The organism is Klebsiella sp. K-Nf6 (genome assembly GCF_002806655.1).
GTDB classification, from domain to species: Bacteria; Pseudomonadota; Gammaproteobacteria; order Enterobacterales; family Enterobacteriaceae; genus Klebsiella; species Klebsiella variicola.
The window spans coordinates 57,162-112,151 of record NZ_PIBN01000012.1; the positions used below are offsets into that span (position 1 = coordinate 57,162).

58 protein-coding genes and 1 pseudogene (2 of these 59 running past the window's edge) are annotated in these 54,990 nt (G+C 57.2%); 39 read left to right on the forward strand and 20 right to left on the reverse strand.

Annotation, left to right across the window (positions count from 1 at the left end):
• Positions 1 to 812, forward strand: the 3' portion of a protein-coding gene (locus CWM61_RS19105; RefSeq protein ID WP_061156380.1) for an oxidoreductase. The gene continues 19 nt to the left of window position 1, outside the view; 812 of the gene's 831 nt are visible here — the last part of the coding sequence; its start codon lies off the left edge, out of view; the stop codon is at positions 810 to 812.
• A 13-nt stretch (positions 813 to 825) separates the two neighbouring features.
• On the opposite strand, the gene CWM61_RS19110 is transcribed toward CWM61_RS19105, so the two are convergent.
• A complete protein-coding gene (locus CWM61_RS19110) occupies positions 826 to 1,761 on the reverse strand; it encodes a LysR family transcriptional regulator (protein WP_074386244.1) in 936 nt (311 codons plus the stop codon).
• A 100-nt stretch (positions 1,762 to 1,861) separates the two neighbouring features.
• Here CWM61_RS19110 and CWM61_RS19115 point away from each other — a divergent pair, with 100 nt between their 5' ends.
• Together CWM61_RS19115 and CWM61_RS19120 are read left to right on the forward strand one after the other, a co-directional pair.
• A complete protein-coding gene (locus tag CWM61_RS19115) occupies positions 1,862 to 2,971 on the forward strand; it encodes an alkene reductase (protein ID WP_074386245.1) in 1,110 nt (369 codons plus the stop codon).
• A 2-nt stretch (positions 2,972 to 2,973) separates the two neighbouring features.
• Positions 2,974 to 3,567 (forward strand): ester cyclase, encoded by a 594-nt coding sequence (locus CWM61_RS19120; protein WP_074386289.1) that lies wholly within the window; start codon positions 2,974 to 2,976, stop codon positions 3,565 to 3,567.
• Positions 3,568 to 3,657: 90 nt separating this feature from the next.
• On the opposite strand, the gene CWM61_RS19125 is transcribed toward CWM61_RS19120, so the two are convergent.
• Positions 3,658 to 4,407, reverse strand: a complete 750-nt coding sequence (locus CWM61_RS19125) for an SDR family oxidoreductase (protein WP_012542112.1) — start codon at positions 4,405 to 4,407, stop codon at positions 3,658 to 3,660.
• Positions 4,408 to 4,574: 167 nt separating this feature from the next.
• Here CWM61_RS19125 and CWM61_RS19130 point away from each other — a divergent pair, with 167 nt between their 5' ends.
• The 7 genes from CWM61_RS19130 (at position 4,575) to CWM61_RS19160 (ending at position 12,970) form a co-directional block, all read left to right on the forward strand.
• Complete coding sequence (locus tag CWM61_RS19130; RefSeq protein ID WP_023322401.1) at positions 4,575 to 5,480, forward strand: LysR family transcriptional regulator; 906 nt, start codon at positions 4,575 to 4,577, stop codon at positions 5,478 to 5,480.
• A gap of 438 nt (positions 5,481 to 5,918) precedes the next feature.
• Entirely contained in the window at positions 5,919 to 6,125 is a 207-nt protein-coding gene (locus CWM61_RS19135; protein ID WP_224224395.1) for a hypothetical protein, read from the forward strand.
• Positions 6,126 to 6,439: 314 nt separating this feature from the next.
• Positions 6,440 to 9,133 carry a magnesium-translocating P-type ATPase gene (gene mgtA, locus CWM61_RS19140; RefSeq protein ID WP_074386246.1) on the forward strand — a complete coding sequence of 898 codons (2,694 nt, stop codon included), beginning with the start codon at positions 6,440 to 6,442 and terminating at the stop codon, positions 9,131 to 9,133.
• A gap of 75 nt (positions 9,134 to 9,208) precedes the next feature.
• Positions 9,209 to 9,433 carry a hypothetical protein gene (locus tag CWM61_RS19145; RefSeq protein WP_016160720.1) on the forward strand — a complete coding sequence of 75 codons (225 nt, stop codon included), beginning with the start codon at positions 9,209 to 9,211 and terminating at the stop codon, positions 9,431 to 9,433.
• 14 nt (positions 9,434 to 9,447) lie between these two features.
• Complete coding sequence (locus CWM61_RS19150) at positions 9,448 to 11,100, forward strand: Na/Pi cotransporter family protein (protein WP_074386290.1); 1,653 nt, start codon at positions 9,448 to 9,450, stop codon at positions 11,098 to 11,100.
• 65 nt (positions 11,101 to 11,165) lie between these two features.
• Entirely contained in the window at positions 11,166 to 11,510 is a 345-nt protein-coding gene (locus CWM61_RS19155; RefSeq protein ID WP_074386247.1) for an SLOG family protein, read from the forward strand.
• A 326-nt stretch (positions 11,511 to 11,836) separates the two neighbouring features.
• Positions 11,837 to 12,970, forward strand: coding sequence for an FAD-dependent oxidoreductase (locus tag CWM61_RS19160; RefSeq protein WP_100631725.1), 1,134 nt, complete (start codon positions 11,837 to 11,839; stop codon positions 12,968 to 12,970).
• Between the two features lie 143 nt (positions 12,971 to 13,113).
• On the opposite strand, the gene CWM61_RS19165 is transcribed toward CWM61_RS19160, so the two are convergent.
• Positions 13,114 to 13,701, reverse strand: coding sequence for a TetR/AcrR family transcriptional regulator C-terminal domain-containing protein (locus tag CWM61_RS19165; RefSeq protein ID WP_012542120.1), 588 nt, complete (start codon positions 13,699 to 13,701; stop codon positions 13,114 to 13,116).
• A 165-nt stretch (positions 13,702 to 13,866) separates the two neighbouring features.
• Between CWM61_RS19165 and CWM61_RS19170 the strand changes: the two genes are divergently transcribed.
• On the forward strand, positions 13,867 to 15,309 hold the full coding sequence (locus CWM61_RS19170) for a DHA2 family efflux MFS transporter permease subunit (protein ID WP_100631726.1): 1,443 nt from the start codon (positions 13,867 to 13,869) through the stop codon (positions 15,307 to 15,309).
• A 122-nt stretch (positions 15,310 to 15,431) separates the two neighbouring features.
• Here CWM61_RS19170 and CWM61_RS19175 read toward each other — a convergent pair whose 3' ends face one another.
• A complete protein-coding gene (locus CWM61_RS19175; RefSeq protein ID WP_074386250.1) occupies positions 15,432 to 16,217 on the reverse strand; it encodes an SDR family oxidoreductase in 786 nt (261 codons plus the stop codon).
• A gap of 51 nt (positions 16,218 to 16,268) precedes the next feature.
• On the reverse strand, positions 16,269 to 17,165 hold the full coding sequence (locus CWM61_RS19180) for a GntR family transcriptional regulator (RefSeq protein WP_012542124.1): 897 nt from the start codon (positions 17,163 to 17,165) through the stop codon (positions 16,269 to 16,271).
• Positions 17,166 to 17,357: 192 nt separating this feature from the next.
• Here CWM61_RS19180 and CWM61_RS19185 point away from each other — a divergent pair, with 192 nt between their 5' ends.
• The 7 genes from CWM61_RS19185 to CWM61_RS19215 are packed head-to-tail and all read left to right on the forward strand — an operon-like array spanning position 17,358 to position 24,036.
• Positions 17,358 to 18,170 carry an ABC transporter substrate-binding protein gene (locus tag CWM61_RS19185; protein ID WP_100631727.1) on the forward strand — a complete coding sequence of 271 codons (813 nt, stop codon included), beginning with the start codon at positions 17,358 to 17,360 and terminating at the stop codon, positions 18,168 to 18,170.
• 27 nt (positions 18,171 to 18,197) lie between these two features.
• Positions 18,198 to 18,923 carry an amino acid ABC transporter permease gene (locus CWM61_RS19190; RefSeq protein WP_023322396.1) on the forward strand — a complete coding sequence of 242 codons (726 nt, stop codon included), beginning with the start codon at positions 18,198 to 18,200 and terminating at the stop codon, positions 18,921 to 18,923.
• On the forward strand, positions 18,920 to 19,660 hold the full coding sequence (locus tag CWM61_RS19195; RefSeq protein ID WP_012968502.1) for an amino acid ABC transporter ATP-binding protein: 741 nt from the start codon (positions 18,920 to 18,922) through the stop codon (positions 19,658 to 19,660). The genes CWM61_RS19190 and CWM61_RS19195 overlap by 4 nt, the downstream gene beginning before the upstream one ends.
• 13 nt (positions 19,661 to 19,673) lie before the next feature.
• Positions 19,674 to 20,849 carry a M20 family metallopeptidase gene (locus tag CWM61_RS19200; protein ID WP_061154975.1) on the forward strand — a complete coding sequence of 392 codons (1,176 nt, stop codon included), beginning with the start codon at positions 19,674 to 19,676 and terminating at the stop codon, positions 20,847 to 20,849.
• Positions 20,846 to 21,946, forward strand: a complete 1,101-nt coding sequence (locus tag CWM61_RS19205) for a mandelate racemase/muconate lactonizing enzyme family protein (RefSeq protein WP_100631728.1) — start codon at positions 20,846 to 20,848, stop codon at positions 21,944 to 21,946. Before CWM61_RS19200 ends, CWM61_RS19205 begins: the two co-directional genes overlap by 4 nt.
• On the forward strand, positions 21,933 to 23,102 hold the full coding sequence (locus tag CWM61_RS19210; protein WP_016160709.1) for a M24 family metallopeptidase: 1,170 nt from the start codon (positions 21,933 to 21,935) through the stop codon (positions 23,100 to 23,102). Before CWM61_RS19205 ends, CWM61_RS19210 begins: the two co-directional genes overlap by 14 nt.
• A gap of 10 nt (positions 23,103 to 23,112) precedes the next feature.
• Positions 23,113 to 24,036 (forward strand): dihydrodipicolinate synthase family protein, encoded by a 924-nt coding sequence (locus tag CWM61_RS19215; RefSeq protein ID WP_074386254.1) that lies wholly within the window; start codon positions 23,113 to 23,115, stop codon positions 24,034 to 24,036.
• On the opposite strand, the gene CWM61_RS19220 is transcribed toward CWM61_RS19215, so the two are convergent.
• Complete coding sequence (locus CWM61_RS19220) at positions 24,020 to 25,117, reverse strand: glutamine amidotransferase-related protein (protein WP_100631729.1); 1,098 nt, start codon at positions 25,115 to 25,117, stop codon at positions 24,020 to 24,022. The two genes, CWM61_RS19215 and CWM61_RS19220, sit on opposite strands and share 17 nt — an antisense overlap.
• 68 nt (positions 25,118 to 25,185) lie before the next feature.
• Between CWM61_RS19220 and CWM61_RS19225 the strand changes: the two genes are divergently transcribed.
• Positions 25,186 to 26,394 carry a pyridoxal phosphate-dependent aminotransferase gene (locus CWM61_RS19225; RefSeq protein WP_061154980.1) on the forward strand — a complete coding sequence of 403 codons (1,209 nt, stop codon included), beginning with the start codon at positions 25,186 to 25,188 and terminating at the stop codon, positions 26,392 to 26,394.
• A 386-nt stretch (positions 26,395 to 26,780) separates the two neighbouring features.
• Positions 26,781 to 27,368, forward strand: a complete 588-nt coding sequence (locus CWM61_RS19235; protein WP_022065835.1) for a TetR/AcrR family transcriptional regulator — start codon at positions 26,781 to 26,783, stop codon at positions 27,366 to 27,368.
• 26 nt (positions 27,369 to 27,394) lie between these two features.
• On the opposite strand, the gene CWM61_RS19240 is transcribed toward CWM61_RS19235, so the two are convergent.
• A complete protein-coding gene (locus CWM61_RS19240) occupies positions 27,395 to 28,171 on the reverse strand; it encodes a BPL-N domain-containing protein (RefSeq protein ID WP_100631731.1) in 777 nt (258 codons plus the stop codon).
• 492 nt (positions 28,172 to 28,663) lie between these two features.
• On the opposite strand from CWM61_RS19240, the gene umuD reads away from it, so the two are divergent.
• The 3 genes from umuD (at position 28,664) to CWM61_RS19255 (ending at position 30,854) form a co-directional block, all read left to right on the forward strand.
• Positions 28,664 to 29,083 carry a translesion error-prone DNA polymerase V autoproteolytic subunit gene (gene umuD / locus CWM61_RS19245; protein WP_008807676.1) on the forward strand — a complete coding sequence of 140 codons (420 nt, stop codon included), beginning with the start codon at positions 28,664 to 28,666 and terminating at the stop codon, positions 29,081 to 29,083.
• Between the two features lie 2 nt (positions 29,084 to 29,085).
• On the forward strand, positions 29,086 to 30,348 hold the full coding sequence (gene umuC / locus CWM61_RS19250; RefSeq protein WP_074386260.1) for a translesion error-prone DNA polymerase V subunit UmuC: 1,263 nt from the start codon (positions 29,086 to 29,088) through the stop codon (positions 30,346 to 30,348).
• Between the two features lie 263 nt (positions 30,349 to 30,611).
• Entirely contained in the window at positions 30,612 to 30,854 is a 243-nt protein-coding gene (locus CWM61_RS19255; protein WP_002901096.1) for a DinI family protein, read from the forward strand.
• Between the two features lie 171 nt (positions 30,855 to 31,025).
• On the opposite strand, the gene CWM61_RS19260 is transcribed toward CWM61_RS19255, so the two are convergent.
• Complete coding sequence (locus CWM61_RS19260) at positions 31,026 to 32,162, reverse strand: glycosyltransferase family 9 protein (protein ID WP_162822960.1); 1,137 nt, start codon at positions 32,160 to 32,162, stop codon at positions 31,026 to 31,028.
• Between CWM61_RS19260 and CWM61_RS29940 the strand changes: the two are divergent.
• From CWM61_RS29940 to CWM61_RS19270, 3 genes and pseudogenes are all read left to right on the forward strand, one after another.
• Positions 32,157 to 32,316, forward strand: a pseudogene (locus CWM61_RS29940) (hypothetical protein). The gene CWM61_RS19260 and the pseudogene CWM61_RS29940 overlap by 6 nt on opposite strands.
• A gap of 95 nt (positions 32,317 to 32,411) precedes the next feature.
• Complete coding sequence (locus tag CWM61_RS19265) at positions 32,412 to 32,912, forward strand: YbaK/prolyl-tRNA synthetase associated domain-containing protein (RefSeq protein WP_008807680.1); 501 nt, start codon at positions 32,412 to 32,414, stop codon at positions 32,910 to 32,912.
• A gap of 117 nt (positions 32,913 to 33,029) precedes the next feature.
• Entirely contained in the window at positions 33,030 to 33,476 is a 447-nt protein-coding gene (locus tag CWM61_RS19270; protein ID WP_008807681.1) for a DUF441 domain-containing protein, read from the forward strand.
• Here CWM61_RS19270 and CWM61_RS19275 read toward each other — a convergent pair.
• Entirely contained in the window at positions 33,460 to 34,254 is a 795-nt protein-coding gene (locus CWM61_RS19275) for an AraC family transcriptional regulator (protein WP_008807682.1), read from the reverse strand. The two genes, CWM61_RS19270 and CWM61_RS19275, sit on opposite strands and share 17 nt — an antisense overlap.
• A gap of 106 nt (positions 34,255 to 34,360) precedes the next feature.
• On the opposite strand from CWM61_RS19275, the gene CWM61_RS19280 reads away from it, so the two are divergent.
• Entirely contained in the window at positions 34,361 to 35,536 is a 1,176-nt protein-coding gene (locus CWM61_RS19280; RefSeq protein WP_165785288.1) for a CynX/NimT family MFS transporter, read from the forward strand.
• A 31-nt stretch (positions 35,537 to 35,567) separates the two neighbouring features.
• Here CWM61_RS19280 and CWM61_RS19285 read toward each other — a convergent pair whose 3' ends face one another.
• A complete protein-coding gene (locus CWM61_RS19285; protein WP_012968515.1) occupies positions 35,568 to 36,260 on the reverse strand; it encodes a CTP synthase in 693 nt (230 codons plus the stop codon).
• A 145-nt stretch (positions 36,261 to 36,405) separates the two neighbouring features.
• Between CWM61_RS19285 and CWM61_RS19290 the strand changes: the two genes are divergently transcribed.
• Together CWM61_RS19290 and CWM61_RS19295 are read left to right on the forward strand one after the other, a co-directional pair.
• Complete coding sequence (locus CWM61_RS19290; protein WP_012968516.1) at positions 36,406 to 36,915, forward strand: DUF523 domain-containing protein; 510 nt, start codon at positions 36,406 to 36,408, stop codon at positions 36,913 to 36,915.
• A gap of 4 nt (positions 36,916 to 36,919) precedes the next feature.
• The gene (locus CWM61_RS19295; protein WP_165785011.1) at positions 36,920 to 37,258 is read left to right on the forward strand and encodes a DUF488 domain-containing protein; all 339 of its coding nucleotides are present in this window, start codon (positions 36,920 to 36,922) and stop codon (positions 37,256 to 37,258) included.
• On the opposite strand, the gene CWM61_RS19300 is transcribed toward CWM61_RS19295, so the two are convergent.
• Positions 37,248 to 37,487 (reverse strand): DUF333 domain-containing protein, encoded by a 240-nt coding sequence (locus tag CWM61_RS19300; RefSeq protein ID WP_074386263.1) that lies wholly within the window; start codon positions 37,485 to 37,487, stop codon positions 37,248 to 37,250. The genes CWM61_RS19295 and CWM61_RS19300 overlap by 11 nt on opposite strands.
• Positions 37,488 to 37,788: 301 nt before the next feature.
• On the opposite strand from CWM61_RS19300, the gene CWM61_RS19305 reads away from it, so the two are divergent.
• The 4 genes from CWM61_RS19305 (at position 37,789) to CWM61_RS19320 (ending at position 39,280) form a co-directional block, all read left to right on the forward strand.
• Entirely contained in the window at positions 37,789 to 38,802 is a 1,014-nt protein-coding gene (locus CWM61_RS19305) for a sensor domain-containing diguanylate cyclase (protein WP_049138445.1), read from the forward strand.
• Between the two features lie 57 nt (positions 38,803 to 38,859).
• Positions 38,860 to 38,961 (forward strand): YoaK family small membrane protein, encoded by a 102-nt coding sequence (locus CWM61_RS19310; protein ID WP_004150782.1) that lies wholly within the window; start codon positions 38,860 to 38,862, stop codon positions 38,959 to 38,961.
• Complete coding sequence (gene yoaJ, locus CWM61_RS30190) at positions 38,961 to 39,035, forward strand: protein YoaJ (RefSeq protein ID WP_004892898.1); 75 nt, start codon at positions 38,961 to 38,963, stop codon at positions 39,033 to 39,035. Before CWM61_RS19310 ends, yoaJ begins: the two co-directional genes overlap by 1 nt.
• 119 nt (positions 39,036 to 39,154) lie before the next feature.
• The gene (locus CWM61_RS19320) at positions 39,155 to 39,280 is read left to right on the forward strand and encodes a hypothetical protein (protein ID WP_012542130.1); all 126 of its coding nucleotides are present in this window, start codon (positions 39,155 to 39,157) and stop codon (positions 39,278 to 39,280) included.
• 59 nt (positions 39,281 to 39,339) lie between these two features.
• On the opposite strand, the gene CWM61_RS19325 is transcribed toward CWM61_RS19320, so the two are convergent.
• The 4 genes from CWM61_RS19325 to fraE form a co-directional block, all read right to left on the reverse strand.
• The gene (locus CWM61_RS19325; RefSeq protein ID WP_004203731.1) at positions 39,340 to 39,603 is read right to left on the reverse strand and encodes a DUF2534 family protein; all 264 of its coding nucleotides are present in this window, start codon (positions 39,601 to 39,603) and stop codon (positions 39,340 to 39,342) included.
• A 130-nt stretch (positions 39,604 to 39,733) separates the two neighbouring features.
• The gene (gene leuE / locus CWM61_RS19330) at positions 39,734 to 40,372 is read right to left on the reverse strand and encodes a leucine efflux protein LeuE (protein ID WP_061155011.1); all 639 of its coding nucleotides are present in this window, start codon (positions 40,370 to 40,372) and stop codon (positions 39,734 to 39,736) included.
• Positions 40,373 to 40,461: 89 nt separating this feature from the next.
• The gene (lpxP, locus tag CWM61_RS19335) at positions 40,462 to 41,376 is read right to left on the reverse strand and encodes a kdo(2)-lipid IV(A) palmitoleoyltransferase (protein ID WP_061155012.1); all 915 of its coding nucleotides are present in this window, start codon (positions 41,374 to 41,376) and stop codon (positions 40,462 to 40,464) included.
• Positions 41,377 to 42,032: 656 nt separating this feature from the next.
• Complete coding sequence (gene fraE, locus CWM61_RS19340) at positions 42,033 to 43,076, reverse strand: fructose-asparagine asparaginase (RefSeq protein WP_012542131.1); 1,044 nt, start codon at positions 43,074 to 43,076, stop codon at positions 42,033 to 42,035.
• A gap of 309 nt (positions 43,077 to 43,385) precedes the next feature.
• Between fraE and CWM61_RS19345 the strand changes: the two genes are divergently transcribed.
• Complete coding sequence (locus CWM61_RS19345) at positions 43,386 to 44,594, forward strand: HD domain-containing phosphohydrolase (protein WP_100631733.1); 1,209 nt, start codon at positions 43,386 to 43,388, stop codon at positions 44,592 to 44,594.
• 72 nt (positions 44,595 to 44,666) lie between these two features.
• Entirely contained in the window at positions 44,667 to 46,451 is a 1,785-nt protein-coding gene (locus CWM61_RS19350; RefSeq protein WP_074386267.1) for a sensor domain-containing diguanylate cyclase, read from the forward strand.
• A 6-nt stretch (positions 46,452 to 46,457) separates the two neighbouring features.
• On the opposite strand, the gene CWM61_RS19355 is transcribed toward CWM61_RS19350, so the two are convergent.
• A complete protein-coding gene (locus CWM61_RS19355) occupies positions 46,458 to 47,348 on the reverse strand; it encodes a LysR substrate-binding domain-containing protein (RefSeq protein WP_074386268.1) in 891 nt (296 codons plus the stop codon).
• Between the two features lie 120 nt (positions 47,349 to 47,468).
• Here CWM61_RS19355 and CWM61_RS19360 point away from each other — a divergent pair, with 120 nt between their 5' ends.
• Positions 47,469 to 48,971, forward strand: a complete 1,503-nt coding sequence (locus tag CWM61_RS19360) for a UbiD family decarboxylase (protein WP_016160696.1) — start codon at positions 47,469 to 47,471, stop codon at positions 48,969 to 48,971.
• 75 nt (positions 48,972 to 49,046) lie between these two features.
• Here the strand turns inward: CWM61_RS19360 and CWM61_RS19365 are convergent, their stop codons facing one another.
• Positions 49,047 to 49,457, reverse strand: coding sequence for a Spy/CpxP family protein refolding chaperone (locus CWM61_RS19365; RefSeq protein ID WP_100631734.1), 411 nt, complete (start codon positions 49,455 to 49,457; stop codon positions 49,047 to 49,049).
• 129 nt (positions 49,458 to 49,586) lie between these two features.
• Positions 49,587 to 50,273 (reverse strand): EAL domain-containing protein, encoded by a 687-nt coding sequence (locus CWM61_RS19370; RefSeq protein WP_061155017.1) that lies wholly within the window; start codon positions 50,271 to 50,273, stop codon positions 49,587 to 49,589.
• A 466-nt stretch (positions 50,274 to 50,739) separates the two neighbouring features.
• Here CWM61_RS19370 and CWM61_RS28835 point away from each other — a divergent pair, with 466 nt between their 5' ends.
• Positions 50,740 to 50,928, forward strand: coding sequence for a hypothetical protein (locus tag CWM61_RS28835; RefSeq protein ID WP_133122269.1), 189 nt, complete (start codon positions 50,740 to 50,742; stop codon positions 50,926 to 50,928).
• On the opposite strand, the gene CWM61_RS19375 is transcribed toward CWM61_RS28835, so the two are convergent.
• Complete coding sequence (locus CWM61_RS19375) at positions 50,907 to 51,539, reverse strand: DNA-binding protein (RefSeq protein WP_074386271.1); 633 nt, start codon at positions 51,537 to 51,539, stop codon at positions 50,907 to 50,909. The genes CWM61_RS28835 and CWM61_RS19375 overlap by 22 nt on opposite strands.
• A gap of 573 nt (positions 51,540 to 52,112) precedes the next feature.
• Here CWM61_RS19375 and CWM61_RS19380 point away from each other — a divergent pair.
• Entirely contained in the window at positions 52,113 to 52,310 is a 198-nt protein-coding gene (locus CWM61_RS19380) for a hypothetical protein (protein ID WP_032754041.1), read from the forward strand.
• 59 nt (positions 52,311 to 52,369) lie between these two features.
• On the opposite strand, the gene CWM61_RS19385 is transcribed toward CWM61_RS19380, so the two are convergent.
• Positions 52,370 to 53,164 carry an AraC family transcriptional regulator gene (locus tag CWM61_RS19385; protein ID WP_074386292.1) on the reverse strand — a complete coding sequence of 265 codons (795 nt, stop codon included), beginning with the start codon at positions 53,162 to 53,164 and terminating at the stop codon, positions 52,370 to 52,372.
• A gap of 77 nt (positions 53,165 to 53,241) precedes the next feature.
• Here CWM61_RS19385 and CWM61_RS19390 point away from each other — a divergent pair, with 77 nt between their 5' ends.
• Positions 53,242 to 54,990 carry the 5' portion of an FUSC family protein gene (locus CWM61_RS19390; protein ID WP_100631735.1) on the forward strand. It continues 303 nt past the right edge of the window, so the window shows 1,749 of its 2,052 coding nt (coding positions 1-1,749); it begins with the start codon at positions 53,242 to 53,244; its stop codon lies beyond the right edge, outside the window.

Sequence of the window (54,990 nt, forward strand, 5' to 3'; positions counted from 1 at the left end):
AAACCGCGCTGGTCACCGGCGCATCGTCAGGGATGGGGAAAGCCATTGCCCGTCGTCTTATCCAGGAGGGTTACCAGGTTTACGTTGCTGCCCGGCAACTCGGGAAAATGGACGATCTGGCTTCGCTAGGGGCCCAATGCCTGCAGATGGATCTCTCACGGCAGGACGATCGGCTGGCGGTCGTGAACACCATTCTGTCTCAGACCGGAGGGGTCGATGTACTGGTCAATAATGCCGGTTTTGGCCTGTATGGCCCGGTCGAAGAGATCGGTATCGATGAGGCTCGCTACCAGTTTGAGGTCAATCTCTTCGGCGCGGCGCATCTCACGCAACTACTGCTTCCCGCGATGCGCGCCCGCCGTCGCGGATATATTGTCAATATCTCTTCCATGGGTGGCAAGATGTATAGCGTCCTCGGCGCATGGTACCACGCCACCAAACATGCACTTGAGGGATGGTCAGACTGCCTGCGGCTGGAAGTTGCCGACTTCGGCATCAAGGTGGTTATCATCGAACCTGGAGTGATTGAAACCGGCTTCGGCGATGCGGCCAGTGAAAGTATTGTCAAACGTTCGGCCACAGGACCGTATGGTCAGTTGGTAAAAGGGGTCGCCCTGTCGATCCAAAAAACGTACGGCCATGGCACCGGCAGCGACCCGCAGACGATCGCCGAGGTGGTCCTGGTCGCGGTGAATGCCTCAAATCCACGCCCCCGTTATGCCGTCGGTAAGTATGCCAAATTGCTTATCCGGATGCGTGTCTGGCTGGGCGACCGTCTTTTCGATCGTATTATCCTCAGCCAGATGCGCTGAGGTCATGTTCTGCTCACTTTCGCCTCGCGCTGGAGGGGGATGACTCTCCCAGCCAGTCGATAAAAAACGCCATAAACGCCGATACCTGCGGCGGCTGCAGCTTTCGCTGGGGAAAGACAAACTGCAGCCCGACCTCCTTACGGTCTAAGGGGCTGAATCCGGTGAAGCGCTCGGCAAACAGCACCTGAAGCCGTCCCTCCTCGACATCCCTCTTCACATCCCACCATGATTTACCGGCGATCCCCGCCCCGCTGAGCGCCCACTGCCGCAGCAGTGCCCCATCGTCGCAGACCATCGCCGGTGTCACCCGCACGACGCGCTCCTTTCCCGCCTCCTCAAAGCGCCATTCATTCATCACCACACCGTGCCGCTCCAGCGCCAGGCAGCGGTGATGGTGCAACTCGTCGAGGGCGGCAGGCGTTCCGTGAGTGGCAAGATAAGCCTCCGAAGCCACCAGCACCCGGTGGTTGGGGCGGATATGGCGGATCGCCAAACTACTGTCTGGCAGGTTACCGACGCGAATACTCATATCCAGCCGGTTGGCGACCAGATCCTCCACGCGCTCCCCTAAGAACACGGAAAACGTGACCTCGGGGTGACGGCGGGAAAAGTCGACGATGGCCGGGCTAAGATACTGTCGGCCAAAGTCGGAGGGGGCGGAAAGACGAATATTGCCGCTCAGCACGCCTTCCTTTTGCGTCAGCAACGATTCGGCGTGGCGGGCCTCCTCCAGTACGCGCCGCGCGGCATGATAAAAATCTTCCCCCGCCCTGGTCAGGGTGATAGCGCGCGTGGAACGATGGAACAGGCGGGTCTGGTAACGCTCTTCCATCGCCTTCAGGCGGGCCGTCATGGTGGCCGGTGAGAGCGATAACCGTCTGCCGGCGGCGGAGAGTCCCCCCGCCTCGGCGACAGCCACCAGCAGCGCCATATCTTCCAGCTTGCCCATTTTTCGTATTTCCTGAAAAGTGAATCTGTTTTTAGCCTAATTATCAAAATCAGATCCCGACTGTAAAGTGATTTTCATTCCACTCGCAAGGGACACCCGTATGAACAGCCTCTCACTTTTCGATCGTTACCGCATCGGCACGCTGCCATTGAAAAACCGCATCGTCATGGCTCCCATGACCCGGGCGCGCGCCCTGCAGCCCGGAAATATCCCCTCCGCGCTGATGGCAGAATATTACCGCCAGCGCGCCAGCGCCGGATTGACCGTCACGGAGGCGACGCAAATCTCTCCTGAGGGACAGGGATACTCCTGGACGCCTGGCCTGCATTCCGCTGAGCAGATTGCCGGCTGGCAGTTGACGACCGGGGCCGTTCACCAGGCTGGCGGCGTTATTTTTTCTCAGCTCTGGCACGTGGGGCGGATGTCGCACGCTCGTTTTCATGCGGATGGGCAACCCGTGGCCCCGTCGGCGCTGGCGCCGGACGCCCAGGTATGGGTGGTGGATGAGCAAGGCCGGGGCCAGATGGTGGACTGCCCTCCACCGCGGGCGCTCTCCCGGTCGGATATCCAGCGTATTGTCGCCGATTACCGTCAGGCGGCGCGCAATGCGATAGCGGCGGGGTTTGACGGCGTGGAAGTGCACGGCGGCAATGGCTATCTGATCGACCAGTTCCTGCGGCGTACCGCCAACCAGCGTACTGATGAGTACGGCGGTAGCCTGAGCAACCGGATCCGTTTTGCCCAGGAGGTGCTGACCGCCATCGGCGACGTTATTGGCCGCGAGCGGACGGGCATCCGCCTTTCCCCCTACATTACCCAGCGCGGGATGAACGACCCGCAAGTGATCGACGCCATCCTTGCCCTGGCGGCCTGGTGCGAACAGCAGGGTATCGCCTTTATCCACCTGGCGGAGGCGGACTGGGACGATGCGCCAGCCGTTCCCCAGCACTTTCGTGACACGCTGCGCGCGACCTTCAGCGGCACCCTGATCGTGGCCGGCAATTACGATCAGCAAAAGGCGGAACGTATCCTCACCGCCGGTTTCGCCGACCTGGTGGCTTTCGGCCGCCCGTTTATTGCTAATCCTGACCTGCCGCAGCGGCTTCAGCACCGCTGGCCGCTGGCGACCGTCAGCGATCCCGCCACGCTGTTTGGCGGGACAGAGGTGGGCTATACCGACTATCCCTTCTATACGGAGCATAAAGAGTGAAAATGACCCGCAAAATGTTACCTGCCAGCCTTGGTGTCGCTGTTGTCTGCGCGCAGGCCAGACACGGCATCACGCTGCGGCGCTGCGCCACAGCGCTGCTGCTTGCCGGGATATCCGGCTCCGCGTTTTCAGCCCCGCAGGGTTTGCTGAAGCCAGCCCAGCTCATCGTTGACAGCGGCCTTCCCCCTGCCACACGCGCCGCCAATGAATATGTCGCCAGACAATACGCCACGTTCTGGAATACCGGTGATGAAGCGCTGGCCCGGGCGGCGCTGGCGGGGAATTTTATCGATAAAACGCCCCCGGAAGGGCGCCGACAAGGGCCGGAAGGCGCGATCCTCGCCTCCAGAGCATTTCGTCAGGCGGTGCCGGATTTACGCTGTGATGTCGAACAAATGATTGTGGCCGGTGACCGGGTGGTCTCACACTTACATTTTCATGGCCACTTTACCGGGACCTTCGGCACCCGGAAGGGTAAGGGACAAAATATCGATTTTATTGCCACCGATATCTATCAGATCAGCGGCGGTAAAATTGCCGCCAACTGGCATATTGAAGATAACCTGACGCTGATGAAACAGCTGGGCGCGCAATAAGCTGCCCACCCGGACGGTGAGTAAGCGATCGCCATAACCACGAGCCGCCCCGGTATCCGCCGGGGTAGCTCTCCTGGCGACAGACTGTGCTTAGATTTGCGCCATTCCGCCGTCGACATAGATCTCTGCGGCGTTAATAAAGCTCGACTCGTCAGACGCTAAAAATACCACCGTCCTGCCAATCTCCTCCGGCTCGCCCAGCCGCCCGAGCGGTACGCTGGCGGCCAGGGCGTCGAACAAGCCCTGGCGGTCCGCCTCCGCAACCAGTCCTCCCAGACCCGGGGTACGCACCGGCCCCGGGCTGACGACATTGATGCGGATCCCGCGATCGTTCACCTCCAGCGCCCAGGAGCGCGCCAGGCTGCGTACCGCCGCTTTACTGGCGCTATAGATGCTGAAGTTCGCCGTCCCTTTGACTGCCGCCGTAGAGCCGGTCAAAATCACCGAGGCGCCGTCGGTGAGCAGCGGCAGCGCTTTCTGGACCGTGAACACCACCCCGCGCACGTTGGTGGCGAATATCCGCTCGACGTGCGCTTCGGTGATGGCGCTGAGCGGCAGCATATCCCCGCCGCCAGCATTGGCGAACAGCACATCCAGCCGGCCGGACTCGTCGGCAATGGTCGCAAATACCGCGTCAAGGTCGCTTAACACGGCGGCGTCGGCGCGGATCCCTCGGGCGGCGGGCCCGATGAATCTTACCGCCGCATCCAGCTCCTCCTGTCGGCGGCCGGTGATATACACCTTTGCGCCCTGCTCCGCCAGCGCTTTCGCCGACGCCAGGCCAATCCCGGTGCTGCCGCCGGTCACTAACGCCACTTTATCCGCAAGTTTTTTGCTCATGGTGCATTTCCTTGGTTAGAGTATAAACAGGCCAGGCTCGCGAAAGCGCCCCGCCGGGTATGGAAAGCACTGTAATCGCCTCAAAGAGGCGGAAAAATGGCCTAATCTGAAAAACACTTTTCCCCTCCGTGGATAATGGACGCCCGCTAACCAGGATACTGCGAATAATGGACCGATTTTCAGCCCTCAAAGCCTTCACCCGCGTTGTCGAAGCCGGCAGCTTTACCCGCGCCGCGGACTCGCTGGATATGCCCAACGCCACGCTCAGCAAAACCATCAAGCAACTGGAAGCGCATCTGGGGGTTTCCCTCCTGCAGCGCACCACCCGGCGTATTACCGTGACGCCGGAAGGACGGGAGTACTATGAAAAAGCTCGCTGCCTGCTGGAAGACCTGGAAGAGATCGACGCCTCCTTCAATACCGCCCACAATAAGCCGAAGGGCCATCTACGGATCGCCATCGGTGGGTCGACCGCGTGCGATGTGCTGATCCCGCTGCTGGCGGACTTTATGACCGCCTGGCCGGATATCCGTATCGATTTACAGGTGGCCGATAAACCCGCGGACCTCATCAGCGGCAATATTGACTGCGCCATCCGCGGCGGGCCGATGGATGACTCGACGCTGATCGCCCGTAAAATCGGCGAGGCGACGCTGGTCACCTGCGCCACCCCTGGCTATCTTCAGCGCTGCGGCACGCCCGCCTCGCCGGATGAACTCCATCATGGCCACCAGCTCATCAGCTATCTGTCGCCGGCCAGCGGCAGAGCGTTTCCGTTTCGCTTTACGCGTCACGGCGTCAGTACCGAGCTCAAGACAGAGCCCCATCTCGGCATCAATGAGAGCAACGCGCATATTGCCGCCGGCGAGGCGGGCTTAGGCATTGTGCAGACCTTTACCTATTCGCTAAAACCCGCGCTGGCAAGCGGCAAGCTGGTGGAGATCCTCAGCGCCTGGCGCCCGGCCCCCTATCCCTTTCACGTCGTCTACGCCCGGCACCGGCACGTGCCGCCCCGGCTCCGCGTCTTTATTGAATGGCTGGCGGCGGTTTTTCCGGCTGCGGTGCAGGGATAAAGCGCGTTATCTGACGCCGCGCCGAGGGGGGTCCGTAAATGAACGCACTGACCGCTATTATCCTTTTTACGACCGTCCGAAAAACACCGCTGATTAAATCGACGATTTGATGTTTCTACACAAAATATAAACGAAGATTTAAATTGATATGAATGGGTTGACAATAACATTGGCTATGGGTAGATTTCATGGGCCTAAGTTGTGGCCTTTCCTAATCTGACATAAGAGACTAATGGATACTGAATTTAGTAGCGGTCCGAATATTGCCTTAACGGTTATTCGGACAAGTAAACATAAAATCGATTGTGATCACTTCTTCGTTTTGGTGTGTCTCGCCGGAGCTTGATGCTCTCGTGTTGTCCCACCTCGACCAGAGTTTTCACGGTCCCGAGGTGTGTTATGAACTTCAAATCTACCCTTTTTCCTGGTGTCAAAACCATGACATCAACGCTACGTGTCCGGCCGCCCCGCGATCGGGTGTCGTCTGCGCGTAAAAAACAGCAAAGCTCTATATTCTCCTCGAAAATCAGTGAGTTGAATCAACGCATTACTAACTGGCGCGTCAGTCCTGTCACCGGCCAGCTGGAGCGTCGTTGCCGCTTCTCTGATGGCGAAGACCCACAAAGTCGCCCCTTCGTCGCCTGATTCAGCCGTTACGCCGTAGGCCGTGTCTGCGCGCTATGCCGCAGCCCGTTTTCGTGCGTCACGCTGAGTTAAGTCACTGCTGGTACCTGTTTATTCACTGATGTATTCATACTTGTACATCGGCAGGAATAATCACGTCCAAATAAAACAAAATATAAACTTCACGCCTGTTTATTTTAATAATAAACAGCGGGAAGCCCTGTGCGAAATTAATTAAAACCGATCGCTGATGCGACATCGGGCTATTTTCGGCCGCCCTTAATCCGGGTCTTACCGTAAAAAGCCTGCTGCCGCCCGGCGACAGGAGCAGCACCATGACTGTACAAATCAAGAACCGAAATAAAAAAAGCACGCTGTCTATGCGTGCCGCCCAGGAAGCCCAAAACGGTATCGCAGAAACCCTGGTCAACCTCAACACCACCCGGGAAGGGCTGCAGGAAGCCCAGGCAAATGCCCGGCTGGAGCGGGATGGCCTGAACGAAGTGACTCATGACAAGCCGACTCACGCGCTGATCCAGCTGCTGATGGCGTTTAACAACCCGTTTATTTATGTGCTCGCCATTCTCGCCGGGATCAGCTTCTTCACCGACTACTGGCTGCCCACCAGCCATGGCGAAGACGGCGACCTGACGACGGTGATAATCATCGGCACCATGGTTGCCCTCAGCGGACTGGTGCGCTTCTGGCAGGAACACCGCTCGGCCAAATCGGCCGAAGCGCTGAAAGCGATGGTTCGCACCACCGCGACGGTCGTTCGTCGCGAACACGCCGGGCAAAAAGGAAAGCCACGTGAAATCCCGATGCGCGAGCTGGTGGTGGGCGATATCGTGCAGCTCTATGCGGGCGACATGATCCCGGCGGACGTCCGTTTGATCGAATCACGCGACCTGTTTATCAGTCAGGCCGTCCTGACCGGCGAAGCGCTGCCGATTGAGAAGTACGACACCCTCGGCGACGTGGCGCAGAAATCCGCACACGACAAGGCGGTTGACAACGAGAACCTGTTGGATATGCCTAACATCTGCTTCATGGGGACCAACGTTGTCAGCGGCACCGCTCAGGCGGTCGTGGTGGCGACCGGGCCGAGGACCTACTTTGGCTCACTGGCAAAAGCGATTGTCGGCACCCGGGCGCAAACGGCGTTTGACCGCGGGGTGAACAGCGTCAGCTGGCTGTTGATCCGCTTTATGCTAGTGATGGTGCCGGTGGTGTTCCTGATTAACGGCCTGATGAAGGGCGAATGGTGGGATGCCCTGCTGTTTGCTCTGGCCGTCGCCGTAGGTCTGACGCCAGAAATGCTGCCAATGATCGTCAGCGCCAACCTCGCCAAGGGCGCGGTGGCTATGGCGAAGCGTAAAGTCGTGGTTAAGCGCCTTAACGCGATTCAGAACCTGGGCGCGATGGACGTGCTGTGCACCGACAAAACCGGCACCCTGACGCAGGATAAAATCATCCTTGAGCACCACGTCGACACGCACGGTCAGAAAAATCAGTCCGTGCTGGCGCTGGCCTGGCTCAACAGCCACTATCAAAGCGGCATCAAAAACCTGATGGATCAGGCGGTCATTTACTTCTCTGAAAATGAGTCGGGCTTTGTGCAACCTCAGGGGTACAGCAAAGTCGATGAGATGCCGTTCGACTTCGTGCGCCGTCGCCTGTCGATTGTGGTGAAAGACAGCCAGAGCAATCATCTGCTGGTGTGCAAAGGCGCCGTGGAGGAGATGCTGAGCATCGCCTCCCACATGGAAGAGAATGGCAAGGTTATCCCCCTCGACGATCAGCGCCGTGACGCCATGCTGGCGATGGCGAACGACTACAACAAAGACGGCTTCCGCGTTCTGGTGGTCGCTACGCGCGACATTCCGAAAGCCGAAGCGAAAAGACTGTACAGCACCGCTGATGAGCACGATCTGATTATCCGCGGCTTCCTCACCTTCCTCGATCCACCTAAGGAGAGCGCGGGTCCGGCGATTGCTGCCCTGATGGATATTGGCGTCGCAGTCAAAGTGCTGACCGGCGATAACGCGATTGTCACTACGCGGATTTGCCGCCAGGTGGGACTGGAACCAGGCGAACCGGTACTCGGCCCGCAGATTGAGTCGTTGAGCGACACGGCCCTGCAGCAGTTGGTGGAAGAGCGCACGGTGTTCGCCAAGTTAACGCCGCTGCAGAAATCACGCGTGCTGAAGGCGCTGCAGGCCAACGGTCATACGGTGGGCTTTCTCGGTGACGGCATTAACGATGCCCCTGCTCTGCGCGATGCCGACGTGGGTATCTCGGTCGACAGTGGCACCGATATCGCCAAGGAATCGGCCGACATCATCTTGCTGGAAAAGAGCCTGATGGTGCTGGAAGAAGGCGTTATCAAAGGCCGCGAGACCTTTGGCAACATTATGAAATACCTGAACATGACCGCCAGCTCCAACTTCGGCAACGTGTTCTCGGTACTGGTGGCCAGCGCGTTCATTCCGTTCCTGCCGATGCTCGCGATCCAGTTGCTGCTGCAAAACCTGATGTACGACATCTCCCAGCTCGCGCTGCCGTGGGACAAAACGGACAAAGAGTTCCTGAGCAAACCGCGCAAGTGGGATGCAAGAAACATCGGCCGCTTTATGGTCTGGATTGGCCCGACCTCGTCCATTTTTGACATGACGACCTTTGCGCTGATGTGGTTTGTGTTCAGCGCCAACAGCGAACACATGCAGACCCTGTTCCAGTCCGGCTGGTTCGTTGAAGGCCTGCTGTCGCAGACGCTGGTGGTGCACATGCTGCGTACCCAGAAAATTCCGTTCATTCAGAGCACCGCCGCCTGGCCGGTACTGATGATGACCGGTCTGATTATGGCTATTGGAATTTACGTGCCGTTCTCTCCGCTTGGGCCGTTGGTTGGGCTGCAGGCGCTGCCGTGGCAGTACTTCCCGTGGCTGGTCGGCACCCTGCTCGCCTACTGCTGCGTGGCCCAGGGCATGAAAACGTTCTACATCCGTCGCTTCAGGCAGTGGCACTAATTCTGCGTTAAAGACGGTGATTCACGTGCCGCTTCGGCGGCACCTTTCAGGCAGGCCACACAGGCTGGAAGCATTATGGAAAAGCAACATTCCATCATTTTCCTGATTAAAAATAAGACCATCGCGTTGATTGTCTTATTTTTAATGAAAATAACCCGCACCCTTCGCGTCCGTGCCCTGGCATGGTACGCCGGAGGGAAGATTAACTATCAACACACTAAAGCATTACTGAACCTCGCCAGCGCCATACATCGTTTTTCGATCAGGTTACTGCGTTTTATTTCACTACCCGCCCTGTAGAGGGGGAATTCATGATGTCCGGAACCACTCTGTTAATTAACCTGGCTGGCGCCATCGCATTGCTGCTCTGGGGCAGCCATATGATTTCAACGGCGCTGCAGCGCGGCTTCGGCACGCCGCTGCGCAACTGGATGGGACGCCACCTCACTAACCGCTGGACCGCCCTGCTCTCCGGCATTGGCATTACCGGCATTCTGCAAAGCAGCACGGCGGTCAGTATGATGGCGACGTCATTTACCGCCGCAGGTACGCTAAGCCTTGCCCCCGCGCTTGCGGTGATGCTCGGCGCCAACATCGGCTCCACGCTGGTGGTCCAGCTGATGAGCTTTAACATGGAAATCGCCATTCCGCTGCTTCTGCTGGCCGGGTTTGTGGTTTTCAAGCTACGCGACCATTCCAGCTTTGAAAGTGTGGGCTGCGCCCTGATTGGCCTCGGCCTGATGCTGCTGGCGCTGCATTTACTGGGCGGCACGCTGCAGGACATTGAGGTCACGCCGGTGTTTCATGCCGTGATGCAGGGGCTACAGGGCGATATTTTCATTGCCCTGCTGGTGGCGGCGCTCCTGACGCTCCTGTGCCACTCCAGCGTGGCGATGATTTTGCTAATCGCCTCCCTCGCCGGTACCGGCACGCTGACCCCGGCTACGGCCCTGGTGCTGGTGCTTGGCGCCAACATCGGCGGCGCGTTACCGCCGGTGTTAAACGCCGGGTCCGCGGTGGCCCGCCGCCTGCCGGTTGGCAACCTGATGGTCCGCCTGTCCGGCTGCGCGCTGGCATTACTGCTTCTGCCGTTGCTGATGGCGATCGCCCGTAAATCCGGGCTGAACACGCCGCAGCTGGTGGTGTGGTTTCATACCGCCTTTAGCGTGGCGCTCGCGCTGCTGTTTATCGGCCTGAACATGCCAATGGCTCGCTTCCTGGAGCGACTGTTTCCGGAAGAAGAGCGCGTAGGCGACCCGGGTATGCCAATGTATCTCGACGATGCGGGTCTGGAAGTGGCTTATATCGGCCTGTCCAATTCGGTTCGCGAATCGCTGCGCGCCGCCGACATGCTAACCATCATGCTGGACCGACTGCTGGTGCTGTTTGTGACCCAGGAAAAACAGGCTGCCGATGACATCCGCCAGCTGGAGCAGTCGGTCGATCTGCTGAGCGCGGCGGTTCGCGCCTACCTCGCCGACATTGGTCAGGACGGGCTGAATGATGCAGATGCCGATCGTGCCCAGGAGATCCTGATGTTCATCATCAATGTTGAGCACGCGGGCGACATTCTCTCCAGCAATCTGACCCAGCTGGCCACGCGCCGCGCACGCCGGGGAGAGCAGTTTAACGACTTTGAATTACACCATATTCGCCTGCTGCATGCGGAGCTCCTCACCAGCCTGAACTTAGGCATAGCGGCATTCCTGCGTGAAGACTTGTCTGCTGCCCACCAGCTGGTGCAGCGCAAAGAAACCATCCGCCAGCTGGAGGCCTCCGCCAGCCGCGAGCACTTCAAAAAACTGCGGGAGGACAAGAATGCCTGGGCGGAATCCGGCGACATTTTCCAGCGGGTGCTACGGGACTACCGCCGCGTGCATCACCATATCGCCGCCGTCGCCTACCCGGTCATTGACCGCCTGGGCGATACCTCGCTGCGGTTTATTGAAACGCCGCCGGATGTTTAAAAAACAATAACCGCCAGCGCGCGGACGAGATCCTTTTCAAGGCAAGCAACGTTAAGGTACAAAAAATGCGAGTGTTAATCTGCTCGGGTCGGTTTTATGCCGACACCCATACCATCACCCATGTGCTGGAACTCTATGCCCGTACACAGACGATTAACGTGTTGATTCACGGAGGGCACCAGGCGCTGGGCGGCGCGATAGAAAACTGGGCGCGCGGGATCGACGTTCACGTGATCCGCTACCCGGCAAACTGGGCGCTGCACGGAAAATATGCAGAGACAAGGCGCAATTTGTTTATGCTGGAAGATAGCCGCCCTGACGTACTGCTGGCTTTTCCTGGCGGAGAAGATACGGCGGAGTGCATAAAGATGGCGAAAAACAGAGGGATCCGCGTCATCGACGTCGTTTAACCTGAGTGGGTGAAGTTCGGTGACCATGGCCACAGGCAGGCGTCCGCTGGAGGGGTATTGAATGACGGCCTTGACGATTAACCAGCAATGGTCAATATAGAGAACCTTACTCGTCTAAGTGTAAGCTGAGCGCAGAGAGGACAGTCAGGCGGGGGGCCCGGCCCCCCAATTGTCCGGGAACATTATGGGCAATACCGCTCAGCATACCCTCAGGCTTCCGTCGGTCCCCGGGATGAGATTTCACGTCCACTCCCCTTATTCGCGCGGTATCGAAACCAGGAACAGCCGGACAACGACACCCGCCATACCTTACCTGGAGCGAAAAAATGACCTCATCCATTGCCATCGTCGGAGCAGGACTCGGCGGCCTCATGCTCGCACGTATTTTACATGTCCACGGCATTTCCTCTGTGGTCTACGAAGCTGAAGCCTCTCCCGAGGCCCGCCCACAAGGTGGCTTGCTGGATATCCACGATCATAATGGCCAGCGGGCGCTGATAGCGGCAGGCCTGTACGATGCCTTCCGGGCCCTTATTCTTCCTGGTGGTCAATCCACGCGCGTACTCGATAAAGCGGGCAACGTATTGTTCGAGCAGTTCGATGATGGTTTGGGCGGCCGACCAGAAGTCTCTCGCGGCGCGCTTCGCACGCTGCTGCTGGAGTCGCTTCCTGCGGACACCGTGCAATGGGGCCGTAAAGTGGCAGATATCGTCCCCCATGATGACGGCACGCATAGTTTGTACTTTACGGATGGCTCCACCACCAGGGTCTCCCTGGTGGTGGGCGCAGATGGTGCCTGGTCGCGTGTCCGTGCTCTGGTCACCGATGCTGTGCCTGCCTATGCGGGATTTTCGTATGTCGAGCGCTGGCTTAGTCACGTCGACACCGATCATCTGGCTTGCGCGCAAGCAGTAGGCCGCGGCTCATTTTTTGCGCTCTCGCCAGGCAAGGGTATCATGGCGCACCGGGAGCCTGGCGGCGTGATCCACGTTTACATTGCTCTGTGCCAACCCCAGGCCTGGTTCGCTGACGTGACGTCCGCTAATGCACAGGTTGACGTGCAACGCATAGTCGATGAATTCGATGGCTGGGCGCATCCACTGCAAACATTGATTACGGAGGGTGATGGTGAGCCCGTATTGCGCCCTATTCACTTTTTACCTCCCGGACTTCGATGGCCGCGAACAGCAGGCGTAACGCTGTTGGGCGACGCCGCGCATCTTATGCTGCCGTTCGGCGAAGGCGCTAATCTCGCGTTAGAGGATGGCGCTGAGCTGGGACTCGCGATTGCGGCCAATGCAGATAATCCTGAAGCCGCGCTGTCCGCTTATGAAGAACAGATGTTTATCCGCGTCGAAAGTGCGGCCAACGACGCGCAGGCAATGGCAGGCATTCTCTTTGGGGACGAGACACCCGGCGCGTTGTTGCATTTTTTTAACCAGTATAAAACAGGATCCTGATCCCCGACGCTGCGGTGATTCTTGCGCCATGAACAAATAACCCTCCCGCCATCGGGAGGTCAATGTTCAGTAATGTCCGGAGAATAACGCTCCGGATATAAAATCATTAAAACGCTGTCGCAATAGCTGAAATCTGGAACGAGTTATTTTAATAACCCCTTCATGATCAAAGACAGACCGAACTCAAAACAGGTATCCGGATGTTGGTGGGTAAGCGCATCGATACGACTGATTTCTGTTGAGGGTGTAGACAATCTTTCATCATCATGTCTGTCTGTACGAGACTGCTCCTCCAATACGCATCCCAGGGTATATTCGCTAATAGTGAGTAATATCATTGCGGCTTCGGCCTCAGAAAAGCCGGCCCGCATAAGGTAAGCCACCTTTGGGTAGAACGTTTCCCCTCCTACCCGCGCCGGTGTTGTCCCCGCATGGAGCAGTGCGCCATCCCGATGAGCGAGAAGCGCGCGGCGGAAACTGCGCGCGTTATTTGCCAGCCAGTCTGCCCACTCGGCCGTGTCTTCAGCCAGCGGAAGCGAATGGTGCCTGGCCAAAACAGTTGCGGCCATCTCTTCCAGTAAGCTGGCCTTGTTCCTGAAATGCCAGTACAGCGTTGCGGATTCTACCCCCAGCTTTTGCGCCAGCTTTCGCGTCGTTATCGCTTCCAGCCCGACTTCATCTAAGAGTGCTAATGCAGCATTAATGACCTGATCCCGCTGAATTTTAGCCATGGTGTTCATCCTGTTGTTAATGCATCCAACCGAGCCCGTGGTAGATGAAAAGAGATCTTCTCCTGACCAGGAGCCTACCGGCGCCATTGATGAAAATAAATCTATCATTGATAGAAAAATTGATCAATGATAGATTTTTAACGCATCGCACCTAAAGGTCATCCCATGAATATCAATCGAGATACGCAGGTAAAGAAAACCAACCATGCTGATCCCATCAATGCCATCCCGCCGGTTTTGTGGCTGCAAGCCGCCATCATCACCCTTGGAGCATTCGCTACCATGCTCTCATCCACCATGCTCAGTGCTGCGCTTCCGGCCATGGCAAAGGGCCTTGGGGTGACGGACGCCTCCATCCAGTGGATAGCCACCGCATACCTCATGGCGCTGGCCGCAGGCGTTCCGGTTAGCGCATGGGCGGTAAAACGGTTTGGCGCCACCCAACTTTGGCTCTATGCACTTATTTTATTTGGTGTTTTCTCGGCAGTTTGCGCGTTATCCCCGAATATCGAGGTGCTGCTCACCGCCAGAATAATGCAAGGTCTGGCAGGCGGGTTACTCGTGCCAGCCGGGCAGACGATCCTGGGTCTGGTGGTCGGTCGTGAGCGCCTCGGGCGGATCATTGGTACGATAGGCGTGGCTATCGTCATTGCGCCCTTACTGGGAACGTCTCTGGGTGCCGTTCTGCTTCAGGTCTGCGGATGGCGAGTCTTGTTTTTTATTAATGTCCCCTTATCTCTCTGTGCATGGCTTGCGGGATGGAAATTACTCCCTCGCCCGACAATAAAAAATGATAAGCCGCTCTCCCTGGACTGGATGGGGTTAATACTGATTCTTTGTAGCCTTCCCCTGCTCATGGAGGGTATTAAAGGTGTCAGCCTGAATAGTGGTGAAAATAGCGGGAACATTATCTTACTCAGCGTGGGCGCACTGTTTATCGGCTTGTTTATCTTTCGCTCTTTTCGCATTGACTCGCCTTTACTTCATCTCAGCCTTTTCAAACATCGTGGCTTCACATTATCGGCGTTGCTGATGGCTATCGGAGGTGCGGTGAATTTTGGTGGGCAGTTCCTGCTCCCGTTGTATTTCCGCGACGTTTGCCATGAAGCACTGGCTGACGTGGGTTTGCTCCTTACTCCGCAGTTAATCGGTTCTGCCATAGGATTCCCGGTCGCCGGTTATTTCTCAGACCGGCTGGGTCCTCGCGTGGTGCTGATCGTTGGCGGCTTGCTCTCGGTGTTGGCGACATGGCCGCTGGCCATGATTGATGGAGGCAGTAGCTACACCCTGGTCGGTAGCGCACTCGCTATCAGGGGATTCGGTTTAGCCCTTGCGACAGTGCCGGCGATGGCGGCAGGCCTGGCGATGGCGGGTACCCGTCATGTTTCTGATGCAGCACCGATTCTCAACATCCTGCAGCGTGTTGGCGCGATGGCTGGCGCGGCCCTGGTGACGGCGTGCTACGTCAGACTGGCGCATACGCAGGGTAGCTTAGCCGCCTTTCAGCATGCCGGGTGGATACTGATCAGCGGCGCCATACTGCTCACGCTTTCAGCACTTTTCATGGTGAACCATCAGGGATCATCAACGCGGGAAGAAACAAGATAACCGGTCTGGCGTCCTGTCCCGCACCCGGTACGCAATAGTTAACACCTCATTCTGAATGAGCGCGAGAGAGGCGTGAATGCCAGTCAGCGACACCAGCGACTGGCATTGCACGCGACGCCCCACTAAATCGAACCAATCAATCCGCCATCGACCCGGATCACCGCCCCGGTAATGTAGCTGGCAAGCTGGCTTGCCAAAAAGGCAGCGGTGGCGCCGTACTCCTGGGGGTGGCCATAACGTCCCGCCGGAATGCTCAGACGACTCTTCTCCGCGACCGCTTCCGCAGTGGAATGTTCCCGTTTCGCCTTGATAGCATCCAGCTGACCCACCCGGTCGGTAGCGATGCGTCCAGGCACCATCACATTCACTGTGACGCCGTCGGCCGCCACTTCAGCGGCAAGGGTTTTCGACCAGCCAAGCAAGCTCATGCGCAGCGCATTCGACAGGGCGAGACCCGGAATCGGGGCAATCACACCGGACGAGGTGGTGGTAATAATGCGTCCCCAGCCACGGCTGCGCATGGCGGGCAGTAGTTTATCGGTGAGCTGGATCAACGAGGCGACCATCACTGAAAATTGCTGTTGCCAGACGGCGCCGTCCGTCCCCTGTGCCAGCGTGGGCGGTGGGCCACCGGAATTATTGACCAGAATATCGATGTCGCCCCAGTGCTCGCGGATATCGGCGATGACCGTATCAAACTGTTCCGGGACGGCAAGATCCAGCGGCCAGGCGCGGGCGGTACCGCCCAGCTGAGTGATGCGTTCCACCGTTTGCGCCAGCTTCTCTCTGTTGCGGCCTGTCACGGCGACCTTCACGCCTTCCTGCGCCAGCGAGCAGGCGATAGCCTGTCCAAGGCCACTTCCCGCACCGCAAACCAGTGCCACACGCTGTTGTATCTGCAAATTCATAAATGCTCCTGATTGTATTTTCAGGAGCATTATGTGCAATAGTGATGCCAGTTATACGCGTGGGCTTTTTACATTGACCTGGTCAAACGCGTATTGCAGGTGTTTTCTCATCAACTCTGCCGCCTGTTCCTGTTTGTTCTCTCGCAGGGCATCAATGATGGCAACGTGCTCTTCGCACCACTCTTTTACGCGACGCTTATTGTGATAGCTACCAAATTCCAGCAGGCGGCGCAGCCGGTTTTGCTGCTGAATGGCCTGTAATACAAACAGGTTGCCGCTGGCCTCTGCCAGCAACTCATGAAACGCCGCATCGGTTTCGAAAATCTCTTTGGCCGGGACCTGCGTAATGTCCGGGTGGGTGATGAGTCTCAGATGCCGGGCGCGCAGACGTTTAAGCATCTGCCGGTCAACATGCAGGTTGGGCGTCAGCAACGCCATCGGTTCAATCATCAGGCGAAAACCGTAGCTATTGCGCAGAGCGATATCGGAGTTCAGGGTTTGCAGAAAGCGCCAGCCATGCCCTGCATTGCGGGCAATCAGGCCATCCTCCGATAGCTTCACCAGCGTACGGGTCAGCACGCCGCGATCAACATCATAGCGCTGGCTGATTTCGGTCTGGGTAAAGGATTCCGGCAGGATACCTGCAATGCGGTCATGGACCAGTTGCTCGTACAACTTCTGGTCATTGCTCTTGGACTGCTCAATCTCCAGCTGATCCAGCTCATTACTGCGTTTAAGCAGGAAAAAACCCTGGTTTGGCCGCGCTTCAACCGCCCCCATTCGGGTCAGTTCCTTGAGCCCGGCACGTACCGGCGTACGCGAAACACCCAACGCATCGGCAAGATGTTGCTCACGTAAATGATGACCTGGATCGAATCTTGCTTCAGATATCAGGTCGAGTATTTGCCGGGCTATCCGGCGACTGCTCGCAGTGGAGTCAGGCTGCATGAATTCACGATTCCCTGAAATGCATTGTTGTGGTCGATATATACAATATCACGAGCAACAAAACGCAGCAAAGTAAAGCAAGGAGTGCACGCTTAACGTGCAACACGCACCAGAATGAGACATTTTTTTCATACGCATAATTGTATTTATTGACTCACTAAATTCAATTTAAACCTTAGCCAGGAGACGACTATGTCCAGCAATTCTTTTCTGTTTCGCCGCGTGCGTACCTTGATGTTCGCGCTGACCGCCCTGCCACTGGTCAGCCATGCGGCGGTGGAAACCATCGCCAAGGGCCAGTTGACCTATGGAACGGCAGCGACGTTCATGCCTTTTGAATACGTGAAAGCAGGCAAGCTTACCGGCTTCGATATCGACCTGATTAACGCGCTAAGCAAAGAGATCCAACTGACGCCAGCGCCAATGCCGATGGAATTCAAAGGGCTTATTCCGGCGCTGCAGGGTAAACGTCTGGATATCATCAACTCCGCCATGTACGTCAATCCGACCCGTGCCGAGCAGGTTGACTTCGTACCCTATCTGAAAATCGGCAGTCGCGTGGTGGTCCGCAAAGGTAACCCGGCCAACATCACCGGGCGTGACCTGAGCCTCTGCGGCAAAAACATCGCCGTGACGCTCGGCGGGATCGAAGAGAGCCAGGCCCGGGCAGACAATCAGCGCTGCCTGGAGGCCAAAAAACCGGCCATCAACGTCATGACGTTCCCCGCGGCCACCGATTCCGCCGTGGCCGTCGCCCAGGGACGTGCCGATGCCGAGTTCCTCTCCACGCCGGGCACCGTCGCCCTGTTTACCGAAAAAGCTGGCATGTTCGAAGCGGTTGGCGCCGAGTTCGAAGCGAATACTCACATCGCCTTTGCCGTGCGTAAAGGCGATACCGCAACCCAGGCCCTGCTGGAGCAAGGTCTGCAGAGACTCGTCAAAAATGGCACCTACACGCAACTGATTAAGAAGTGGAACTTCCCAGACTCCGTTGCCCTTTTCTAACCCGTTTGCCATTAACCGGAGAACGCTATGTCGATCGATTTAATGTGGCAGTACTTCCTCTCCCCCGAATTTATTCGGGGTGCGTGGATGACGCTACTGATTACCCTCTGCTCACTGTTGTGTGGCGTGGTGCTGGGCCTGGTGTTGGCGCTGTTGCAGGAAGCGCCGTTTCGCGCCGGGAAAGGGCTGGCCTTTTTCTACCTGTGGCTGTTTCGCGGGACGCCGGTGCTGTTCCAGATAATCTTTGTCTACAACGTGCTGCCAGGCTTCGGCTTACGCTTCTCCGCGTTTACCTGTGCAGTGCTGGCGCTTTCGCTCAATGAAGGCGCCTACATGGCGGAAATTCTGCGCTCTGGACTGCAGGCGGTGAAAAGCGGCCAGCGCACCGCCGGCATGGCGCTGGGTATGACTCATGGCCAGATCATGCGAAAAATCGTTCTGCCTCAGGCCGCGCGCATCGTTCTGCCGCCGATGGGTAACCAGATGATCAGCATGCTGAAATCGAGCGCGCTGGTCTCGGTTATCGCCGTTCAGGAACTGCTGCTGGTCGCTAACCAGGCCGCCAGCGCCAGCTTCCGTTACTTCGAAGCGCTTTGCGCTGCGGGCATCTATTACCTGCTGCTCACCAGCCTGTTCATGATCTTCCAGTCGTGGCTGGAAGGCGTGCTGGATCCCAGGCAGCGCCGCAGCAAAAGCCAGAAGCGGCTGACTCGCCTGTTTAAGTTACCGAAAACCGTCCGGGAGGAACCATGAGTGAGAAACCGCTGCTGGAGATGATCGGCATTGATAAGACTTTTGGTCGCCAGACCGTACTCAAAAACTGCTCTCTGACCGTGCAACGCGGAGAAACCGTGGTGCTGATTGGCCCGTCCGGCTCGGGAAAATCCACCCTGCTACGCTGCGTCAACATGCTCTCGCCCGCCGACAGCGGCGATGTGTTCTTCGCCAGCCAGCACATCAGCCGGGGCGATGTGCCGGCGCACAAACTGCGTCAGCGCATTGGCATGGTGTTCCAGAACTACGAGCTGTTCTCGCACCTGACCGCAGCGGAAAACATCATGCTGGCCCCGATGACGGTGTTGGGAATGAACCGTATTGATGCCCGCAAACTGGCGGACAACCTGCTGGCAAAAGTGCGCATCAACGAACGTGCAGACCATTTTCCGGACGAGCTCTCCGGCGGACAGCAGCAGCGCGTGGCGATTGCCCGGGCGCTGGCGATGAAGCCGGAGCTGATGCTCTACGACGAACCCACCTCCGCCCTCGACCCGGAGATGATCCGTGAAGTGCTGGAAGTGATGGCGGAGCTCAGCGCGGAAGGCATGACCAGCATGGTGGTGACTCACGAAATGGGCTTCGCCCGTCGGGCCGCTAACAAGATTCTGTTTATGGAAGACGGCGAAATTATCGATCGCGCCAACACCAGTGATTTCTTCGCCGGCCATGTCAGCGACCGCGCACAGCGCTTCCTGACGCAAATATTACATTAATCACGGAGTTCCTATGTCCAGTTATCAGGTTGACAGCGCACGTATGAAAAAGGACTTAGCGACGCTGGTTGCCATCAACACGGAGAATCCACCGGGCCATGAGCGCGAAGCCGCCGAATGTCTGGAAGGCTGGCTGCTGACCGCCGGGTTCGATCTCTCCTTTAGCGAATACGCACCGGGGCGGACCAACGTTATCGCCGTCCTGAACAATGGACCGGGGCCGTGTTTCGCCTTTAACACCCACCTCGACACCGTTCCGGCGGGCAGCGGCTGGGCCAGCGATCCCTTCACGCTCACCGAGCGTGACGGACGCCTGTACGGACGCGGCGCCTGCGATGCCAAAGGCCCGCTGGTGGCGATGGTTGAAGCCCTGCGTCTGCTGGCTGCCAACCGTCAGCAGTGGTCCGGCACATTGATGGGGGTGTTCACCGCCGATGAAGAGGTCGCCAGCGAAGGGGCGAAATTCTACGTCCGCGATAATCCACCGGCGATTGATTTCGCGGTGATTGGCGAGCCGACCTCGAATGCCACCTTCTCCGCCCACAAAGGCAGCTTACGTCCTCGCGTGCGGGTTAAAGGCGTCACCGCGCATTCCGGTACGCCGGAGCTGGGGATTAACGCGATTTACCAGTCGGCGCGCCTTTTAGGGTTGATTGAAGAAGCCCACCACCAGCAGGTGCGTTGCCGCTGCCACGATCTGGTCGGCAACGCCAGCCTGACGGTAACCCGCATCCACGGCGGCCATGCGGACAATGTGGTGCCAGACAGCTGTGAGCTGCTGCTTGACCGTCGCATGGTTCCGGGCGAAGACGAAGAGGTCGTCAAAGCCGAACTGCAGCAACTGCTCGACCACGCGTACGCACATGCAGGTGTGGAAGCCGAAATTATCGCCTGGCAGCCCACCACCGGCGGCGCGACGCAAACCGACAGCCGCGAAGCGATTGTCGAGCAAAGCCTTGCTGCCTGTCGCCGTCATGGGCAGAGCGAACCCGGCCCGTTTGGTTTTCAGGGGGGATGTGACCTGGTGCATTTCCGTTCGCTGGGCGCAAAAGGCGTCGTGATTGGCCCCGGTTCGCTGGCCGTGGCTCACAAACCCGATGAATTTGTCCCTGTCGATGAATTTATCGCCGCGGCCTACCTCTATCTCGATATTGCGCTCGCCATGCTGCCGCCGGAGCCCGGTTTATGAAAGCACAGCTCTTTCGGGGAGATCTGCATTACGCCGATGTGACGCTGCATACCGCTGCCTCTGGTCCGGTAACGGCGCTCGATACGCTCTGGCTGCGTCTGGAAGACCAGGGAGTGATCGGGATTGGCGAAGTGCGGCTCAACATTCGCTACCTGCATGGCTACCGCGAAGAGCAGGTGCTGAACAACCTGCTTCAGATACTTCGCCGCTGGGACTGGCGCCAGGCGCCCGCCGCGCGACTCGCCGCGTTAGATGATGGAGACTGCACGCTCCTGCCGCCATCGCGCATGGTGCTGGATATGGCCTTGCACGACCTGCTGGCGCGTCAGCAAGGGATAAGCGTTGCCGCCTGGCTGGGGGCGCGGGATGGCCTGCCTGCGTGGCACACCAACCAGACCCTGTTCTGGGGCAGCGAGAGACAGATGCTGGAGCAGGCGCAACGCTATGTCGATCGCGGTTTCACCCAGCTGAAGTTGCGCACAGGCGTGGCAGATTTCGCTACCGACCTGGCCCGTCTGCAACGGCTGCGCCAGCGGTTCGGCCAGCAGATTTCGCTGGCGATTGACGTGAACGGCCAGTGGTCTCTGGCGCAGGCTCACGCGGCATTCCCGTCTCTGCGCGAGCTGAAGCTCAGCTACATCGAACAGCCGTTAAGCCCGGCAAACGACAGCCAGCTTGCGGAGCTGTACGCCTACGGCATCCCGATCATGCTCGACGAAAGCCTCAACAGTGACGCCGCCATCACCCGGCTGATCGCCGCCAAAGGTGCGCTGTGGGGGCATCTCAAACTGGTGAAACTGGGTGGCCTTGCGCCGACGCTGGCCGCCGCCAACCGGCTGCGACTCGCCGACGTGCCATTCATGATTGGCCAGATGAATGAAGGCCATGCTGCCACCGCCGCCGCGCTCCAGCTGTGTCGTGTCGTGCAACCGGCATTTGCCGAGCTGTATGGCGCCGATGGCTTAACGGATGATCCCGTCAGCGGGCTGGAATACCGCAATGGCCTGGTCACCGTCAATGACTCACCCGGTCTGGGCGTGCAGTTTGATGCCGCGCAGGCCAACTTACTCCAGGAGTTTACTCATGCAAGATGTTAACAATGTGATTCAGGGCAGTGAGTCCGCCTTTAGCGCTGATGAATATGCGCAACGCATTCGACGCACCCGCGAACGCTTAAGCCGCGCGGGCGTGGACGTCATGATCGTTACCGGCCCGGAAAACATTTTCTGGCTCACCGGTCAGCAAACACCGGGCTATTACACCTTCCAGGCGCTGTTGCTGCCGGTAGAAGGGGATCCGGTGTTTGTGATTCGCCAGCTCGAATACTTTAACTTTATCGCCAACACCTTTATTTCTGACGCCGCCATCTACCAGGATGGCGATAACCCGGTGGATTTTCTGGTGGGCATGCTGCAACAGCGCGGCTGGCTCCACAAACGGATTGGGCTGGACAAACGCGGTTGGTTCCTGCCGGTTGCCGTGTATGAAGCCCTGCAGGCCAGGCTCGGCACCATTGCCGATACCGCGGGCGTCATCGAGCCGCTGCGCGCCGTGAAATCGGCGGCGGAGGTGGAAAAAATCGCCATCGCAGCGCGCTATGTGGACGCGGGCATGCGCGCGGGCATGGCGGCGATTCGCAGCGGCGCAGACGAAAACGCGCTGGTCTCGGCGATGATGGGGGCCGCCATTGCCGCCGGTTCCGAGTATGTCGGCATGGAACCGCTGGTCTCGACCGGCCCACGCAGCGGCGTGCCGCATGGCACATGGCGTCGTCGGGTGATGCAGGATAACGACCCGGTATTTCTCGAAATGTCAGCGGCTCACGACCGCTACCACGCCGCGATGATGCGCTCCGCCTGGCTGGGGCGGCCGCCCGCTATCGCCATCGAAATGGAAAAAGTGTGTCAGGAAGCCCTGCAGGCCTCCCTTGATGCCATTCGTCCGGGCGCCACCTGCGAAGCGCCGCACCTGGCCTGCCAGAAGGTGATTGATCGCGCCGGGTTCACCGAAAACTTCAAAAAACGCACCGGTTACTCCATCGGTATCGCCTTTGCGCCGGACTGGGGCGAAGGCGGCATTCTCAGTCTGTATCGTGGCGTCACCACTGAGCTGCAGCCAGGAATGACCTTCCACATTCCACCGGCTCTGCGGATCTACGGTCAATTTACCGTCGGCGTCAGTGAAACCGTGGTGGTGACCGAAACCGGATATCGTCAGCTGGGTTCCCTGGCTCGCCCTCTCACACTGCTGTAAGGAAAGAAAAATGAAAGATATCAATGAATGCCGTGAACGCCTGCGCGGTATTTTCAACATCACCGTCACCCCGTTCACCGCCAGCGGTGCGATCGACTTTCCGGCGTTACGTGAAAATATTGAACGCGTGATTGGTCTGGGTTATGACGGTCTGCTGATTGGCGGCACCTACGGTGAATTCCCGGTGATGACCGTCGAAGAACGCCGTGAGCTGTTTCATCAAGTCATGGCCTGTGTGGATGACCGCGTGGCGGTCATGCTGTGCAGCGCCAGCGCCGACCCGCGCGATGCCCGTGAGCTGACGCTGCTGGCAAGCGAGCTGGGCGGCCTGCCGATGGTGACCGCGCCCTTTGTCAGCGAAATCACTGACCAACAGATCGTCAGCTACTTCAAAGAGATGGCTCCCTTATCCAAGACCGGCATCCTGGTGTACAACGCGCCGGGCATCGGCATCACCCTCTCCCCGGCGCTGCTGGAACAACTGGCAGAGATCCCCAACGTGGTCGGCATCAAACAGGGCGACCTCAACCCCACCGCCATCGACCAGATTGCCAACCGCCTGCGTGGACGTCTGCGCCTGTTCTGTGCATCCGATCTGGCCTTCCTCGGGCCAATGATGGCCGGGTTTGACGGCATCAGCACCACCAACAGCGGCGCGCTGCCGGAGCTGATTATCAATACCTTCCGTGCCGTGGAACAGGGCGATGCCGCCACGGCCCGCGATCTGCATCAGCTGTGGTACGCGTATCGCGCGCTGGCGCGCAAACATGGTCAGCCGCAGCTGGTGAAAGCGGCGATGGCGCTGCGCGGTTTTAACGGCGGCACCGTACGCGCACCGTTAAAACCGATCGACGACGCGGCGCTGGTGGAGCTGACTCACGTCATGTCGGCGCTTGCCAGCGACAGCCGTAGCGGCGTTACGCTTGTGCGTTAAGCGCCGCCCGTAAAAAGGCGACGAACAGCGGATGGGGGGCATCCGGGCGGGACATCAGTTCCGGGTGCCCCTGCACACCATGCCAGAACGGCAGTTCCGGCTGGGAGATGGCCTCCACGATATCGTCCGTTTGCGCACTGACGCTGACCCCGCTGCGATCCAGCGCCGGCAATAAGTCGGTGTTAAAGCAGTAGCGATGGTTGTAGTGCATTTCGCGGATATCACCGGAGATCAACCCGAAGGAAAAAGGGAAGACGCCGCAGCGATGACGGCCATCGACAAAGGGAACAAAGCTGTGTAGAGCCTCATCCGGAGCCACTTCCGCGGGAATGGCCGATTCGCAACCCGGACGCCGGCGCACGACTGCGGTCATCATGCTCTGCATTCCCAGGCATAACCCCAGCGTGGGCTGTCCGCGGGCAAGCGTATCTTCCGCCACGCGGATTTGTCCCTTGACGGCCGCCATCGAGGAACCGCCTGGCAACACGACGCCCTGGACGTCGTGAAGGACGTGTAATCCAGGGGACAGGCTGACTGGCGCGAAGAAATGGACATCCAGGTTCAGCCCCAGCGACGCCGCGGCATCACCCAGTGAGCCAAGCGTGGCGGGGTAGACCAGACGGTGGTCTGACTCACGGCCAATCAGTGCGATGCGCAAGGACGTCCCGGCAGACGATGGCTCCCCGGCATCCCAGCGACCATAGCGATCGGCGGTGAGGTCTAACAACGTATGTTGTCCGTCGCTGAGCGTCAGGCGGTGGTTGCGGTCATCGCTGAACAGCCGTTGGCCCGGCAGGTCGGCGATAAGCGCTGCCTGCGAGGACGCCAGCACAATGACAGCATCTGACTCAGGCAGGCAGGCGATATCGCGTACCTCTTCACGCAGCGTATCGCTGCGCCAGAGGCCGCTGGTCACGCAGTACCCGGCCCGAATGACGTGCTGATGGCTGTCGGGAACATCCCCGGCGAAGTCGGGGCGAAGGCTCCAGAGAGGCAGTCCAAGACGATTAGCCCACAGGCTGGCGGTAATACCGTAGCGAGCGGGCACAGAGGTGTTATCGAGAATAAAGATCGGTGACACGGCGAGTTTCCTGCTGAGGTTGGGGACCTAATTGTATTAATTGAATCATTAGATACAAAAGAGGATTTATGAATAACAGTCAAATCGCCCGTCGTATGCAATCTGTACGCCCTTCACCGACAGCGGCCATTTCTGACCAGGTACGGGCACTGGAAGCCGCAGGCAAGCCGGTTATCAACCTGGGCGAAGGAGAACTGGATTTTGCTACCCCGGCCCATATTAGCTATGCGGGCATTGAAGCGATCGTGCATCATCAGACTAAGTATACCGCCGTTTCCGGCACCGCCGCGTTAAAGGAGGCCATTGCCGCCAAATTCGCTCGCGACAATCAGTTGCATTACCGTCCGCAAGAGATCATCGCTGGCAGTGGCGCCAAGCAGCTTATTTTCAATGCTTTTCTGGCCACCCTCGACGCCGGGCAGCAGGTCATCATTCCCGCCCCCTACTGGGTCTCGTATCCGGATATGGTCTCTCTGGCCGATGGCGAACCGGTGATTGTGCCCTGTGATGAACAAAACGGCTGGAAGCTGACGCCGGAACAACTGGCCGCCGCCCTCACCCCGTCAACGCGCTGGCTGATCCTCAACTCGCCGGGCAACCCGACGGGGGCGATTTACAGCGAGCAGGAGCTGTGTGCCCTGGCTGCGGTGCTGGCGGATTACCCACAGGTGCTGGTGATGGCCGACGACATTTATGAGCCGCTGCGTTACGACAATACCCCGTTCACCACGTTTGCTCAGGCCGCCCCGCAGATGGTTTCGCGTACCCTGACGGTAAACGGTGTGTCCAAAAGCCACGCCATGACCGGCTGGCGTCTGGGCTATGCGGGAGGGCCGCAATGGCTGATTGCCGCCATGCAGATCCTGCAATCACAAAGTACCTCCAACCCCAGCAGTATTTCGCAGGCTGCGGCGGTCGCAGCGCTTACCCATTCAGCCAATTTCTTCGACGGCTGGCTCAACGTGTTAGATAAACGCCGCCAACAGGTGCTGGGAATGATTGCCGCCACCGATGGCCTGAGCGCCACCACTCCCCAGGGGGCATTCTATGTGTTTGCCAACTGCCAGGCGCTTATGGGCCGGGTAACCCCTGGCGGCGAAATCCTTCGCGACGACAGCGCGCTGGCGAACTGGCTATTAGAACAAACCCAGGTGGCCGTTTTACACGGCTCCGCGTTTGGAATGCCGGGGTATTTGCGTATTGCGTATGCGGTAGAAGATGGCCTGCTGACTCAAGCCTGCCAGCGGATAGCGGGCGCCTGCGCGCAATTGCGTTAAAGGCGTGTGCTGGCGCAGCGGCTACCCACGCGGCGGCAAACCACGCTCGGTCTGAAAAATGCCGTGCTTATCGCCTACCTTGCCGATAAGCACGTTGTCATCACGATAGCTCGCCGGGTCATCGCGACATTCTCTTTCCCGGTTTTCCACTCCACCGTTGCGGCCACCACCGCACGCGGCAGGAATAGCATCCTGCGCATAGCTAATAATAAAGCAACCTCCTTGCAGCTGAATTTATACCAGACCCACAAAATAGATTTTCGTTATTTTGTTTATGCTATATAAAACACAATGCTAACAGCTATCCCCGAATGTTGAACACGTGCAAGGTTTCAGAAATTATGATATAGTTTGCGCTTTAATGGATAGTGATTAAGGTTGAAATATTGAAAACGGCCAATTTTTCTGAGTTGATAAAAATAGCAGCGCTACAACTGTTCAGAGAAAAAGGGTTTAGCAATGTCTCAACCCGTGATTTGACGCAAAAAATGAATATTTCCAGAAGTCATATCTATCACTATTATCGAGACTGGGAAACACTCAAGAAATCCACTATTCAGTATATGTTTGAAAATGACATACAAGAATGTCATGCGTTTTTAAATGCGTCAGAAAAAATGAGCGCCAGTGAAAGAGTAAACCTCTATATCAGAACGCTGTTACCCGATGCACCTTCGGCACACTGGCTGCTCTACCTTGAACTATGGCCAATGGCAGCACGCGATGCGGATTATGCTAAATTAGTGCACGATCACTCCCTGCAATGGATCACTATTCTTGAAGGCATCATTAGCGTAGGGATGCAGGAAGGCGAGTTCCTTGCGGAAAACGCCGCTACCTCAGCCAGACAAATAAACACATTAATTGATGGGTATTCCAGCTTGCTGATCCTCGATTATTCAGAAGACAGACGCAGCATTTTTCTTAATGAAATATCTGAGCTTGCCTTTAAAATACTTAAAAAGGATTTCTGAGTGGGTGAAGCAAGGTACCGTATCAGTTAACCCTTTTTTATATTGAGATAACTCAAAATACGCTGCATTTTACTTGCTGCCGTCGTATTTCCTGGCGCAGTGCTGTCTATCCAGGTCTCATCGGCTTCAGGATGCGGACCTGACAGGATGATATTTCCCTTGCCATACCGGTACTTACCAATGGCGATATCTCCATTCTTGTAGTAAGCGATCGGCTGGAATCCAGTACTTGAGATACTACTGTTGAGATAAGGCCCATCCTGGTAGTAAAAAGGCTCTTGTTTATTATTCCATGTCAGTTGCAGGGTATAATCGCCTTCATCAACGGCCTGCGAACCGGGTCTCCCCACCTCTGACTCTAAAGGCGCATCAATAAGCCCTATCCAGTCTTTGTCGGCAAGATAGGCCCCCATACAAAGACCAAGAAAGGATTTGCCGCTTTTCACAAAATTACGGATAGCCTCTGCCCCTTCATCACCCAGGGCTTGATAAGATCCGGGTATATCCTGACCGCCGCCAGGTTGAATATAGAGATCGAACTTTTTCAGTGTTTGCGCATTTAATTTCAGCTTTTCTTTTTCACCAATATAAGAAATGTGCAGAGGCAGACCTGTCGCGACCAGCGATTTTACCACCATTTCAGAACAGCCTGGGCACCCGGCCTCCCCGCGATAAACGGCGACATTATAACTCTCTGATTGCGAGGACTTTGCCTGCACCGATGCGGTGAAAAAGGCGAAAGAAAAGGCAACCGTTAGTATTTTTGCTTTTTTAAGTCTGGTGCCCTGGAAAAAAATTTTCATGTCAGTAGATCCCCTGGTTATGTAGTGTCATGGTTAATCACAGCGTATCACTTTCGGATCCCGCAGATGATGACGATAAATTAGAGCACTTGCTCAAATTTATCCTCAACCTCAAATTTGTCAAGCCGTTTAATTAAAATAAATAATGTTTCTTTATTCTGTAAAGTAAATGTGACAATATTTTATAAACATCCTCCAATGAAACATCCTCATATCCTTAGCTTTCTCAATAATATTAAATACTGAAGAGAGGGTGAAAAAATAGTCGATCATGCTCCATGTAATACCGCGGTCGTCTTACCGGGCAAACGTCAACGTTGACGTACTGGTCTCGCTACACAGCGATTGCAGTTCAGTAACAGCACCACATGGCATGCTTTACATAAATCATCATTATATTCATGTAGTTATAAAAACAACGTCACATGCGCCTTGATCCATCAGCACATTCAATAATACTGTATATAAAAACAGTATTCGAGGATCGATACCATGCAGTTTACTCGGCCAACTGAGATTTCGCCCCCACTCATGCTCCCCCTCTTCTCCGAGAGGGTGCCCTGCGGATTTCCCAGCCCCGCTCAGGATTATGTTGAGGACAGGCTGGATCTCAATAAATTATTGATAAAACATCCGAGTGCTACCTACTTCATCAAAGTCAGCGGAGAGTCTATGCGTGATGCCGGCATCAGTGATGGAGACCTTTTAGTGGTTGACCGCTCACTGTCTGCCGTACATGGTGATATCGTCATTGCGGCTATCGCAGGTGAATTCACCGTGAAAGAACTTCGCACTCATCCTTTTTTACAGCTAGTGCCGCACAATCGCGATTACGCTTCCATTTCGTTTCATAATGCCGAAGAGTTAGAAATATTTGGCGTGGTCATTTTTAGCATTAAAGCGCATAAATAATTATGTTTGCCCTCGTCGATGTCAATAATTTCTATACTTCTTGTGAAACGGTTTTTCGCCCTGATTTAAAGGGGAAGCCTATTGTGGTCGTGTCCAATAATGATGGTTGCATTATTTCTCGCTCAGCCGAAGCAAAATCCCTCGGTATAAAAAATGGTGAGCCTTTCTTTAAAATAAAAAATAATCCTTATTATTCCAGTGTTCATTTTTTCAGTTCTAACTATGCGCTTTATGCCGACCTCAGTGACCGTGTTATGCAAACGCTCACGGCAATGTCTCCATCAATAGAAATCTACTCCATCGATGAAGCCTTTATTAATTTATCCGGAGTAATGAATTGCGTCTCCTTATCCTCCTTCGGCCATGAAATAAGAACTCACGTATTGAAAAATACTGGCTTAACGGTGGGCGTAGGTATTGCGCAAACCAAGACATTAGCCAAGCTCGCTAACCATGCCGCCAAGACATGGCGCGGCACGGGCGGCGTTGTCGACTTATCCAATATTGTGCGCCAACGCAGGCTACTCGCCCTTGTCCCTGTTGAAGAGGTCTGGGGCGTTGGGCGAAAAATGAGTAAAAAACTTAATTTAATGGGTATTAATACCGCTCTGGATCTGGCAGAAAGCTCATTATGGGTCATAAAAAAGCACTTCAATGTGGTGCTGGAAAGGACCGTTCGCGAACTGCGTGGTGAGCCATGTTTTGAGCTACAAGAATTTTCCCCAACAAAACAACAGATTATTTGTAGTCGCTCTTTTGGCAACCGGGTAACGCAGTATTCAGATATGCATCAAGCCATTTGCGCCTATGCTGAGCGAGCAGCAGAAAAATTACGCAGTGAGCATCAATTTTGCCGCTTCGTTAGCGTATTTGTCCGGACGAGTCCGCACGCCGTTAATGAAACATATTATGGCAACCAAGCGTCAATGAAGCTATTAACGCCGTCTAATGATACCCGTGACATTATAAATTGTGCCACAAACTGCCTGCAGAGAATTTGGATTGATGGTTATCGATATATGAAAGCCGGTGTTATGCTTGCTGATTTCTTCAGTAATGGCATAGCGCAGCTAAACTTATTTGACGATAACGCTCCGCGCAAAAATAGTGCTGCGTTAATGGACGTTATCGACCAATTAAATCAATCCGGGAAAGGAAAGGTCTGGTTTGCCGGTCAGGGGATCGAAAAATCCTGGGCGATGAAGCGTGAAATGCTTTCCCCGGCTTACACCACCCGATATTCAGACCTACCCGTCGCGAAATGAATGTACGCAGGTAATGACATCGCTTCGGGTGAAGGTCACTGCGTTTACCAGGCCTACGCAATCAGCGATAACGCCTTTGCAGCGCGGAAATCCCCTCCGCTCGTCAGTGAGGCCTGCCTGACCGCCGGCGGACGAGGTGCTGCTTTTGCGCGCAGCCCGTCTACCGCACGAGGTTGCGGATGAGCAGCACCGCGGCATTCGCTTGACACTGTACATTAATACAGTAAAACTATCGCCCGCGATCAGCATACAGAGGACAGAAGATGTTTGTGGAACTGATTTATGACAAGCGCAATTTTGCCGGGCTGCCGGGTGCCAGAGAGGCCATTCTTAACGAACTGACCAAACGCATGCAGCGCATTTTCCCGGAAGCGGAAGTGCGGGTGAAGCCGATGATGACGCTGCCGGCGATCAACACCGACGCCAGCAAGCATGAAAAAGAGCTGATCAGCCGTACGGTGCAGGAGATGTTTGAAGAAGCGGATATGTGGCTCACTGAAGAGTGATGCCGCCCGTCGTTGGCGGCGGCCATCTCTTTAAGAGCTTTCCCGGATGTGTCAGAGCAGCGGGCAACAGTACAATAGCGGCGGTTGCAGACTGGCAATGCAACCTTCGCTCACCTGCTGGCTCTTGCATACGGTCAGCAGGTGAGCCCTACCAGCCTCCCCTCATCGCCCTCACAGCGTCTCCGGTAGCGCCGCTATAATTCTATCCACCAGCTCGCGATGCTGATGGACCTTCCCGCATTTAACAATGATCTGCCTGGCGTTGTCATAGCCCGGGGCCCACAGCCGGTTATTGAGCAGAACGTCCTTATAGACCGCGATCAGCGGTTTGTTCCACGCCGCCGCCATATGCACCACCGAGGTGTCCGGAGAGATAATCAGCTCCGCCTGGGCAATCAGCGCCATCGCATGGTGCAGCGTGTTAAACGGATTAATCACCACCTCCGGCGGCAGCGAGATGCGGATCTCACGCCGGTGATCGAGCAGAATAACCGCCAGCCCCGGATGGCGAGCCCGCAGCTTGTCGAGCAGTTCGGCCAGCTGCGTCTGGGAGAGACTCCGGTCGGCATGGCCGGCAAAAATATTAATCACTACCGCTTTTCCGCTCAGCGACGCCAGATACTGCGCCACCTCCTGCATAATCGGCCCGGGCACCGCCAGGTCGTAAGTGTCCAGAGCGCGGGTGTCCAGTTGGAGATAGTCGGCGATCAACGCGAACGTCTTCGTTACGTGCCAGCGCTGGCAGTCAAAATCAAAAGAGTGAGAGTAATGTTTAATCGATGGCCATTTATTAAACCCGAGCACTGATTTGGCTTTTATTTGTCGAAAAAGCCGCAGGCGATGCACGGGAATATCGAACAGCGAAGGGTCAATAATAATATCGTACTTATTATTAGCCAGTTCATTAATGACGTCGCGGGGAACGTTATGGTTAAATTTACGCAAAAAATCAGCGGAATTGACCGGCTCAGCTTCATAAATATGGCGGATCCGCGGGTTATAGCGCATCACCTGGCTGTTAGAGGTCGTCAGCAGAAAATCAACGATATAACCTGACTGATGCAGGCATTTTACCAGCGCGGAATCCACCACCACATCGCCGACCGCCCCCTCATTACGCATGAGTAAGACAGTTTTCGCGGACGACAAATCCACCGGCTGACGGCGTCGGCGGTCCCAGAGCGCTTTCGCCACTCCCACCCGCAGGGCATTACGTACTTTCTTAGTAAAGTAATTCCGCCGTCTGTTGAGCTCCCTTATTTTATTAAACTTCTTGCGTGGGGAACCCTGCATGGTTGCATCGTGCATCATCCTAACCTCATTACGGCAATTATTAATATTCTGTGTCGTCCGATAGAGACTGAGCGAAATAAAAAAAGTTCGATTGAAAATGAAAATCATTCTTTTTTTTATTTACAAAACTCATCTGCTGCGCCTGCGAGATTGCACCACAGCACTGTGAAGCAATAATGAGCGAATGGTGAATTTCCCGGCCCACCGTTGGCAGGCTGACGCAACAGCGCTAAGCTGGCGGCTTGATGATGTCAGGAGGACGCTATGCTTGAAGCAGTAGAAGGTAATATCCACCAGCGCCTGTGCGCGCTGCTCGACGAACACCAGGCGCGCTACCGGGTGATGGCGCATGACGCGGTCGGCCAGTGCGAAGCCGTCTCGGCGATCCGCGGCACCGCGCTTGGCCAGGGCGCGAAAGCGCTAGTCTGTAAAGTAAAAGGAAACGGCGTCAACCAGCATGTGCTGGCGATCCTCGCCGCCGATCAGCAGGCCGATCTCGCCAGCCTGGCCCGGCATATCGGCGGCAGCAAAGCCTCGCTGGCCAGTCCGGCGGAAGTGGATGCCCTCACCGCCTGCGTGTTCGGCGCCATTCCCCCCTTCAGCTTCCATCCGGCGCTGCGGCTGGTGGCCGACCCGCTGCTGTTTGAGCGCTTTCCGCAAATCGCCTTTAACGCTGGACGCCTGGACCGGTCGATCATTCTCGATACCGAGGATTATTTACATATCGCCCGACCGGAGATCGCGACCTTTCGCCGCCTTAGCTAACCGGGCATCCGCCCTGATTTTCGCCGCATGGCGTAAAAATCCTGTTTATTCACGCCACGATGCGTAGAGTAAGCGGGATATTTTTTGGCTTTCTTTTTTTGGCAAGGACCTCTGTACATGTTTGATACCACCCTGTTGATCCTGCTGGGTCTGGCGGCGCTCGGCTTTATCAGCCATAACACCACCGTAGCGATCTCCATCCTCGTGCTGATTATCGTGCGCGTTACACCGCTGAATACCTTCTTTCCCTGGATTGAGAAACAGGGGCTGACCGTCGGGATCATTATTTTAACCATCGGCGTGATGGCGCCTATCGCCAGCGGTACGCTGCCGCCCTCGACGCTGATCCACTCCTTTATGAACTGGAAATCACTGCTGGCGATTGCGGTCGGGGTGTTTGTTTCGTGGCTCGGCGGGCGCGGCGTAGCGCTGATGGGCACCCAGCCGCATCTGGTGGCCGGGCTGCTGGTCGGCACGGTACTCGGCGTCGCCCTGTTTCGCGGCGTCCCGGTCGGGCCGCTGATTGCCGCCGGGATCATCTCATTGTTTATTGGGAAGTCGTAGCCAGGCTGCCGTGATAGCGGCCCGGCGTCTGCCCGAGTCCTTTTTTAAACATGGTGATGAAGGCGGTGGTGGAATCGTAGCCCAGCGCCTGAGCCGTTTGCTGCACCGTCTGCCCGCGGATCAGCAGCTGTAGCGCGAGGATCAGCTGCAGCTGATGGCGCCAGCGGCGAAAGCTCAGCCCCGTTTCGCGCACTACCAGGCGGGCCAGATTGCGCTCGCTCATCGCAAACACCGCCGCCCACTGGCTCAGGGTCTGCCAGCGCGCCGGATCCTCGGCCATCATCGTCACCATCTGACGAATTTTCGGGTGGTTTGATACCGGCAGCTGCAGGTGCTCCTGCGGCTGCCGGGGCAGCTCATCAAACAGAACCTGCACCAGCCGGGCCGTGGCAGGGGCGGCCAGCAACTCCCCGCCGCGTTCCGCCAGGGTGAGGATCAGCTCCCGCACCAGTGGGGAAATCTTTAACGTACAGCAGCGGTCCGGCATCGGCGCGGCGCCCGGCTCGATGAACAGGAAACACACCTGGGCACCGGGGGTGGCGCGGTTACTGTGGGAAAGCTGTCCCGGGACCCACACCGCATACTGCGGCGGCACCATCCACATCGCGTTCTCCACCTCGCAGGTCAAGGCGCCGTGCAGGGCGAGGATCAGCTGCCCCTTACGGTGAGAATGCGCCGGAATATACTGCTCCGCCTCCACCACCTGAATACGAAAGGCAATGGCCGATTCGTGGCCACTGTCCGGTTCATAACCATCCAGACCCAGTCCGATCATCATGTTGTCCGATATTAGCGATAATCTGTCATTTTAGCTTGATTTAAACAGAGGACAAAGTCGCTATCGTAACCCCCTCGTTAGTTACCTTGAGAATGATATGTCTTCTGTGATCTCCTCTACCGGCCGCCGCCCCGCGCTGCTGATTGCCGGTATCTTGCTCATCGCCACTACCCTGCGCGTGGTCTTTACCGGCGCGGCGCCGCTGCTGGACGCGATTCGTAGCGACTATGGCCTGACCACCGCGCAGACCGGGCTGCTCACCACCCTGCCGCTGCTGGCCTTTGGCCTTGTCTCGCCGCTGGCGGCAGGGGTTGCCCGCCGGTTCGGCATGGAGCGCAGCCTGCTGCTGGCGATGCTGCTGATCTGCGCCGGCATTGCCCTGCGCTCCCTGCCCTCCGCTGCACTGCTGTTTATCGGCACGGCAGTGATCGGCTGCGGTATTGCGCTGGGCAATGTCCTGCTGCCCGGACTGATTAAACGCGATTTCTCGCAGCATGTCGCGCGGATGACCGGCGCCTATTCCCTGACGATGGGTGCGGCGGCGGCGCTCGGCTCGGCGCTGGTGGTGCCTGTGGCGATGGCCGGATTCGGCTGGCGTGGCGCGCTGTTGCTGCTGATGATCTTCCCGCTGCTGGCGATCCTCAGCTGGCTGCCGCAGTCCCGGCGCCGGGCGGAGGCGCCATTGACCGGCTCAGGCGCCATGCACAACCGGGGGATCTGGCGGTCGGCGCTGGCCTGGCAGGTGACGCTGTTCCTCGGCATCAACTCGCTGGTCTATTACGTGATTATCGGCTGGCTGCCGTCGATTCTGCAGAGTATGGGCTATAGCGAAGCGCAGGCCGGCTCGCTGCATGGCCTGCTGCAGCTGGCGACCGCCGCCCCCGGTCTGGCGATACCGTTGATCCTGCATCGGCTGCGCGACCAGCGCGGGATCGCGGTGCTGGTCGCCCTGATGTGCGCCATCAGCGCCGCCGGGCTGTGGCTGCTGCCAGGGCTGGCGATCGGCTGGACGCTGCTGTTCGGCTTTGGCTCCGGAGCTACCATGATCCTCGGCCTGACGTTTATCGGCCTGCGCGCCAGCTCGGCGCACCAGGCCGCGGCGCTGTCAGGGATGGCGCAGAGCGTCGGCTATCTGCTGGCCGCCTGCGGGCCGCCGCTGATGGGTAAGATCCACGATGCTAATGGCGACTGGCATATTCCGCTGCTGGCGGTGGCGCTGATTTCGCTGGTGATGGCGGTCTGCGGCGCCCTCGCCGGACGTGACCGGGAAATCCATTCCTGAAGATGACCGGCAGCGCCCGCTGCCGGTGGGTTTATTGTGCCGCGGCGCGAATCAGCGCCTGTACCAGCGGCGAGGGACGCCCATCCAGCGCGTGGCGTTCATGCTGGAACAACGTGGCGACAAAAAACGGGTGCGTCACCAGCTCGACGGCGCGGATCTCACCCTCTTCATCCCAGCCGGTGACGCGCAGATCGCCCTGCTCCAGCTCCCCGGCAAACGCGCTGTCGACCCCGTACCGGCAGTGGTAGCCCTCTTCAATGCTCTCCCGGCCATAGGCGCGGGCAATCAGCGTATTCGCCCGCAGCTCGACGACGGCGGAGGTCTCCACCAGCGAACAGCTAAGGGGAGCGATCACCATCCGCCCTTCGCTGTCAGTTTCCGCATGGCCGGCATCCTGCCAGCCGAGCACGTTACGGGCGTATTCAATCACCGCGTGCTGAAAGCCGCCGCAGGTGCCGAGGAAAGGGATGCCGTTTTCGCGGGCATAGCGGATCGCAGTAAAGGCCCCCTGCGGATGACGATACGGGCTACCGGGAACGACCCAGACGGCATCGTACTCGGCCAGCGCCTCGCCGGAGACGATCGACGGAGTGGCGAGCCAGTCATATTTCACCGGCTGCTCCAGCACGGCGGCAGCATCGTCTATCGCCAGGGGAATGGCCTGGTGGGCAACAATATCGGGGTGATAATCGCCGACGAGGGCGAGGCGTAAAGGGGTTTTCATAGCAGGTTCCTTATGTCTGGACGAGACGAGCAGCACAAGGCACGTCAGGATAGCGATCCCTCCTGTGGAACACAATCCTTATTTTCGCCCCACCGCCCCCGCCGGCGGGTAAGGTATACTGGAGCAAGCGTGAAAGGGAGAAAGGATGAAAAGTAAGCTTTTGGTCAGCGCCTGCCTGATGGGATTCCAGGTGCGGTATAACGGTAGCGAGAAGGCACAGCTGGCGGCGACGCTGTCCCGCTGGCAGCAGACGGGGCGGCTGGTGATCCACTGCCCGGAGCTGGCGGCCGGTCTGTCCACGCCCCGTCTGCCGGCGGAGATCGTCGGCGGCGCCGGCGGGGATGTACTTGCCGGGCGGGCGCGGATCGTGGAAAGCGACGGCCGCGACGTCACGGGACATTACCAGCTGGCCGCCTGGCTGGCGCTCAGCGCCGCCCGGGAAGCGGGCTGTCAGGCAGCGTTACTCACCGATGGCAGCCCTACCTGCGGCAGCCAGTTTGTCTATGACGGTTCCTTTCGCGGACGACGCAAAGCGGGCGCCGGGGTCGCGGCCGATCTGCTGCGCGCCCACGGCATCACGGTATTTTCCGACGGGCAAATCCCGCAGTTGCTCGCCTGGATGGCACAGAGGGAGCAGGATGATGATTCAATGTAAACGGGTGTATGACCCGCAGGAAAGCAGCGACGGCTACCGGGTGCTGGTCGACCGTCTCTGGCCGCGGGGGATGAAAAAAGAGGCGCTGGCCTGTGATGAATGGTGTAAGGCGTTAACGCCTTCCGCTGAGCTGCGAAAAGCCTTTCACGGCGAGGCGATCGATTTCGCCCACTTCAGTCAGCGCTATCGCCAGGAGCTCGACGCCCATCGTGAAACGGGCCTGCGGCTGGCGGCGCTGGCGCAGCGCCAGCCGTTGACGCTGCTGTACGCTGCGAAGAACACCGAGCAGAATCATGCCCGGGTGCTGGCCGCCTGGCTGGCGGCCCTGCCGGTTACGATTTAGTCGGATGATCCCGGCGCCACAGCGCCCACTCGTCGAGGGTTTCGCCGCTGGGTAGTTTGCACTGGGTGCTGACGCCCTGCGGCGTTTGCACCGGCACCCGGGTACCGCCGGATTGCTGACAGTACACCGCCGCGGGATTGGCCATGCCGATGGTTTTCGTCGGCGCGGTGGACTGCGGCTGGGTACAGCCGGCTAATACCAGTGGCAGAATAGCCAGTAACTTTTTCATCGTTTCTCCCTTTCCTGAATGCCCGGGGATTTTAGCCTGAATCTCCACGTTTTCTCCATCTTGCCTGCACTTTTCCCCCGTAGAGTAGCTCCTGTTCTCGAACTGACCAGAGAACAGATCATTCCATAATCAATGAGTTTTTCCCCGTCGCCCCCGACGGGGCTTTTTTTCCTGCCGCGTGGACAAGTATTCCCCAAACAGATGTGATAAATTTAAAAATATCACTGTTTATTCGACGCTGATGTCCGTTTGCAGCCCATTATGCTGGGGTGACGTTTGGCGTGCTGGAGCTGTATTATTCATGTCAGATTTTATTCTTGCCCGGGTGTCGCAAACCCTCGCTGCGGAACAGTCCCTGGAAACCCTGGTGCGCCAGCTGCTGGAGATGCTGGAGGCGGTGACCCGAATGGAGTCCACCTATCTTACCCGCATCGATATCAACGCCCAGCGGCAGCAGGTGATGTTCGCCCACAACAGCAGCGAAATGCAGATCCCGGAAGGATTCTCCGTCCCTTGGGATGAATCCCTGTGCAAACGCGCCCTTGAGGATCAGTGCACGTTTAGCAACGACGTGGCCCATCGCTGGCACTCCTGCATCGCCGCCCAGGAGCTGGGGATCGCCACCTTTTTAAGCATTCCCGTCCGCCTGGCCGATGGCTCTCTGTTCGGTACCCTCTGCGCCACCAGCCGACAGAAGCAACCTTATAATCTCGAAGGTGAACAGGTGATGGGCCTGTTCGCGAAGCTCATTTCCCACTACGTGGAAAAAGACACCCTGGTGCAACAGCTGCAGGCGGCTAACGTCGCGCTGGAGCTGCACTCGTCGACCGATGAGCTCACCCAGCTTCCTAATCGCCGTGCGCTGTTTAAGCAGCTGGCGCTACGCTTTGCCTCCGCCCGCGCCCAGCAGCAGCAGGTGTCGCTGATTTTTATCGATCTCGACGGTTTTAAAGCCATTAACGATCGGTTCGGTCATCCGTGCGGCGACAGCTTCCTGGTGCAGGTCGGCGAACGACTCACCGCCGTCGCGCGCCGTGAGGATATCGTTGGTCGTCTTGGCGGCGATGAGTTTTTGATCGTCGGTAGCGCCCAGGAGCCCGCGGCGCAGCAAGCGTATGTCGCGATCCTGCGCCAGGCCCTGTGCGGTGTCTACTTCCTCGGCGAGCAGCGTATCGACTATGAGGGAGCCAGTTTCGGGGTGATCATCTGCGATCCGCAGAGTATCGATGTTGAAGCGGCCTTGCGCGCCGCCGATGAGGCGATGTACCAGGATAAGAAGTCCCGCCGTCAGGAGAATTTCATTCATATTGACTAAAGTACCGTGATATCCAGTATCATGCTGGGCATCATTCGTGGGTACAGGGACACTATCATGAAATTGGGTATTCTTTTCCCGGTGGCGATCTTTATCATCGCCGTCGTCTTTCTCGGCTGGTTTTTCGTCGGCGGCTATGCGGCGCCGGGTGGGGCATAATGAAAAAAAGCACCATTATCATGCTGGTTGTCGCCATCGTGGCGGTGGCTGGCAGCCAGTTCGGCTGGTGGTGATCGCGGCGGCGATATTGCGGAGTTATCCTATCCCATCAACAAGTTAACCCTTTACACTCACGTTATCCACCGCGGCATTCTCTGCCCCGGGGAAAGCAGAATAGCGGGAGAAGTAAGGGATGAAAAAACCGATCGTGTTACCGTTGATTATTGCGCTGTGCACGCTGTTATCGGGATGCATTATTGACGATGGGTACCACGCCCATCGCCATCACCACCATCATCACTATCATGACGATGATTAATCCTTCAGGCTGTTGATGGGCCGATAAGACAGGGCGAACCACGGTTCGCCCGTTGACGCTTAATCCTGACGCTCATCGCCGAGGAAAATAAAGCCGAGAGGAATAGCGAAAAGCGCGGTAAAGACAATGCTGTAAACCGTCACCATCGCCCCCTGCAGGAAGAACATGGACGTCGTCCACTCCGAGTACGGCATATTATACTCGCTCACCACGCCCCCGAAGGTCGCCCGCCCCACTACCGCCAGCGCGATAGCAAACACCGCCGCGAGCGACAGACAGTATTTTTTGCAGTTTTTATTGCTGAGGAGTTTTTGCAGAATCATCGGGGCTTCCTTTTTGCTGAGCGATAAACGGCTGTATATGTAACACCAATGCAATAAAAAATGAAGGGTTTTTGTTACAGGGCAGAATAAGAGACGGCGGGCCGGTCAGCGGGTAACCGGCCCGTGGGGATCAGGACTGCAGGGTAGCCAGGCGCGCGGCAAACCCAACGAAAACCAGACCAATCAGGCTGTTGCCCAGTTTTGCCAGCTTCTTACGGGTTTTGACGTAGCGGGTGACAAACGAGCCGGAGAGGATCAAAAAGCTCATATAGCAGAAGCTAATCACCTCGAGAGTCAGCGCCAGAATAAAGAACGCCACGCCGGGCGCTTTGGCGTTAACATCGATAAACTGCACGAAAAACGACACATAGAACAGAATCGCTTTCGGATTGGTCAGACTCAGGGTCAGAGAGCGCTTGAGGATCGCGCTCGCCGGCTCCGCGCTGGCATCGGTCTGGCCATCGCGCTGGGTCAGCACCGCGTAGAGCATTTTGCCCCCCAGCCACAGCAGGTAGATCGCCCCGAGGTAGCGGACGACGTTAAACAGCACCGGCGTGGTCTTAATCAGCGTCGCCACGCCGGCAAAGGCCAGAAACATCAGCACCGCGTCGCCAATAAAGACGCCCGCCGCTGCCAGATAGCCTTTCTTCACGCCGTGGGCAATGCCCGTCTTCAGCACAAAAAACGTATTAGGACCAGGGACGAGGATGATAAACACCGCCCCGACCAGGTAGGTCAAATAATTCAGAACACCAAACTCAGCGAACACTCTGCACTCCTTCGCGCACGACTAAAACATGATCCGGCTCACGTTACCCCAACTGTCGGGATTTTGAAAGCGCAGCCTGTGCGGGAAGGTTAATAGACGGAAGGTTCACCCAGCGGGCGGGTTTTAAAACGACGGTGCACCCACAGATACTGCTCGGGGGCGCGCAAAATCTCGCGCTCGATGACCTTGTTGATATAGCCGGCCGCGATCTGCTTATCTTCACCCGGATAATCATTCATCACTTCGCTAATGTGCAGACTGTAGCCCTTGCGACCCAGCTTGCGTACCATACTGATGCTCAGCATTTTCGCACCCGATAAACGGGACAGGACATAGGTGCCGTTGGTGGTCGCCGCCTGCGGGACAGAGAAAAACGGCGCAAACACGCTGCCCTTAGGACCGTAATCCTGGTCGGGAGCAAACCACACCGCTTCGCCTGATTTTAAGGCATGCACCAGACCGGTCAGGTTGTTGCGATCGATCATCGCTTTGTTCGAACGCAGGCGACCACGGGTTTGCACCCACTCCATCAGCGGGCTGTTGTGCGGACGATAAGTGGCCATCATTGGACGGCACAGCCCCATCGCGCGCCCGCCCAGCTCCAGCGACATAAAGTGCACACCGACCACCATCACCCCTTTGCCGCCGCTAAGCGCATGATTAAGATTGGCGAATCCTTCGACATCAAACCATTTCTTGACCCGCTCGTCGCTCCAGAACCAGGCCATGCCGGTTTCGATAAGCCCCATTCCCAGCGACATAAAGTTTTGATCGATCAGGGTCTCGCGCGCCGCCGGCGACATGTCCGGGAAGCAGAGCTCAATATTGCGCCGGGCGATATGTTCGCGGCGTTTGAGAAAGCGTCGGGAGAGCCGACCCGCGCTGGTGCCAATAAAATGCAGCAGCGGATAAGGCAGTTGCACGATTAACCAGAGGATGCCGAGCCCAAACCAGGTCAGCCAGTTGCGCGGGTGTAAAAGTTGTTTATTAAATACGCAGGCCATGATTTTTCCTGTAAACATTCATTATGTGGTAACGCTTAAGGAAAACAGAATCCATTTATCATCATTAGGCGGTACGTACAGCAAGTTCGACAATACTAATCCGCTGAAATTCACTCCGGCAAGTAAAAAACAACTTGCTGACAAAAAAACATAATTGCGGCACATATGTTACCAAATGTAAACTTAAATCTTACCCCTCTCTTAATATATTCATCGTGCATATCATTTTCACGCTAATCATCAGCGTTACTATCAGAATAACCGAAACCCGCCGCGAGAACGCCTTGTCTGCCGGGGTCTGAGCCCGCTCAGCCACGTGGCCCGCAGCCTGCCCGCCTCACCAGGATAGTCGGCTGTACCGCGAAAGAATTAAAGCGCTCCAGCTTCAGAGTGAAACATTTTTTATCCGTCGGCATAAGGAATATTAAAATCGCCTTAAGGGAATAATTAAGAATAGACTTATTTAAAGATGCTTTAAAAATAAGCGTCTTGCCAGTTGTTTGCACTTTAATACCGCCCTCACCCGCCGTAAAAAAAATATTTCTTTACGCCTTATATGCATAAAGCGCGGCATTTAGCGCGGACAGTGACCCGACATCGGGTCACTGTGGGGCAAATCGCAGCGAAGGCGTGAACGACGCCCTGGCCGCAGAGGATCAGTAAGTGTGGAAATATTGCTGGATCAGCTGCGGATCTTTCGTTTGCGTCAGCGCGGTCATCAACAGAATACGCGCTTTCGCTGGGTTGAGGGAGTCGGACACCAGCCCGGGCTGGCTGTCATCCGGCGGCACGACACCGCTGCCGGTACGGGAGGCGCGAACCACCACGATACCCGCCTGCTGCGCTTTTTTGATGCCCGCAGCGCTACGTACCGACACCGACCCCGCCCCGGTTCCGGCATAGATAATACCGTCGGCATGATGGGCGATCGCCGCATCGTACATATACTCCGGGTCGTCCTGGTAACCATAAATGATCACCACCTTCGGCAGGGTCTTCAGCTGGCGGACATCGAACACCGAGCGCAGGGTGTGAATTTTATCCACGCGCGTCTCGAACTGGGGTTTTCCGCCCACCACGACGCCAAGGTAGCCCTCCTCCGGCGCCCGGAAGGTATCCAGCGAAGTGGCATTGGTTTTGGTGACGAAGCGCGCCGCGCCGATGCGGTCGTTCAGCACCACCATCACCCCGCGTCCCCGGGCATCAGGATCGGCAGCGACCGTGACCGCTTCCAGCAGGTTCATCGGCCCGTCGGCGCTGATCGCCGTCGCCGGACGCATCGCCGCGGTAAAGACCACCGGCTTATTACTTTTGACCGTCAGATTGAGGAAATAAGGGGTTTCATCGAGGGTGTCCGTGCCGTGGGTGATCACTACGCCATCGACATCATCCCGGGCCAATAACGCATTCACCCGCTTCGAGAGTTCCAGAATAATGTCACTGGTCATATTCTCACTGCCGATATTCGCCACCTGCTCGCCTTCGACGTGGGCGATTTTACTCATTTCCGGTACGGCGTTAATCAGCGTCTGCACCCCAATCGCCCCGGCCTTATAACCCGTTGTCTGGGTATTGCTGGCAGCCGAACCGGCAATCGTCCCGCCGGTGGCTAAAATAACGATATGCGGTAGACGCGTCTCGCTAAACGCCAGGCTGCTCATCGTCAGTAACGCAATGGTAAGTAATGCTCTAAAATTCATACAGGCCACTCCCTTCATAGACATTAATCAAACTAACGCTTGCTTAATGCAAAGGGCTTGCCAGAATTTATTTATTTTTTTGGGGGGAAATGGTTAACTATCAGACAATAATAAGGTTCTCGCATCAACATCGCCCAAATCTGGTGCACGGCTAGCTCTGAACCGGGCAGGCGCTATGAACCTGATACATTCTGGGTACTAACCTGTTCAGCAACAAATAACACAACACGCATTGCGATCAGATTATCGACACTTCCGTCACCCGCGAGGTCATTTTTGCCCGCCAGGTAACGCGTACGGAGAACAGAAATGCGTATTGCCCTGAAGTCAGCGCTGATGCTGACGACCAGAGTCATTCAGATCATTAACCCTGAACTGCACCGGCATATGCAACGAACGGCCTTAATCGCCCTAACGCTGGCGCAGAGGCTGGGGCTGCCTGCCGAGCGGCAACAGACCATTTTTTGCGCCGCGCTGCTGCACGATATCGGCGTGCTGGGAGATAAACGCACCATTCATTCGCTGGATGCCATCGATAACATCCACGATCCGCATCAGCGCCAGGGGGCGGCGATGCTGGAAGGGTTAGTGACCTTTCTGCCCATTGTCCCCTTCATTCGCGATCACCATTTTAGCCCGGACCACCGGGGTAGCCGCGAACAGCATATTGTCTATTTCGCCGATGCCTTTGAACGGCTGCTGCCTGCCGGGAGTCACGTGGCCGGCTGGCCCACACGGGCGGTGGTGGAACAGTTCGTCTCCCTGCACCGGGAGATCGATCCGCCGCTGTGCGATATGCTGTGTGAGGTCGCTGAAAATGCGAACTTCTGGCAGCATCTTCATCCCGGCCATATTCAACGGCTGCTGGAGATCATTGCCCCTATCAACACGCTGTATCTGGATATTCATGGTCTGAAAGATGTCTGCCTGCTGATTGCCAAAATTGTCGACACCTACAGCAGCTTTACCGCCAGCCATAGCATCATGGTGGGGGAAATTGCCCGCCAGCTTGCCCGCTGGATGCCGCTGCCGGAGCCCACCTGCCAGCAAATTCAGATTGCCGGCTACCTGCATGATATTGGCAAGGTCTATATCCCGCTCTCCATCCTCGAAAAAGAGGGCGAGCTGGATGAGGACGAACTGAACCAGGTGCGCGAGCACAGCTATATGACCGGCGAGATCCTCAGAGACTATAGCGAACTTGGCGACATTATTAACTGGGCGTCGAATCACCATGAAAAACTGGACGGCAGCGGCTACCCTCTGCATCTCGAAAAAAATCATCTGACCCTCGCCGACCGTATTATCTCTATCGCCGATATTTTCACCGCGCTGACCGAAGATCGCCCTTATCGCAAAGGGATGGCCTGGCAGGAGGCCTTACAGATCATCGAAGCGGATGTTATAAATGGCGCTCTGGATAGCGATGTCTTTCTCGTTTTGCGCCACCATGCAGAAACGCTGCACGCCATCATTCTTCAGGCCCTCGAACACCCCCGCAGCGAGCACCGCCCCTGAAGCGGGCCCCGTCAAGGCGGGGGGCGAGTTCTATAATTAAAACAGCTTCATCTGCATGCAAGGAAATACAGGGTGAGAATCGCCACCATCACCAACTGGGCTTACGGGATCACCGTCGGCCTGACGCTGGCATCCGGCAGCGCCATGCTCATGGCCTCCAGCGCCGACCGCGTCGAACGCCAGGCGGTACAGCAGCGCCAGGTCTTTGATACCCTCTCCGACGAGGTGGAAAACGACGCCTGGGCGCAGTCTGACCTCGCCCGGCTGTACGTGGTTAAGCCTGCGCCGGAGACGCTTACGCAATATCAGCAGCTGCAGCAGGCCAACAAGAGCATTGAGCAGCGGCTGGCAAGGCTGAAAGATAACGGCGCCAGCCGCGAGGAGCTGGCGCTACTGCACGATGGCCTGCAGATCGCCGATGAGCTGCAGGATGAGCAGCAGGCGGCCCTGACGCATGTCGCCCGCGGCGATGCGCCAGCGGCCATCGCCGTGCTGTACGGCAAAGCGTATGAGACCGAACTGGAACGAATGCAGACGCAGATCGATCACTTCCGCCTGATGCTTGAGCATCGCGCCGCCGCCGCCATTGACCAGGCCACCGAGCGCTCGCGGACCTGGCGCACCCTGTCGGAAATCATGGTCGGCCTGACCGCCCTGATGTTTTTGTTTGTCCTCGGCTTCATTCTCAAACGCCGGGTACTGTATCCGGTGGTGCGCCTGAGCGATGTGGTGCAGCGTCTCGCCTCCCAGGATTATGCGGTGGAGACGCCGCAGTTCACCCAGGTGGATGAGATTGGCGATATGGCTCAGGCTATCCGCATTTTTCGCGAGAACGGTCTGGCCCGCCAGCAGCTGGAACAGCAACGCGACGCCGACTGGGCGATCCGTGAACTGCTGGCGCGTATGACCCAGCGTCTGCAGGGCTGTGAAACCATTGAGGATGTGATTAAGGTGGCGGAGCTGTTCGCGCCGAACATCGCCCCGACGATCCCCGGTAAACTGTATATTCTGGATACCGATCCGTGGCAGATGCGCTGCGTGGCGCAGTGGCTGTCGCCCGCCGAGGAGACGACGCCCTTTGCTCCCGACGACTGCTGGGCGATACGTCGGGGACTCAGCCATCCGCCGGTGCAGGGTGAGCCCGATATCACCTGCTATCATCTGCCGGAGGCGCACGCCGGCCAGTCGCTCTGCGTACCGCTCATCGCCCAGGGCGAAGCGATCGGTCTGCTGAGCTTTCAGAACGTCACCGCCAGTGACGCCCCTTCCCGGGCTTACCTGGAGCTGATGGCCGAAGCGCTGGGACTGGCGCTCGCCAATCAGCGTTTACGCAGCGCCCTGCTGGAAAAAGCGTTGTTCGATTCGCTGACCGGCCTGCGTAACCGCCATCATCTTGACGAAGCGCTGCACTCGCAGATGGCGCTGGCGGTCCATACCCACACCCCGCTGAGCTGCCTGATGATTGACATCGATCACTTCAAAGCCATCAATGACCGCTACGGCCATGAGGCCGGGGATCTGGTGATTAAGAGCGTCGCGACCATTGTGCAGCGCGCGGTGCGCGATATCGGCATGGCTTTCCGCTACGGCGGCGAGGAGTTTTTAGTGTTGCTCCCCGGCATTGACGAAGCCGAGGCACACCAGTGCGCCAGCGAGATCTACACCCAGGTGCACAATATGACGCTGCGCGATGGTCTGACCGAGATAGGCCAGGTGGATGTATCGATTGGCATCGCCAGCTACCCGCAGCACACCCAAAGCGACAGCCTGCTGCGCGCAGCGGACGCCGCGCTGTACCGGGCGAAAGAGCTGGGCCGCTCAAGAATTGTCAGCTTTGGTCGCCTGAAGACCGGCTAAACGGGATTATGGCTCAGCGGCATTGAGCAGCGAGATAACTTTCCGCACCACCGCCGAACGGATATGGCGGTGGTAAACCATGCTCAGCTCGCTCTCCGCCAGCCGGTCCTGGAGATCGATATACACCACGTTATCAAGGCGTAAGGCCCGCGCCGAGACCGGAACCAGCGCCACCCCCACCCCAGCGGAGACCAGGCTAATCATCGAGGTGACGTCGTTAATTCGCTGCACCACCTGCGGCGTAAAGCCCGCGACGCGACAGGCGTCAATAAACACCTGCTCCAGTCCGGTGCCCTGCGGATCGTCAAGCGAGATCCAGTTGTCAGTGCGCAGCGAGGCCAGATTGAGCGCCCCCACGCCTGCCAGCGGATGCTGTTGATAGAGCGCCAGACACAGTTTTTCCCGCACAAATGGCCTGACCACCAGCGCGTCCGGTGGTGAAGCCAGCGGCGCGCGGATGATAGCGATATCCAGACGCAGATCCAGCAGCGCTTCGTAGAGCATTTGCACATCACCCTGCACCAGCGACAGCTCAATCCCCGGCCAGTCGGTGCGCAGCTCGCGCAGGAGCCCCGGCAGTTTGCTGTCATACATCGCACTGGAGACATAGCCCAGATGCAATCTCCCCTGCTCGCCTCGCGCGGTGCGCTGGGCGTCCAGGACCGCCTGATCGGCCATCTCCAGCGCCAGCCGCGTCTTCTGCAAGAAGGCCTCGCCCGCGGCGGTAAGGGTCAAGCGCCGGTTAGCGCGAGAGAAGAGCACCACGCCCAGGCGCTGCTCGAGTTGTTTAATCTGCTGGCTGAGGGCGGGCTGGGCGATATGTAACCGCTCCGCCGCCCGATGCATATGTAATTCTTCAGCAACGACCACAAAATGGCGTAACGCTCGAAAAGACATGGCCGAACTCCGCGGAGTAAATTGATAATAAAAATCTTATCAATAACGCATGAATGATGCAATTGATAACCATTAGCCTGCGAAGCATACTATCCGCATCGACACGCTAAGGAGAACATCATGACCGCACCGATTCAGGATCTGCGCGACGCTATCGCGCTGCTGCAACAGCATGACAATCAGTACCTCGAAACCGATCATCCGGTTGACCCTAACGCTGAGCTGGCCGGCGTCTATCGCCACATCGGCGCAGGCGGCACCGTGAAGCGCCCCACCCGCATCGGCCCGGCGATGATGTTTAACAATATTAAGGGCTATCCGCACTCGCGCATCCTGGTGGGCATGCACGCCAGCCGCCAGCGGGCCGCGCTGCTGCTGGGCTGCGAAGCCTCACAGCTGGCGCTGGAAGTAGGCAAAGCGGTGAAAAAACCCGTCGCGCCGGTGGTCGTTCCGGCCAGCAGCGCCCCCTGTCAGGAACAGGTCTTTCTGGCCGACGATCCGGATTTTGATTTGCGCACCCTGCTCCCGGCGCCCACCAACACCCCGATCGACGCCGGTCCCTTCTTCTGCCTGGGCCTGGCGCTGGCCAGCGATCCCGACGACGCCTCGCTCACCGACGTCACCATCCACCGCTTGTGCGTCCAGGGCCGGGATGAGCTGTCGATGTTTCTCGCCGCTGGCCGCCATATCGAAGTGTTTCGTCAGAAAGCCGAGGCCGCTGGCAAACCGCTGCCGATAACCATCAATATGGGTCTCGATCCGGCTATCTATATCGGCGCCTGCTTTGAAGCGCCGACCACCCCGTTTGGCTATAACGAACTGGGCGTCGCCGGCGCGCTGCGTCAGCGTCCGGTAGAGCTGGTACAGGGCGTCAGCGTCCCGGAGAAAGCCATCGCTCGCGCCGAGATCGTTATCGAAGGGGAACTGCTGCCGGGCGTACGCGTCAGAGAAGATCAGCACACCAACAGCGGCCACGCGATGCCGGAGTTTCCTGGCTACTGCGGCGGTGCCAATCCATCGCTGCCAGTCATTAAAGTCAAAGCGGTGACCATGCGAAACAATGCGATTCTGCAGACGCTGGTAGGGCCGGGCGAAGAGCATACCACCCTCGCCGGGCTGCCAACGGAAGCCAGTATCTGGAATGCCGTTGAAGCCGCTATCCCGGGCTTTTTACAAAATGTCTACGCCCACACCGCGGGCGGCGGCAAATTCCTCGGGATCCTGCAGGTGAAAAAACGCCAGCCCGCCGACGAAGGGCGTCAGGGGCAGGCCGCGCTGGTAGCGCTGGCGACCTATTCCGAGCTGAAAAATATCATTCTGGTCGATGAAGATGTCGATATCTTTGACAGCGACGATATCCTGTGGGCGATGACCACCCGCATGCAGGGGGATGTCAGCATCACGACGATCCCCGGCATCCGTGGTCACCAGCTGGATCCTTCCCAGACCCCGGCATACAGCCCGTCGATCCGCGGAGAGGGTATCAGTTGCAAGACGATTTTCGATTGCACGGTGCCGTGGGCGTTAAAATCACACTTCGAACGCGCACCGTTTGCCGATGTCGATCCGCGTCCGTTTGCGCCGGAGTATTTTGCCCGGCTGGAAAAAAACCACGGTCAGTAAAATCAGGTGATAGCCGCCGGAGCACGGCGGCATCTTCCGAGCCAGTATCACCTGCAGCGGGTGGCTGAGGCAGGGTTAGTTGATCGCAGCGGAGAGGTCTTTTTTCACCTGCTCACGCTGCTCGGGGGTCAGCACCTGGCTCACGTCGAAGTAGTATTTCACACGATAATACCGCACCTGCTGGTCCAGCTGGCCAAAGGCGGCCAGCTGCTGTTTGACCTTAGCGTCATCCCATTTTCCGGAGTGAATAACGTCTGCCAGGGCACCATCCTGATAGCCTCTGATTTTAATCTGGCTTACATTATTTTCGAATCCCTGACGCAGCGCCTGGATTTTGGCGACCTGCTCTTCACTCAGCTTCAGGTGCTGGACGACCGGATCCTGCGAGACAGACGGTACGTCGGCGGAGGTCGACGCCTGGCTGGCTGCCGTAAAGCAGGTGGTCAGCGCAATGGCGAGCAGGGTGTTACGCAAGCAAGTATTCACAGTGAATGATCCTTCAGAAAAGAAAATGAGAGGCGATTATCACTGCGCTAATAAAGACTATCTGTAACAAAGGGTTAATTTAAAACTGGATAAAAAAAGGATGGTAAGAAACAGAAATCAGATCCCGAGTCAGCAGCACAGAAAGATATATTCATCCTTCCAGTAACGGCCCTGTCCAATGATATCCCCGGCGGCGCTGATTAACTGTTTTTGCTTTTCGGTTTCAATACCCTCAACGATCACATGGCTGGTCAGGGTATGAATAGACTGCAACAGCCCGGGAAAAGCGGGGTCGTTTTCTTTATCCCAGAAGTAATCTTTATCCACTTTGACGCAATCGAAGCGGAAGCGCTCGAGCAGCGGGAAGGACGTCCGTCCGCGGCCAAAATCATCCAGCCAGACCGGGCAAAGCGCCGCCAGCGTGCTCAGCGCCGTCAGCTCACGTCCGGCGATAAACTCGTGAAAGTTCTCATTTATTTCCAGAGCAATGTGTTTACAGGAGCGCAGGAAATCACAGAGATAGCGATCCGTCAGAATAAAGTGGCTTAATAAATCATCAATGTTCAGCGATATCGGCTTATTATCGACCCGGGCGAAATCAAATACGGAAAGTAACTCGATTTGCCGAATAAATAGAGCAAGCTTGTCGCGTTCGGTGAGCGTGGAGAAAGAAAACGTCGACGCAGAGGTGGTATTTTGTGCAGGTGCTATAATATCTTTAGTGAGCAATTCCCACGAGTGGTAGCCGCCATCGTCGCTAATAGCGGGCTCCAGAACGAAGCGATAAGAGGTATTTTTCACGTTTTCTTCAACCATTTAAAAAATACCAAAAATAAGAAAGGGTTAAAGCATGTCATATATTTTCCGCCAACAAAAATAGTTTAAAGTGATCGATAATAATCATTCGATAGTTAAAAGCTATCAAGATATAATTTATTGATCGGTAAATTGAATTAATATAAATTAGCCACTGCTGTAACACCCTCTTAAATGTCAATTAAAATATCGTTTCAAACCAGCCAGTTACCAGAGCAATCTGCGTAAAGCATGGTCACTTCACGCGTTGTCCCGCCAGGTAAAAAAGTGAGGTGTAATAAAAATGAAAAATACAAGCCGCCAATTTTAGTCATATCATTATGCCGAATATGAATAACGCCGGTCTCTGCGGCGCCTCTTCGCCTGGCATGTCATGAATCCTCAATAAAAAAATGTGATCCCGTCGACAAAACGTCATACTTTCCCGCTACCCTGCAACGAGGAAGAGTGAAGTGGATGACAGGCAGTGAAAAAAATAAACGTGATTCCGCTGGGGCTGATGCTATTCATGCTCATCGCCAGCGCGTGGCTGGGACCTGCGCCGCGGCACACCGGCAGAATGCAGTGCGTTTGGTTTGACGGGGCAATGGTGAGCTGCCTGCAAAAGCAACGGCTGGGCGAAGGCTCACCGCATCATTCGCTGGTCAGACGATAAACCGGTACCCGTCGGAGGCTATTGAACAGATTGTCGCTGACTTCCACCTCTTCGGTGACAATTCCCATGCCGGACCGGCGCAATTGCGCAATGTCCGCCGCCACCCGCTGACTGCCGAACCAGAATAGCGCATCAAGCGCGGTAACCGGCAAGCCGGCAAGTAGCGCATGGCGAAGTCGCTCCCGGGCCGGCTTTATCTCGCGGGCAATCTGCTGGTACGGGGCCGCCGTCGGTCCCTGCGGATCGACGCGACGGATACGGTTTGACAGGTGGTACTGGAAGGTCTCCGGAATCGCCTGTAAATCCTGCTTCAGACTGTAGACACAACCGTAACGTTTGCCGTTGAAAACGGCGGCTTTACGGTTGAGCTGCAGCGCCTCGCGCAAATCCGCGATCAGCTGTGGCGCGCGCACCAGCAGCAGGCGAAAAGGCAGTTCGAAGCTGGTGACATAGTCGACGTTCAATAGCGCAATGCGCAGACGCTCCTCAGCCCCAGCCTGCAGCTGACGACACTCCAGATAGACCTCACGCCACTGCGCTCTGAGCCGTGGCGACTCACCGGCTTCGGTAAACTGGTATTTTTCAATATCGTAATCAATTCTCCCGGCCACCGCGCATTCCTTTCTGAATCAGTCCGGCGTCATAATAACATCCTCTGGCGCAGTACCCTATGCCGAGCGCCCTCGCGCATCCCCTTCCCGGTTATTTACGATACAGATAACGGGTGATGACCACATCAAGGACATACAGCAGGAAAATAACGCTGCTTAACCACAATAAACCTGCGAATAAATCAAGTAATTGCATCGTTGCTCCCTCACTGTTAGCCATCGCCAAATGACGCCCTATCACCATAAAGTAGTTAAGTTCTGCCTTAACAGCCACCGAATAACATTATTTAGTGAAAAGAAACCCCGGCGCTATTGTACGTTCATTTCACTGTCATCAATTTGTCATCATAAAATGTCTATCATCAACCCGCGCCGCAGGGTTGCCCCGCGCCTCATGGCATCCAGGAGAAACGCGCGGCCACAGGTTTAACAACATGGAATAATATCGCCCCACCGTATCCTTAATGACATTGCATCATCTTATATCAGGCGCCACTGTCATCCTGCTGAATAATCCGGAAAACGCTTTAAACAATAAACGCCCTGCTGATTGGTTTACCATGGAGAAATAAGATGCCCAGCGAAAAAGCCCGCAGTCTTGACCATTTCTATGAATTACTGGCGACAGGACAACACCCGAAAATCGAACTCGATTTTGATGTCGACGCGGACGATTTTTTTAAAATCGCCACCGAGTTTGGCGATATTGGCGCGAAGATCACCCGGGTCAACGAGCGATTTATTATTAAGATCAAGCCGCCGAAAGCGTAAGCGCCCCCCTGCCACCTTGTTGGGCGTCACGCCAGCCGCCGCGGCCCGACAAGGTTTTCTTAACGAGCCGCGGTCTGACGTTCGGCAAAATAGTGCGCCGGTGTCGCCCCCATCGTTTTTTTGAACATGGTAATAAAGGCATTTACCGATTCATACCCCAGCTTAGTCGCCACGTTTTGTACCGAAACGCCGCTGGCCAGCTCCTGCAGGGCAATAATCAAATGCAGTTGCTGGCGCCAGCGCCCGAAGGAGAGGCCGGTCTCCCGCAGCATCACCCGTGCCAGCGAGCGCTCACTCAGCGCCAGACGCTTCGCCCACACCGACAGGGTACTGCGATCGTCAGGATGGCTGACCAGCCGGTCGGCCATCGCACGAATTTTGGGATGTGCTGAGACGGGCAGATTCAGGCGCTGCGCCGGCATGGTCGCCAGTTCGTCAAGGGTCACCCGGGTGAGTCTCCCGGCATGGCTATCCGCCACATAATCCGCCCCCTCACGAGTGAGTCGCTCCACCAGCTCGTGGATCAGGGGAGAGAGCGCCAGGGTGCAGCAGCTGCCAGGCAGCGCGGCAGCGCCGGGTTCAATAAACAGATAATTGAGGCGCGCGTTCCAGGTGGCGGACACACTGTGCGGAATACCGCCCGGGATCCATACCGCGCAGCGAGGCGGCACAATCCACAGGTTATTTTCCGCCCGACAGCTCACCGCACCATACAGCACAATAATCAACTGCCCTTTGCGATGGGTATGCACCGGCACTTCCGCTTCATACTCGACAAAATCAAGATGACAGGCGACGGCCGGACAGGACGCGGCGTCCGGATCGTATAGCGTATTGGCAAAAGGTGATGGCATACGATTGGCCAGATTCAGGTATTTTTTGACAGAATAGAGTATTTCGCCGCAAGCGCAAGCCAGCAATAATCCGCGGCATGAACATTAACCGCTTTCGCCAGGCCTCCTGGCTGCGTGCCGCAGGCGCCGTCGCGCGCCCTTTCATGCCGCAATCGACTTCAGCCGTCCTGCGCAGTGATGCCCAGGCGGTACTCTTTTCCGCAAAGAGTTTCGCCGCGGCGATGCTGGCGTACTATCTTGCGCTATCCATCGGTCTGCAAAGGCCTTCGTGGGCCATCATCACTGTCTATATTGTGTCGCAGACCTCGGTGGGCGCATCGCTAAGCCGCAGCGTCTATCGCCTGGTCGGGACCCTCGTCGGCGCGGCGGCCACCGTCTTCATCGTGCCCACCTTCGTTAACCAGCCGATCCTGTGTAGCGCCATGCTGGCCCTGTGGATCGCGGGTTGCCTGTGTCTGTCGCTGCTTGAGCGCACGCCGCGCGGATACGCTTTTTTGCTGGCGGGTTACACCGCGAGCCTGATTGGCTTTCCCGCCGTCTCCGCGCCCGGGACGATCTTTGACCTCGCGGTCACTCGGGTGGAAGAGATCGCCATCGGTATCTTGTGCGCCGGATTGATTCACCGCTTCGTGCTGCCGGTGCGCATCGCCGGGCGGTTTAACAGCACGCTGGCACAGACGCTGGCAACCGCCCGGCAGCGGATCGCCGATACGCTGGCCGGTAAGCCGGTGGCGGCGGAAACGCTGCGGCTGGCACTGAGCCTGCAGTTTCTGCAGGGCATCAACCACCATCTTCCCTGGGATGACGACCTCTCGGTTCCCCACCGCCAGGCCAGAAAATCGATCCACGACCGGCTGGCACGACTGTTGATCGTTAATGGCGAATTGCACGACCGTTTACAGAGAGCCGGAAAGCGGCCAGCTGACCTGCAGATGCTGCTGGCGGAAGCAGAGAGCTGGCTGAGAGGCCAGGAAGCCAACAGAACGGCGCTCTCCGCCGACGAGCTACTCTCCCGCTGCGAGCCGCTCATCAACCGGTACGCCCCTGCGCAGACGCTGAACGAGGCGCTGCGCGTTAGCCTGGTGCGCCACCTGGCGGAAGCCATCCGTCTCCTGCAGCAGATCGAACGGCTGGCGAAGGCGATTTATCACCGGCGCTCGCCAGCCCTTCCCCCTGACGCCCGCTCGGCAAAGGGCTATGTTTTCCATCGCGATCCGCTCAGCGCCCTGCGGACCGCCTTCGGTGCCTTCGTCATCATCCTCAGCGGCTGCCTTATCTGGATAGGCTCTGCCTGGCCCGATGGCGGCACCGCGGTCTCGATCCTCGGGGTCTGCTGTAGCCTGTTCGCCAGCTTCGATGCACCGGCGGCGCATCTGGTGAAATACCTGATCGGCTGCGTGTGGGGCGTGCTGTTCAGCCTGCTGTATAGTTTCGCCCTGCTGCCGCAGGTGAGCGAATTTGCCCTGCTGGCGGCGATGCTCGCCCCGGTCTATCTGCTGGCCGGTTCGCTGCAGGCGCGACCGCCCACCACCTTTATGGCGATGGGCATCACCCTGACGCTGCCGATAATGTGCGAACTGGGCCCCAGCTACCAGGGGGATTTCGCGACGGCGATGAATACCTCTATCGCGCTGTTTGTCGCCATCGGCTATGCCGCGTTTGGTATGCGCCTGCTGCAAACCGTGCAGGCCGATGCCGCTGTCCATCGTCTGCTGACGCTGTGCCGTCGCGATATCCGCCGCGCCGCGCGGGGCCGACTGGCGCACAATGCCCACCACTGGACCAATCTGATGATCGACCGGACCGCTTTACTGCTGCCGCGGCTA

What these genes read in the sequence shown, in the direction of transcription:
- CWM61_RS19125 (WP_012542112.1), bottom strand. Translation starts at nt 4,407, where the DNA reads ATGAGCAAAAAACTTGCGGATAAAGTGGCGTTAGTGACCGGCGGCAGC.
- CWM61_RS19150 (WP_074386290.1), top strand. Translation starts at nt 9,448, where the DNA reads ATGTCCGGAACCACTCTGTTAATTAACCTGGCTGGCGCCATCGCATTG.
- umuD (WP_008807676.1), top strand. Translation starts at nt 28,664, where the DNA reads ATGCAGTTTACTCGGCCAACTGAGATTTCGCCCCCACTCATGCTCCCC.
- CWM61_RS19305 (WP_049138445.1), top strand. Translation starts at nt 37,789, where the DNA reads ATGTCAGATTTTATTCTTGCCCGGGTGTCGCAAACCCTCGCTGCGGAA.
- CWM61_RS19170 (WP_100631726.1), top strand. Translation starts at nt 13,867, where the DNA reads ATGAATATCAATCGAGATACGCAGGTAAAGAAAACCAACCATGCTGAT.
- CWM61_RS19380 (WP_032754041.1), top strand. Translation starts at nt 52,113, where the DNA reads ATGCCCAGCGAAAAAGCCCGCAGTCTTGACCATTTCTATGAATTACTG.
- fraE (WP_012542131.1), bottom strand. Translation starts at nt 43,076, where the DNA reads ATGAATTTTAGAGCATTACTTACCATTGCGTTACTGACGATGAGCAGC.
- CWM61_RS19195 (WP_012968502.1), top strand. Translation starts at nt 18,920, where the DNA reads ATGAGTGAGAAACCGCTGCTGGAGATGATCGGCATTGATAAGACTTTT.
- lpxP (WP_061155012.1), bottom strand. Translation starts at nt 41,376, where the DNA reads ATGGCCTGCGTATTTAATAAACAACTTTTACACCCGCGCAACTGGCTG.
- CWM61_RS19320 (WP_012542130.1), top strand. Translation starts at nt 39,155, where the DNA reads ATGAAAAAACCGATCGTGTTACCGTTGATTATTGCGCTGTGCACGCTG.
- CWM61_RS19225 (WP_061154980.1), top strand. Translation starts at nt 25,186, where the DNA reads ATGAATAACAGTCAAATCGCCCGTCGTATGCAATCTGTACGCCCTTCA.
- CWM61_RS19370 (WP_061155017.1), bottom strand. Translation starts at nt 50,273, where the DNA reads ATGGTTGAAGAAAACGTGAAAAATACCTCTTATCGCTTCGTTCTGGAG.
- CWM61_RS19385 (WP_074386292.1), bottom strand. Translation starts at nt 53,164, where the DNA reads ATGCCATCACCTTTTGCCAATACGCTATACGATCCGGACGCCGCGTCC.
- umuC (WP_074386260.1), top strand. Translation starts at nt 29,086, where the DNA reads ATGTTTGCCCTCGTCGATGTCAATAATTTCTATACTTCTTGTGAAACG.
- CWM61_RS19190 (WP_023322396.1), top strand. Translation starts at nt 18,198, where the DNA reads ATGTCGATCGATTTAATGTGGCAGTACTTCCTCTCCCCCGAATTTATT.
- CWM61_RS19110 (WP_074386244.1), bottom strand. Translation starts at nt 1,761, where the DNA reads ATGGGCAAGCTGGAAGATATGGCGCTGCTGGTGGCTGTCGCCGAGGCG.
- CWM61_RS19160 (WP_100631725.1), top strand. Translation starts at nt 11,837, where the DNA reads ATGACCTCATCCATTGCCATCGTCGGAGCAGGACTCGGCGGCCTCATG.
- CWM61_RS19355 (WP_074386268.1), bottom strand. Translation starts at nt 47,348, where the DNA reads ATGTCTTTTCGAGCGTTACGCCATTTTGTGGTCGTTGCTGAAGAATTA.
- CWM61_RS19300 (WP_074386263.1), bottom strand. Translation starts at nt 37,487, where the DNA reads ATGAAAAAGTTACTGGCTATTCTGCCACTGGTATTAGCCGGCTGTACC.
- CWM61_RS19285 (WP_012968515.1), bottom strand. Translation starts at nt 36,260, where the DNA reads ATGAAAACCCCTTTACGCCTCGCCCTCGTCGGCGATTATCACCCCGAT.
- CWM61_RS19200 (WP_061154975.1), top strand. Translation starts at nt 19,674, where the DNA reads ATGTCCAGTTATCAGGTTGACAGCGCACGTATGAAAAAGGACTTAGCG.
- CWM61_RS19135 (WP_224224395.1), top strand. Translation starts at nt 5,919, where the DNA reads ATGACATCAACGCTACGTGTCCGGCCGCCCCGCGATCGGGTGTCGTCT.
- CWM61_RS19265 (WP_008807680.1), top strand. Translation starts at nt 32,412, where the DNA reads ATGCTTGAAGCAGTAGAAGGTAATATCCACCAGCGCCTGTGCGCGCTG.
- CWM61_RS19215 (WP_074386254.1), top strand. Translation starts at nt 23,113, where the DNA reads ATGAAAGATATCAATGAATGCCGTGAACGCCTGCGCGGTATTTTCAAC.
- CWM61_RS19185 (WP_100631727.1), top strand. Translation starts at nt 17,358, where the DNA reads ATGTCCAGCAATTCTTTTCTGTTTCGCCGCGTGCGTACCTTGATGTTC.
- CWM61_RS19260 (WP_162822960.1), bottom strand. Translation starts at nt 32,162, where the DNA reads ATGCACGATGCAACCATGCAGGGTTCCCCACGCAAGAAGTTTAATAAA.
- CWM61_RS19165 (WP_012542120.1), bottom strand. Translation starts at nt 13,701, where the DNA reads ATGGCTAAAATTCAGCGGGATCAGGTCATTAATGCTGCATTAGCACTC.
- CWM61_RS19115 (WP_074386245.1), top strand. Translation starts at nt 1,862, where the DNA reads ATGAACAGCCTCTCACTTTTCGATCGTTACCGCATCGGCACGCTGCCA.
- CWM61_RS19360 (WP_016160696.1), top strand. Translation starts at nt 47,469, where the DNA reads ATGACCGCACCGATTCAGGATCTGCGCGACGCTATCGCGCTGCTGCAA.
- CWM61_RS19130 (WP_023322401.1), top strand. Translation starts at nt 4,575, where the DNA reads ATGGACCGATTTTCAGCCCTCAAAGCCTTCACCCGCGTTGTCGAAGCC.
- CWM61_RS19345 (WP_100631733.1), top strand. Translation starts at nt 43,386, where the DNA reads ATGCGTATTGCCCTGAAGTCAGCGCTGATGCTGACGACCAGAGTCATT.
- CWM61_RS19275 (WP_008807682.1), bottom strand. Translation starts at nt 34,254, where the DNA reads ATGATGATCGGACTGGGTCTGGATGGTTATGAACCGGACAGTGGCCAC.
- CWM61_RS19290 (WP_012968516.1), top strand. Translation starts at nt 36,406, where the DNA reads ATGAAAAGTAAGCTTTTGGTCAGCGCCTGCCTGATGGGATTCCAGGTG.
- CWM61_RS19155 (WP_074386247.1), top strand. Translation starts at nt 11,166, where the DNA reads ATGCGAGTGTTAATCTGCTCGGGTCGGTTTTATGCCGACACCCATACC.
- CWM61_RS19270 (WP_008807681.1), top strand. Translation starts at nt 33,030, where the DNA reads ATGTTTGATACCACCCTGTTGATCCTGCTGGGTCTGGCGGCGCTCGGC.
- CWM61_RS19175 (WP_074386250.1), bottom strand. Translation starts at nt 16,217, where the DNA reads ATGAATTTGCAGATACAACAGCGTGTGGCACTGGTTTGCGGTGCGGGA.
- CWM61_RS19145 (WP_016160720.1), top strand. Translation starts at nt 9,209, where the DNA reads ATGGAAAAGCAACATTCCATCATTTTCCTGATTAAAAATAAGACCATC.
- CWM61_RS19205 (WP_100631728.1), top strand. Translation starts at nt 20,846, where the DNA reads ATGAAAGCACAGCTCTTTCGGGGAGATCTGCATTACGCCGATGTGACG.
- mgtA (WP_074386246.1), top strand. Translation starts at nt 6,440, where the DNA reads ATGACTGTACAAATCAAGAACCGAAATAAAAAAAGCACGCTGTCTATG.
- CWM61_RS19240 (WP_100631731.1), bottom strand. Translation starts at nt 28,171, where the DNA reads ATGAAAATTTTTTTCCAGGGCACCAGACTTAAAAAAGCAAAAATACTA.
- CWM61_RS19325 (WP_004203731.1), bottom strand. Translation starts at nt 39,603, where the DNA reads ATGATTCTGCAAAAACTCCTCAGCAATAAAAACTGCAAAAAATACTGT.
- CWM61_RS19310 (WP_004150782.1), top strand. Translation starts at nt 38,860, where the DNA reads ATGAAATTGGGTATTCTTTTCCCGGTGGCGATCTTTATCATCGCCGTC.
- CWM61_RS19120 (WP_074386289.1), top strand. Translation starts at nt 2,974, where the DNA reads ATGACCCGCAAAATGTTACCTGCCAGCCTTGGTGTCGCTGTTGTCTGC.
- CWM61_RS19210 (WP_016160709.1), top strand. Translation starts at nt 21,933, where the DNA reads ATGCAAGATGTTAACAATGTGATTCAGGGCAGTGAGTCCGCCTTTAGC.
- CWM61_RS19255 (WP_002901096.1), top strand. Translation starts at nt 30,612, where the DNA reads ATGTTTGTGGAACTGATTTATGACAAGCGCAATTTTGCCGGGCTGCCG.
- CWM61_RS19180 (WP_012542124.1), bottom strand. Translation starts at nt 17,165, where the DNA reads ATGCAGCCTGACTCCACTGCGAGCAGTCGCCGGATAGCCCGGCAAATA.